Source organism: Oceanobacillus sp. FSL W7-1309, from assembly GCF_038002145.1.
Taxonomy (GTDB): Bacteria; Bacillota; Bacilli; order Bacillales; family Amphibacillaceae; genus Oceanobacillus; species Oceanobacillus profundus.
Window position 1 is genome coordinate 1,441,784 of the sequence record NZ_JBBOBX010000002.1, and the last position, 57,671, is coordinate 1,499,454.

Annotated in this window: 63 protein-coding genes, 1 tRNA gene and 3 pseudogenes (2 of these 67 running past the window's edge); 18 read left to right on the forward strand and 49 right to left on the reverse strand. The window is 36.3% G+C overall.

Translation table 11 applies throughout. The features are described from left to right. On the forward strand, positions 1 to 430 hold the 3' portion of the coding sequence (locus NST46_RS19705) for an SH3 domain-containing protein (RefSeq protein ID WP_118888780.1). It extends 17 nt beyond the left edge of the window; the window shows 430 of its 447 coding nt (coding positions 18–447); its start codon lies beyond the left edge, outside the window; the stop codon is at positions 428 to 430. Positions 431 to 544: 114 nt separating this feature from the next. Here the strand turns inward: NST46_RS19705 and NST46_RS19710 are convergent, their stop codons facing one another. The 7 genes and pseudogenes from NST46_RS19710 to NST46_RS19740 form a co-directional block, all read right to left on the reverse strand. Then, a complete protein-coding gene (locus NST46_RS19710) occupies positions 545 to 1,351 on the reverse strand; it encodes a VLRF1 family aeRF1-type release factor (protein WP_118888779.1) in 807 nt (268 codons plus the stop codon). Positions 1,352 to 1,509: 158 nt separating this feature from the next. After that, on the reverse strand, positions 1,510 to 2,805 hold the full coding sequence (locus NST46_RS19715) for a hemolysin family protein (protein ID WP_095309362.1): 1,296 nt from the start codon (positions 2,803 to 2,805) through the stop codon (positions 1,510 to 1,512). A gap of 387 nt (positions 2,806 to 3,192) precedes the next feature. Further along, complete coding sequence (locus tag NST46_RS19720) at positions 3,193 to 4,692, reverse strand: BCCT family transporter (RefSeq protein ID WP_095309364.1); 1,500 nt, start codon at positions 4,690 to 4,692, stop codon at positions 3,193 to 3,195. Between the two features lie 283 nt (positions 4,693 to 4,975). After that, positions 4,976 to 6,244 (reverse strand): C40 family peptidase, encoded by a 1,269-nt coding sequence (locus NST46_RS19725; RefSeq protein WP_240033733.1) that lies wholly within the window; start codon positions 6,242 to 6,244, stop codon positions 4,976 to 4,978. A 364-nt stretch (positions 6,245 to 6,608) separates the two neighbouring features. Next, positions 6,609 to 7,886, reverse strand: a complete 1,278-nt coding sequence (aceA, locus tag NST46_RS19730; protein WP_095309517.1) for an isocitrate lyase — start codon at positions 7,884 to 7,886, stop codon at positions 6,609 to 6,611. Then, positions 7,886 to 8,563: pseudogene (locus tag NST46_RS19735) on the reverse strand (malate synthase A); the annotation flags it as partial. The pseudogene NST46_RS19735 and the gene aceA, both read right to left, overlap by 1 nt. After that, entirely contained in the window at positions 8,541 to 8,813 is a 273-nt protein-coding gene (locus NST46_RS19740; protein ID WP_349773859.1) for a hypothetical protein, read from the reverse strand. The gene NST46_RS19740 and the pseudogene NST46_RS19735, both read right to left, overlap by 23 nt. A gap of 355 nt (positions 8,814 to 9,168) precedes the next feature. Between NST46_RS19740 and NST46_RS19750 the strand changes: the two genes are divergently transcribed. After that, the gene (locus NST46_RS19750; RefSeq protein ID WP_303447944.1) at positions 9,169 to 10,212 is read left to right on the forward strand and encodes an aromatic acid exporter family protein; all 1,044 of its coding nucleotides are present in this window, start codon (positions 9,169 to 9,171) and stop codon (positions 10,210 to 10,212) included. A 12-nt stretch (positions 10,213 to 10,224) separates the two neighbouring features. On the opposite strand, the gene NST46_RS19755 is transcribed toward NST46_RS19750, so the two are convergent. The 5 genes from NST46_RS19755 to NST46_RS19775 form a co-directional block, all read right to left on the reverse strand. Then, positions 10,225 to 10,857, reverse strand: a complete 633-nt coding sequence (locus NST46_RS19755) for a response regulator (protein WP_303447945.1) — start codon at positions 10,855 to 10,857, stop codon at positions 10,225 to 10,227. Further along, on the reverse strand, positions 10,850 to 11,902 hold the full coding sequence (locus NST46_RS19760; protein WP_341137638.1) for a sensor histidine kinase: 1,053 nt from the start codon (positions 11,900 to 11,902) through the stop codon (positions 10,850 to 10,852). Before NST46_RS19760 ends, NST46_RS19755 begins: the two co-directional genes overlap by 8 nt. Continuing rightward, positions 11,899 to 12,627 (reverse strand): cell wall-active antibiotics response protein LiaF, encoded by a 729-nt coding sequence (liaF, locus tag NST46_RS19765; protein ID WP_118888774.1) that lies wholly within the window; start codon positions 12,625 to 12,627, stop codon positions 11,899 to 11,901. Before liaF ends, NST46_RS19760 begins: the two co-directional genes overlap by 4 nt. 157 nt (positions 12,628 to 12,784) lie before the next feature. Then, entirely contained in the window at positions 12,785 to 13,417 is a 633-nt protein-coding gene (locus NST46_RS19770; protein ID WP_095309377.1) for a PspA/IM30 family protein, read from the reverse strand. Positions 13,418 to 13,486: 69 nt separating this feature from the next. After that, entirely contained in the window at positions 13,487 to 13,837 is a 351-nt protein-coding gene (locus NST46_RS19775; RefSeq protein WP_118888773.1) for a lmo0954 family membrane protein, read from the reverse strand. A 133-nt stretch (positions 13,838 to 13,970) separates the two neighbouring features. Here NST46_RS19775 and NST46_RS19780 point away from each other — a divergent pair, with 133 nt between their 5' ends. Continuing rightward, positions 13,971 to 14,153 carry a hypothetical protein gene (locus tag NST46_RS19780; protein ID WP_118888772.1) on the forward strand — a complete coding sequence of 61 codons (183 nt, stop codon included), beginning with the start codon at positions 13,971 to 13,973 and terminating at the stop codon, positions 14,151 to 14,153. A gap of 74 nt (positions 14,154 to 14,227) precedes the next feature. On the opposite strand, the gene NST46_RS19785 is transcribed toward NST46_RS19780, so the two are convergent. From NST46_RS19785 to NST46_RS19800, 4 genes are all read right to left on the reverse strand, one after another. After that, positions 14,228 to 14,839, reverse strand: coding sequence for a DedA family protein (locus NST46_RS19785; protein WP_095309383.1), 612 nt, complete (start codon positions 14,837 to 14,839; stop codon positions 14,228 to 14,230). Positions 14,840 to 14,973: 134 nt separating this feature from the next. Continuing rightward, positions 14,974 to 15,243 (reverse strand): GlsB/YeaQ/YmgE family stress response membrane protein, encoded by a 270-nt coding sequence (locus NST46_RS19790; RefSeq protein WP_095309385.1) that lies wholly within the window; start codon positions 15,241 to 15,243, stop codon positions 14,974 to 14,976. Between the two features lie 65 nt (positions 15,244 to 15,308). After that, positions 15,309 to 16,289, reverse strand: a complete 981-nt coding sequence (locus tag NST46_RS19795) for an LLM class flavin-dependent oxidoreductase (RefSeq protein WP_118888771.1) — start codon at positions 16,287 to 16,289, stop codon at positions 15,309 to 15,311. After that, positions 16,279 to 16,872 (reverse strand): DUF1836 domain-containing protein, encoded by a 594-nt coding sequence (locus NST46_RS19800; protein ID WP_341137639.1) that lies wholly within the window; start codon positions 16,870 to 16,872, stop codon positions 16,279 to 16,281. The genes NST46_RS19795 and NST46_RS19800 overlap by 11 nt, the downstream gene beginning before the upstream one ends. A 136-nt stretch (positions 16,873 to 17,008) precedes the next feature. Between NST46_RS19800 and trhA the strand changes: the two genes are divergently transcribed. Continuing rightward, the gene (gene trhA, locus NST46_RS19805; RefSeq protein WP_341137640.1) at positions 17,009 to 17,656 is read left to right on the forward strand and encodes a PAQR family membrane homeostasis protein TrhA; all 648 of its coding nucleotides are present in this window, start codon (positions 17,009 to 17,011) and stop codon (positions 17,654 to 17,656) included. Between the two features lie 253 nt (positions 17,657 to 17,909). Continuing rightward, positions 17,910 to 18,386 carry an SRPBCC domain-containing protein gene (locus NST46_RS19810; protein ID WP_095309392.1) on the forward strand — a complete coding sequence of 159 codons (477 nt, stop codon included), beginning with the start codon at positions 17,910 to 17,912 and terminating at the stop codon, positions 18,384 to 18,386. 473 nt (positions 18,387 to 18,859) lie between these two features. On the opposite strand, the gene NST46_RS19815 is transcribed toward NST46_RS19810, so the two are convergent. Next, positions 18,860 to 19,393 (reverse strand): dihydrofolate reductase family protein, encoded by a 534-nt coding sequence (locus tag NST46_RS19815; RefSeq protein WP_095309397.1) that lies wholly within the window; start codon positions 19,391 to 19,393, stop codon positions 18,860 to 18,862. A gap of 321 nt (positions 19,394 to 19,714) precedes the next feature. Between NST46_RS19815 and NST46_RS19820 the strand changes: the two genes are divergently transcribed. Together NST46_RS19820 and NST46_RS19825 are read left to right on the forward strand one after the other, a co-directional pair. Next, complete coding sequence (locus NST46_RS19820; RefSeq protein ID WP_095309399.1) at positions 19,715 to 20,071, forward strand: thiol-disulfide oxidoreductase DCC family protein; 357 nt, start codon at positions 19,715 to 19,717, stop codon at positions 20,069 to 20,071. Positions 20,072 to 20,354: 283 nt separating this feature from the next. Then, positions 20,355 to 20,570: a hypothetical protein gene (locus NST46_RS19825; RefSeq protein ID WP_303447955.1), complete on the forward strand. Its 216-nt coding sequence runs from the start codon at positions 20,355 to 20,357 to the stop codon at positions 20,568 to 20,570. Between the two features lie 171 nt (positions 20,571 to 20,741). Here NST46_RS19825 and NST46_RS19830 read toward each other — a convergent pair whose 3' ends face one another. Further along, a complete protein-coding gene (locus NST46_RS19830; RefSeq protein WP_095309405.1) occupies positions 20,742 to 21,797 on the reverse strand; it encodes a M42 family metallopeptidase in 1,056 nt (351 codons plus the stop codon). Positions 21,798 to 21,946: 149 nt separating this feature from the next. Here NST46_RS19830 and NST46_RS19835 point away from each other — a divergent pair, with 149 nt between their 5' ends. Beyond that, positions 21,947 to 22,759, forward strand: coding sequence for an alpha/beta fold hydrolase (locus NST46_RS19835; RefSeq protein WP_095309407.1), 813 nt, complete (start codon positions 21,947 to 21,949; stop codon positions 22,757 to 22,759). Positions 22,760 to 22,850: 91 nt separating this feature from the next. Here the strand turns inward: NST46_RS19835 and NST46_RS19840 are convergent, their stop codons facing one another. The 4 genes from NST46_RS19840 to ectA form a co-directional block, all read right to left on the reverse strand. Then, positions 22,851 to 23,573, reverse strand: a complete 723-nt coding sequence (locus tag NST46_RS19840) for a sulfite exporter TauE/SafE family protein (RefSeq protein ID WP_095309410.1) — start codon at positions 23,571 to 23,573, stop codon at positions 22,851 to 22,853. Positions 23,574 to 23,787: 214 nt separating this feature from the next. Next, positions 23,788 to 24,174, reverse strand: coding sequence for an ectoine synthase (locus NST46_RS19845; RefSeq protein ID WP_095309412.1), 387 nt, complete (start codon positions 24,172 to 24,174; stop codon positions 23,788 to 23,790). Between the two features lie 26 nt (positions 24,175 to 24,200). Then, positions 24,201 to 25,448 carry a diaminobutyrate--2-oxoglutarate transaminase gene (gene ectB / locus NST46_RS19850; protein WP_341137764.1) on the reverse strand — a complete coding sequence of 416 codons (1,248 nt, stop codon included), beginning with the start codon at positions 25,446 to 25,448 and terminating at the stop codon, positions 24,201 to 24,203. A gap of 41 nt (positions 25,449 to 25,489) precedes the next feature. After that, complete coding sequence (gene ectA / locus NST46_RS19855; protein WP_118888770.1) at positions 25,490 to 26,005, reverse strand: diaminobutyrate acetyltransferase; 516 nt, start codon at positions 26,003 to 26,005, stop codon at positions 25,490 to 25,492. Between the two features lie 342 nt (positions 26,006 to 26,347). Here ectA and NST46_RS19860 point away from each other — a divergent pair. Then, positions 26,348 to 26,420: transfer RNA gene (locus NST46_RS19860), tRNA-Val, on the forward strand. Positions 26,421 to 26,517: 97 nt separating this feature from the next. Here NST46_RS19860 and NST46_RS21890 read toward each other — a convergent pair. Together NST46_RS21890 and NST46_RS19865 are read right to left on the reverse strand one after the other, a co-directional pair. Beyond that, the gene (locus tag NST46_RS21890; RefSeq protein WP_118888769.1) at positions 26,518 to 26,721 is read right to left on the reverse strand and encodes a tyrosine-type recombinase/integrase; all 204 of its coding nucleotides are present in this window, start codon (positions 26,719 to 26,721) and stop codon (positions 26,518 to 26,520) included. Then, positions 26,700 to 27,014, reverse strand: coding sequence for a hypothetical protein (locus NST46_RS19865; RefSeq protein ID WP_118888768.1), 315 nt, complete (start codon positions 27,012 to 27,014; stop codon positions 26,700 to 26,702). The genes NST46_RS21890 and NST46_RS19865 overlap by 22 nt, the downstream gene beginning before the upstream one ends. A gap of 283 nt (positions 27,015 to 27,297) precedes the next feature. On the opposite strand from NST46_RS19865, the gene NST46_RS19870 reads away from it, so the two are divergent. Next, positions 27,298 to 27,936: a GNAT family N-acetyltransferase gene (locus NST46_RS19870; RefSeq protein WP_341137641.1), complete on the forward strand. Its 639-nt coding sequence runs from the start codon at positions 27,298 to 27,300 to the stop codon at positions 27,934 to 27,936. Between the two features lie 102 nt (positions 27,937 to 28,038). On the opposite strand, the gene NST46_RS19875 is transcribed toward NST46_RS19870, so the two are convergent. From NST46_RS19875 to NST46_RS19940, 14 genes and pseudogenes are all read right to left on the reverse strand, one after another. Beyond that, the gene (locus tag NST46_RS19875; RefSeq protein WP_251661683.1) at positions 28,039 to 29,277 is read right to left on the reverse strand and encodes an IS256 family transposase; all 1,239 of its coding nucleotides are present in this window, start codon (positions 29,275 to 29,277) and stop codon (positions 28,039 to 28,041) included. Positions 29,278 to 29,369: 92 nt separating this feature from the next. Beyond that, a complete protein-coding gene (locus NST46_RS19880) occupies positions 29,370 to 30,146 on the reverse strand; it encodes a MerR family transcriptional regulator (RefSeq protein WP_341137642.1) in 777 nt (258 codons plus the stop codon). 169 nt (positions 30,147 to 30,315) lie between these two features. Then, on the reverse strand, positions 30,316 to 30,828 hold the full coding sequence (locus tag NST46_RS19885) for an SRPBCC family protein (protein ID WP_118888765.1): 513 nt from the start codon (positions 30,826 to 30,828) through the stop codon (positions 30,316 to 30,318). Between the two features lie 22 nt (positions 30,829 to 30,850). Further along, positions 30,851 to 31,192 carry an ArsR/SmtB family transcription factor gene (locus NST46_RS19890; RefSeq protein WP_341137643.1) on the reverse strand — a complete coding sequence of 114 codons (342 nt, stop codon included), beginning with the start codon at positions 31,190 to 31,192 and terminating at the stop codon, positions 30,851 to 30,853. 104 nt (positions 31,193 to 31,296) lie between these two features. Next, the gene (locus NST46_RS19895) at positions 31,297 to 31,569 is read right to left on the reverse strand and encodes a hypothetical protein (protein WP_341137644.1); all 273 of its coding nucleotides are present in this window, start codon (positions 31,567 to 31,569) and stop codon (positions 31,297 to 31,299) included. A gap of 429 nt (positions 31,570 to 31,998) precedes the next feature. Then, positions 31,999 to 32,409, reverse strand: a pseudogene (locus NST46_RS21895) (NUDIX hydrolase). A gap of 429 nt (positions 32,410 to 32,838) precedes the next feature. Continuing rightward, entirely contained in the window at positions 32,839 to 33,144 is a 306-nt protein-coding gene (locus tag NST46_RS19905; RefSeq protein ID WP_118888761.1) for a hypothetical protein, read from the reverse strand. 261 nt (positions 33,145 to 33,405) lie between these two features. Continuing rightward, positions 33,406 to 34,659, reverse strand: a complete 1,254-nt coding sequence (locus tag NST46_RS19910) for an aminopeptidase (RefSeq protein WP_303447962.1) — start codon at positions 34,657 to 34,659, stop codon at positions 33,406 to 33,408. Between the two features lie 406 nt (positions 34,660 to 35,065). Next, the gene (plsY, locus tag NST46_RS19915; RefSeq protein WP_095309430.1) at positions 35,066 to 35,644 is read right to left on the reverse strand and encodes a glycerol-3-phosphate 1-O-acyltransferase PlsY; all 579 of its coding nucleotides are present in this window, start codon (positions 35,642 to 35,644) and stop codon (positions 35,066 to 35,068) included. Positions 35,645 to 35,790: 146 nt separating this feature from the next. Further along, a pseudogene (locus NST46_RS19920) lies at positions 35,791 to 36,098 on the reverse strand (alcohol dehydrogenase); the annotation flags it as partial. 148 nt (positions 36,099 to 36,246) lie between these two features. Next, complete coding sequence (locus NST46_RS19925) at positions 36,247 to 36,732, reverse strand: hypothetical protein (protein WP_251660463.1); 486 nt, start codon at positions 36,730 to 36,732, stop codon at positions 36,247 to 36,249. Between the two features lie 153 nt (positions 36,733 to 36,885). Beyond that, on the reverse strand, positions 36,886 to 37,404 hold the full coding sequence (locus tag NST46_RS19930) for a hypothetical protein (RefSeq protein WP_341137646.1): 519 nt from the start codon (positions 37,402 to 37,404) through the stop codon (positions 36,886 to 36,888). Positions 37,405 to 37,416: 12 nt separating this feature from the next. Continuing rightward, on the reverse strand, positions 37,417 to 37,587 hold the full coding sequence (locus NST46_RS19935; RefSeq protein WP_303447977.1) for a hypothetical protein: 171 nt from the start codon (positions 37,585 to 37,587) through the stop codon (positions 37,417 to 37,419). 172 nt (positions 37,588 to 37,759) lie between these two features. Further along, the gene (locus NST46_RS19940) at positions 37,760 to 38,191 is read right to left on the reverse strand and encodes a GNAT family N-acetyltransferase (protein WP_303447978.1); all 432 of its coding nucleotides are present in this window, start codon (positions 38,189 to 38,191) and stop codon (positions 37,760 to 37,762) included. A gap of 222 nt (positions 38,192 to 38,413) precedes the next feature. On the opposite strand from NST46_RS19940, the gene NST46_RS19945 reads away from it, so the two are divergent. After that, positions 38,414 to 39,253 carry a tyrosine-type recombinase/integrase gene (locus NST46_RS19945; RefSeq protein ID WP_340003191.1) on the forward strand — a complete coding sequence of 280 codons (840 nt, stop codon included), beginning with the start codon at positions 38,414 to 38,416 and terminating at the stop codon, positions 39,251 to 39,253. An 80-nt stretch (positions 39,254 to 39,333) separates the two neighbouring features. Here the strand turns inward: NST46_RS19945 and NST46_RS19950 are convergent, their stop codons facing one another. From NST46_RS19950 to NST46_RS19995, 10 genes are all read right to left on the reverse strand, one after another. Further along, on the reverse strand, positions 39,334 to 39,675 hold the full coding sequence (locus NST46_RS19950; protein ID WP_303447980.1) for a DUF3147 family protein: 342 nt from the start codon (positions 39,673 to 39,675) through the stop codon (positions 39,334 to 39,336). Next, the gene (locus NST46_RS19955; RefSeq protein ID WP_303447981.1) at positions 39,676 to 40,074 is read right to left on the reverse strand and encodes a MarR family winged helix-turn-helix transcriptional regulator; all 399 of its coding nucleotides are present in this window, start codon (positions 40,072 to 40,074) and stop codon (positions 39,676 to 39,678) included. A gap of 777 nt (positions 40,075 to 40,851) precedes the next feature. Continuing rightward, positions 40,852 to 41,304: a DUF4429 domain-containing protein gene (locus NST46_RS19960; protein WP_251660474.1), complete on the reverse strand. Its 453-nt coding sequence runs from the start codon at positions 41,302 to 41,304 to the stop codon at positions 40,852 to 40,854. Positions 41,305 to 41,543: 239 nt separating this feature from the next. Then, positions 41,544 to 42,824, reverse strand: a complete 1,281-nt coding sequence (locus tag NST46_RS19965; RefSeq protein ID WP_118888756.1) for a (Fe-S)-binding protein — start codon at positions 42,822 to 42,824, stop codon at positions 41,544 to 41,546. Next, positions 42,817 to 44,229, reverse strand: coding sequence for an FAD-binding oxidoreductase (locus NST46_RS19970; protein ID WP_341137647.1), 1,413 nt, complete (start codon positions 44,227 to 44,229; stop codon positions 42,817 to 42,819). The genes NST46_RS19965 and NST46_RS19970 overlap by 8 nt, the downstream gene beginning before the upstream one ends. Beyond that, the gene (locus tag NST46_RS19975; RefSeq protein ID WP_251660478.1) at positions 44,219 to 44,956 is read right to left on the reverse strand and encodes a FadR/GntR family transcriptional regulator; all 738 of its coding nucleotides are present in this window, start codon (positions 44,954 to 44,956) and stop codon (positions 44,219 to 44,221) included. Before NST46_RS19975 ends, NST46_RS19970 begins: the two co-directional genes overlap by 11 nt. A 125-nt stretch (positions 44,957 to 45,081) precedes the next feature. Next, on the reverse strand, positions 45,082 to 45,810 hold the full coding sequence (locus NST46_RS19980; RefSeq protein ID WP_118888754.1) for a FadR/GntR family transcriptional regulator: 729 nt from the start codon (positions 45,808 to 45,810) through the stop codon (positions 45,082 to 45,084). A 21-nt stretch (positions 45,811 to 45,831) separates the two neighbouring features. Then, positions 45,832 to 47,820, reverse strand: a complete 1,989-nt coding sequence (locus tag NST46_RS19985; RefSeq protein ID WP_251660482.1) for a TRAP transporter permease — start codon at positions 47,818 to 47,820, stop codon at positions 45,832 to 45,834. Between the two features lie 32 nt (positions 47,821 to 47,852). Beyond that, a complete protein-coding gene (locus tag NST46_RS19990) occupies positions 47,853 to 48,860 on the reverse strand; it encodes a TAXI family TRAP transporter solute-binding subunit (protein ID WP_118888753.1) in 1,008 nt (335 codons plus the stop codon). A gap of 259 nt (positions 48,861 to 49,119) precedes the next feature. Next, complete coding sequence (locus tag NST46_RS19995; protein ID WP_341137648.1) at positions 49,120 to 50,382, reverse strand: lactate racemase domain-containing protein; 1,263 nt, start codon at positions 50,380 to 50,382, stop codon at positions 49,120 to 49,122. A gap of 252 nt (positions 50,383 to 50,634) precedes the next feature. Between NST46_RS19995 and NST46_RS20000 the strand changes: the two genes are divergently transcribed. The 6 genes from NST46_RS20000 to NST46_RS20025 all read left to right on the forward strand — a co-directional run bounded on the left by NST46_RS20000 (position 50,635) and on the right by NST46_RS20025 (position 56,971). Then, the gene (locus NST46_RS20000) at positions 50,635 to 52,365 is read left to right on the forward strand and encodes an ABC transporter ATP-binding protein (RefSeq protein WP_340003186.1); all 1,731 of its coding nucleotides are present in this window, start codon (positions 50,635 to 50,637) and stop codon (positions 52,363 to 52,365) included. Further along, on the forward strand, positions 52,355 to 54,172 hold the full coding sequence (locus tag NST46_RS20005) for an ABC transporter ATP-binding protein (RefSeq protein ID WP_341137649.1): 1,818 nt from the start codon (positions 52,355 to 52,357) through the stop codon (positions 54,170 to 54,172). The genes NST46_RS20000 and NST46_RS20005 overlap by 11 nt, the downstream gene beginning before the upstream one ends. A 137-nt stretch (positions 54,173 to 54,309) precedes the next feature. Further along, positions 54,310 to 55,035 carry an alpha/beta hydrolase gene (locus tag NST46_RS20010; RefSeq protein ID WP_095309457.1) on the forward strand — a complete coding sequence of 242 codons (726 nt, stop codon included), beginning with the start codon at positions 54,310 to 54,312 and terminating at the stop codon, positions 55,033 to 55,035. Positions 55,036 to 55,130: 95 nt separating this feature from the next. After that, positions 55,131 to 55,649 (forward strand): YjcG family protein, encoded by a 519-nt coding sequence (locus NST46_RS20015; protein ID WP_095309459.1) that lies wholly within the window; start codon positions 55,131 to 55,133, stop codon positions 55,647 to 55,649. Continuing rightward, a complete protein-coding gene (locus NST46_RS20020) occupies positions 55,646 to 56,068 on the forward strand; it encodes a GNAT family N-acetyltransferase (protein WP_095309461.1) in 423 nt (140 codons plus the stop codon). The genes NST46_RS20015 and NST46_RS20020 overlap by 4 nt, the downstream gene beginning before the upstream one ends. 195 nt (positions 56,069 to 56,263) lie before the next feature. After that, on the forward strand, positions 56,264 to 56,971 hold the full coding sequence (locus NST46_RS20025) for a DUF421 domain-containing protein (RefSeq protein WP_095309463.1): 708 nt from the start codon (positions 56,264 to 56,266) through the stop codon (positions 56,969 to 56,971). A 43-nt stretch (positions 56,972 to 57,014) separates the two neighbouring features. On the opposite strand, the gene NST46_RS20030 is transcribed toward NST46_RS20025, so the two are convergent. After that, complete coding sequence (locus tag NST46_RS20030; RefSeq protein WP_340003184.1) at positions 57,015 to 57,266, reverse strand: hypothetical protein; 252 nt, start codon at positions 57,264 to 57,266, stop codon at positions 57,015 to 57,017. Between the two features lie 234 nt (positions 57,267 to 57,500). Between NST46_RS20030 and NST46_RS20035 the strand changes: the two genes are divergently transcribed. Then, on the forward strand, positions 57,501 to 57,671 hold the 5' portion of the coding sequence (locus tag NST46_RS20035) for a CotY/CotZ family spore coat protein (protein WP_095309468.1). It continues 315 nt past the right edge of the window; the window shows 171 of its 486 coding nt (coding positions 1–171); its start codon is at positions 57,501 to 57,503; its stop codon lies off the right edge, out of view.

The following is a 57,671-nucleotide window of genomic DNA, read 5'->3' on the forward strand; positions in this document are numbered from 1 at the left end:
AATTATTTTTACAATATTACTTATTTTAACGGCACTATTTATTGGGTTTGTTGCCATCATGCAGCATAATTTTATGAACCCAGACTTTGCTGCTAATGAAGATCAGGATATGGCGAACGCTACGAACAATAGAACAACGTCTACAAATGAAGACGACGAAAATAATACTTCTGATCAGTCGAATGATAACAAAGATAATAAGCAATTAGAGGATGAGGAGGAGCCTGAAGAGACTACCTTTTCAACTCGTTATGTTACAGCTGATCAATTAAATGCGCGCAGCGGTCCTGGCGCAGATTATGATATTGTTGGTCTCGTAACACTAGATCAAGAAGTAGAAGTTGAAGATGATGGTAACGAATGGGTTAAAATAACAACCCCAGATTTTACAGGCTATGTGAATGAGAAATATCTGAGTGAAGAAGATTAGGTTTCATCGTAAGCGTCGTATTTCATTTATACAATGCATAAGAGCGCACAAAAAAATGTCTAAGCGAAATCCGCTTAGACATTTTTATATACTTAATTCAGTTCAACCCCTACCCTACCCTAGCACTTCATGCATCACTTTTGATTCCTCATGGTCAAGCATATTTTTCTGTATAATTTCATCGACCGGTTTGTTCATTTGGTCTGTAAGTACGTTGGATGCACCATTCTCACCTACAACATATATTTTCTTCCAATTTCTATCCTTTGCCTGCTTGTCTATTTTGGAAGCAACTTCTTTATACCAGCGATGTTGGTTCACTTCATAACGAGCCTCAAATTTATCCGTCTGCATATTAGTGGAACCTAGACCTGTCGTTCCAGAAGTACCTTTACGAGGACCTTGCATCACTCGCCATGTGTCTGTTTCCACATCAAGTTCATAAGAGAAAGTGTCTTCAATTTGATTAAGATAAGAATCGATAATTTTTATTTGATTTTGTTGTACGAGAATGATCCCTGTTTTTGGGTAACTCTCCTTTAGCTTTCGAAGCTGATCTAACTCTGGGGTTTCTTGCCAATAAAACTCATTCTCTAATCGGATTTGAACGATTTCTGCATACCACACTTCTTCATCAGCAGTTGCAAATACAATAATTCCTTTTTGTTGCTGTTGCTCGTTTTCCTTAATAAACCGATCTACCTTTTTCTTTACAGCTTGAAAATTGTTTAGCTCCTCTTTATTATCCCCTTCTTTTAAATAACTTTCAAAATTCCGCATGCCATTTTTGAAATGGATTTTCCACTCTCCACCTTGCTGATCTGGATCAGCTGGATCTGTATTTAAGTACATTGTAAAAACCTTATTACCATTTTCTCTATTTACACTTTCCAGTTCTTTTAATTTAGCATTTATATCCATAGGCAACCTCCTAAAAGAAAATGTACTATTCCTTTAACCTAAATTAACTTCATTTAAACCTAAATGCATATGCTATGGATAAAAATAGAACGGTTCAGGTAAATCTATCGTCAAGCAAAAAAGACAAACCCTTAAAGAGCTTGCCTTCTTTTCATGCATTATAATTTTGCAATTTTAATTCGCTTAATCTGATAGCCATCTTTTTCTTCAAGAATAAACTCATAGCCATCATATTCCATTACTGTTCCAACTTCGGCATCCAGGTTATTTGTAAAGAACCAGCCACCGATTGTATCGACTTCATCATCTGCAAGGTAAATATTTAAAAGCTGATTTACCTCTTCCAGGCTAATTTTTCCCGAGACAAGATGTATGTTTTCGTCGACTTGTTCTACATCTGGCATCTCATCTTCGTCAAACTCATCTCGGATATCTCCCACAATTTCTTCAAGTATATCCTCAACGGTTACAAGACCTGCCGTTCCACCATATTCATCATTTACAATAGCCATATGGATTCTTTCCTTCTGCATTTTGAGCAAAAGCTGCTTAATCGGTGTGGCTTCTGATACATGGATAATTGGACGAATAAATTTCTCAATTGTATTTGGTCGATGCTCATCAAACTTACCAGTAAGAATCTCTTTTAAATTTACTAATCCGATAATGTTATCTTTATCCTCATCGGCTACAGGGTATCTCGTAAATTGCCCCTCGCGCATAATATCAAGATTTGCTTCGAAAGTGTCCTCTTTTGAAAAATAAATCATTTCCGTTCGAGGAACCATTATTTCCCTTGCTACACGTTCATCAAAATCAAAAATGTTGTTCACGTACATCATTTCTGATTGATTGATTTCACCACTCTTATAGCTATCTGCAAGAATTAAGCGAAGTTCTTCTTCACTATGAGATTCTTCATGACCGCTCATAGGCTTTAATCCTACAGCCCGTGTTAAGAGTCGTGCCGAACCGTTTAAGAACCAAATGAATGGGTAGAGTAAACGATAAAACCACATTAGCGGCCTGGCAACAAAGAGGGTCACCTGCTCTGCTTTTTGAATTGCCAATGTCTTTGGTGCAAGCTCTCCAATAACAACGTGGAGAAATGTGGCAAATGCAAAGGAAACTATAATTGAAAGAGTCGTAACTAGTGCATCGCCAATTTCAAAAACACCAAACAACGGATGAAGCAATCGCTCAAATGTTGGTTCTGCCAAACGCCCGATACCTAATGCTGTAATTGTGATACCAAGCTGACAGGCTGATAAGTATTCATCTAAATGTGAAACAACCTGTTTGGCATAAATCGCCTTTTTCTTACCGTTTTCAATATGTGGTTCAAGTTGTGTACTACGCACCTTTACAATGGCAAATTCTGCCATTACAAAAAAAGCGGTCATTGCAATTAGTACAGCAACTGCAAGTAAATTCACTATCGTGGATATGTCCAATTAAGGTCCTTGTGTGTGACACACAAGGACTTCACCTCCTGATTTCTAAAAATTAAGTATAATTATATTGAAACTCCGTACATTGATGATTCAACACATAGGTAAAAAATACATTCACCAAATCATTGCTGAATCTGTTATATTGTTTTACCTTCCCACATGAATCACCCACTTCCCTAAAATGATTATAATATATTTGAAAATATGAGTCTATATTTAACGAACAATTAACAAAGTAAATTTTATAAAGCATTTTGCTGCCTCTCAGTATAACGATTCTTATGAAATCATTCTTCGCTATAGATATGCCGTTTATACACTAAGTTCTCTAGAAAACGCCAATTCTCCTACTAAAAAAACAGCTGGACATTCCAGCTGTTTTCATAATCATCGCTTCTTCTTATCTCTAAAATCTTTCGATAAAGTCCTTAGAAATGCGATCATCATTATAAGAATTATAACCGTTAATGGTAATGCTGAAGTTAATGATGCAGTTTGCAATGCCTCCAGGCCACCTGCCATCAGTAGTACAACAGCTATTGCGGTAATTAAAACACCCCAGATCACTTTCGTAATAATAGAAGGGTTTATACTTCCTTTTGAGGTCATACTCCCTATTATATAGGTTGCAGAATCTGCAGAGGTTACTAAAAATGTAAAGATAAGCAGAACAGCTAATGCTGAAGAAATTGTCGATAATGGCAACGTCCCAAAGGTTTCAAATAGTGCTACTGCTAAATCTACATCTACAGCCTCCGCTATTTGTGTTCCGAGATTTAAATCACTGTAGAGCGTTGTTCCTCCAAATACAGCTATCCATAAACAGGCAATTGCAGGGGGAACTACAAGTACACCGAAAATAAACTCTCTTATCGTTCTACCTTTCGAAACTCGTGCAACAAAAGCACCTACAAATGGGGACCAAGATATTGCCCATGCCCAATAGAAAATCGTCCACTCGTGTACCCATGTACCACCTTCATATGGTGTCATTCGCAAGCTATACTGAACAAAGTTGGTCAAGTAATCTCCTAACCCCAAAACAAAGGTTTCTAATATAAATACTGTTGGTCCCGCAAAGAAAACAAATAATAGCAATAATAGACATGCTGCAAGATTAATATTACTTAACCATTTCATCCCTTTATTTAAACCTGTTATTGAAGAAGATAAGTAAGTAATGAGCATTACTAAAGCAATAACAATTTGAATTCCGATTGAATTCGGCATTCCGAATATCGAAGTCATCCCACCATTCATCTGTAAAATCCCAAGTCCCAATGAGGTTGCAACTCCCATGACTGTCGCTATAACTGCAAAAGAGTCGACTGTGTTTGCAACTATTTTTTTCGATCCGACTATAGGACGAATCGAAGTGGAAATAAGACCATTTTTATCTTTTCTAAATTGAACATAACCAATGACAAGTCCAACAATAGCGAATACAGACCACTGGCTAATCCCCCAGTTAAAGAAAGCATACCCCATTGCTACTCTCGCTGCTTCTGGAGTTTGGGGATCAAGTCCAGGAAATGGTGTGTTTAAAAAGTGGCTCATCGGTTCTGCAACTCCCCAGAACACAAGACCAGAACCAAATCCTGTGGAGAATAGCATACCAATCCAGGTAAAGAAAGGATACTCCGGCCGAGAACTTGCGTTTCCGAGCCTTAGCCTTCCGTATTTGCTTATTGCAAGAACAATTAAAAATGCAATAAAACTAAATACAGCAAGTAAATAAAACCATCCAAAATTCGTAGTCGTAAAATTAAATAGCGTCTCAGCGACTTTGCCAAATCGTGAAGGCGCAACGGCTCCGATAATGACTAATAAAAAAATAACAATAGCTGAAACAAAAAATACCGGATTTAAAAATGCTCTATTTTTCATATGTATGTTCCTTTCGTCAGCTGCAAGTTTTACTGTAAAATCTCTTGCTATTACAGCATATATAATATATCCTACTTGATCATAGTCTAAACCACTTTTTGTTTTCCGAAGCGGAATCAGATATTAGCATGGAGAATAGAATAAACAAGCTTAAATATATACGAAAAAAACATTAGAAAACTTGAAATCCAAAATAAGTCTACTAAAAGATAATAATTAAATACTTCCGTACATAGAAAAAACCATTCTGAATTCCTTCAGAATGGTTTTTTCTATTACTTTATTATTTTACACTTCGAACATGACCTGCGAACTTGCTTTCCCAGTAACCACTTGTCATATCAGCAACAGCTAATCCCGTAGAATTTTGTGCGCCAATAAATTTACCGCCACCAAGATAGATTCCAACATGCCCGTTCTTTTTATAGGTGTCAAAGAATACGATATCTCCAGGCTGCATATTGCTAGAAGAAACTTTTGTACCTGTTGTCGCTAAGCCTGTAGTGCTTGATGGAATAGAAATTCCTGCTTGAGCAAATGCCCAGGATACGAATCCAGAACAATCAAATCCTCCTGGACCTTTGCCTCCCCATACATATGGTGTTCCAATATGAGAGAATCCAGCATTAATTGCCGTACTAAGATTGCCAGATGCTGCAGGTCTTGATGTTGATTCTTTGCTTAAAGTTTGTAACTCTCCGCCAGATGCAGCTTTTTCAGATGAACCTGTATCTGTATTTCCAGTTGCATTAGCACTTGCAACTTCTGTTTCTGGTGCAGGCTCTACTGCTGCTTGTAAACTAGTTTTCACTTCTTTTTCTAGTGTTGCAAGCTTGGAGTCTTCTACCTGAAGCTCATCTTTTAATACGCGTAAGTCATTTTCTTTTGCTTTAAGTGTATCTTTTTTATCTTCATTTGATGCTTTTTGTTCTTCAACTAAGGCAAGCATTCCTTCAATTTCAATCTTCATTTCATTTAATTCGTCTAATTTCGCAAGTACAGCATCCTGTTTTTCTTCTACAGCAGCTTTATCTTCTTCCTGCTTTTTGATTAATGAACTATCAGACTCTGAAATTTTATTTACTGCTGAAACACGGCTAATAAAGTCACCAAAGCTTTGGGATCCGAAAATTACTTCAAGGTAACTGATATCCCCACCACTTTGCTGATAGGATACAGCGCGTTCCTTCAATATTTCAAAACGCTTTTCGATTGCTTTTTCTAGTTCCTTAATTTCCTTTTCTAATTGAGCTACCTCATCTTCTTTCTCAGAAATAGCTTCATTTGTATTATCCATTTGCTTTTGGTTTTCTTTTAAGGCTTTATTTACCTTTTCAATTTCTTCATTTAATTTCTCTAAATCTATTAAAACCTCTGCTATTTTACTATCAGCATCAGATAGGTTTGCTTTAATTGCATCTCGCTCTTCTTGAATTTGTGCTTGCTTGTTTTCAATATCTTGAATGGATTCTGCCTGGGCTGATACAGTGAATAAAGTACTACCTAAACCAACCACTGCAACAGTGGATAACGCCATAAATGTCTTTCTCAACTTTCATTTCCCCGCTTCCCATTTCACACCGCAAAGCTCTTTTTATGTAGTCTTCTATGAATTAAATATTGCTAAACTATGTGATTGTTTTTTAATTATGTATTAATTTTTCTAGGCAATATGAATTATAGCATTGTAAAATGACATTCATATTATAGTAATGTTACAATTATATTTCAAAAACGACATAAATCGCCTAATTTTGCTTCATATCTTAACAAAACCTTCATATAATTATCGAAATAATCCAATAAAAATAGCGAGTACCAAAAAAATGCCTACCCTATTTCTTTAGGATAAGCATTTTTTTTATTATTTTAATTCGTTTTGTCAGGAATTTTGAACTATATTTACTTCAAGATAATTAGCTTGTAAATTGTTCAGCTTCTGTCGACCCTTTCAATGCAGTTGTTGACGAAGTGCCACCAGAAATTACTTGTGCTACTTCATCAAAGTAGCCAGTGCCAACTTCACGCTGATGACGTGTTGCACTATAACCATATTTCTCACTTGCAAATTCATCCTGCTGTAATTTAGAGTATGCCGCCATTCCTTCATCTTTGTACCTTCTTGCTAGCTCAAACATACTATGATTTAGAGCATGGAAGCCTGCCAACGTTACAAACTGGAATTTATAACCCATTTTCCCAAGCTCTTTCTGGAAGTTAGCTATCTCCTCATCAGAAAGTTTATGCTTCCAGTTAAAGGATGGAGAGCAATTGTATGCCAATAGCTTATTGGGATATCTCTCATGGATTGCATTAGCAAAATGTCTCGCCTCTTCCATATTCGGCTCTGAAGTTTCACACCAAATCATATCTGCATATGGTGCATATGCTAATCCACGAGCAATTGCCTGATCAATACCAGCCTTTGTTCGATAAAATCCTTCAGAGGTTCGTTCCCCTTGAATAAACGGTGCATCATACGGGTCTACATCACTAGTTATCATATCCGCAGCATTGGCATCTGTTCGAGCAATAATTACTGTCGGGGTCCCCATTACATCTGCAGCAAAACGTGCTGCAATTAAATTTTTAACTGCTGTTTGTGTCGGCAGCAAGACTTTACCACCTAAATGTCCACACTTCTTTTCGGATGATAATTGATCTTCAAAGTGTACGCCAGCTGCACCAGATTCAATCATCGACTTCATTAATTCAAACACATTAAGCTGTCCGCCGAAGCCTGCTTCTGCATCCGCTACAATGGGTACATACCAATCAATATCTGTATTCCCTTCCGAATAATGAATCTGATCCGCTCGCTGTAATGCCTGATTAATCCGCTTAACTACATTTGGTACACTATTTGCCGGATATAAGCTTTGATCCGGATACATTTGTCCCGCTAAGTTCGCATCCGCTGCCACCTGCCAGCCACTTAAGTAAATTGCTTTTAACCCAGCCTTTACCTGCTGAACGGCTTGATTTCCTGTTAATGCACCTAAAGCGTTCACATATTCTTCCGTATTGATTGATTCCCATAGTTTCTTTGAGCCTCTTGTTGCTAAAGTATATTCCAAATCAATGGATCCTCTTAAACGAATGACTTCTTCTGCTGTATACGGACGTTCTACACCTACCCAACGAAGTTCCTTTTCCCAACTCTTCTGTAAACTTTCAGCACGTTGATTTGACATCATTCATTTCCCCCTTTTAATAATTCCTTATAGGCTGGTATTGTTAAAAATTCAGCAAAGCTATCTTGTTTTATTAATGCATCAAAAATTTGTGCGGCCTGTCCAAAATTCCCTTTCCGGTAAGTATCCGTACCATATTGTTCTTCAATCACCGATAGTTCCTCTTGCATGATTTCTTCAACTAGCTCCATTGTTACTTTTCTGCCATCAACAAATTCTCCTTTAGGATAGCGAACCCACTGCCACATCTGCGCTCTTGAGATCTCTGCAGTAGCTGCGTCTTTCATTAAATTGTTGATTGGTACAGCTCCTCTCCCGCTTAGCCATGCTGCTATATACTGGATACCTACATTAATATTGGTTCGAAGGCCTCCTTCTGTAATTTCGCCAGCAGGTAACCGGACCAAATCTTCCGCCGATACGCGCACATCGACTCGTTTCTTGTTAATTTGGTTTGGTGTCGGCATCACTTTATCAAAGATATCTTTAACAAGCTGAACCATACCTGGATGTGCACCCCATGTACCATCATGTCCATCAACCGCTTCCCGCTCCTTATCTGCACGAACCTTATCAAATGCGACTTTATTGGCTGCATCATCGTTTTTAACTGGTATTTGAGCTGCCATTCCACCGATCTCCATCGCATTACGCTTATGGCACGTTTGGACTTCTATCCCGCAAATCTCTTGGTAGTTGATCAATTGTCCAATTCCCTTCCCGAACTTGCTTTGTCTCTGAAAGAAATTGTAGCTGCTTTCCCTCATTCAGCTTCTCCTGAATTTGCTGTCTAATTTCCAGCAGGTTTTTACGTCGTTCTTCAAAGTAGTTGTGCAGCTTCTCCAGAAATTCTAATGCTTGAGGTGTTAAAATTTCGTTAAACTGATTTTCATGATTGATTTGTACGGTGGTTTGGTTCATTAGCATTCCTCCCCTTGCTGTTGTATTATAAATAGGAATAACTTCACTTTGTTATATAACAATAACAATAAAAAAATTAATCCTCTTTTTTTGACAAACAGTAATCACATTCCATTGTATAACTTTTAGAATCAACCTCTTTACCACATTCTGGACAGGACAGCTTTTCATACTTTTTCATGTTATCTCCCCTCTCTTTTATATAACAATATTAAATATTGTTTGTTGTTATAATACAGTCTATGTGATTTTTTAAAATAATGCAACCATTTTTTATAAAAATTTGAAATTTCTTATCAGAAGTAAGAAAATAGATACGTGTTATAAACATTTAAGACTTTTTATTTGGAGTGGAGTTGTCGTGAGATACTTTTCATTTATCGGTGATCGAACTGTTAAAACAGGTATTGCAGTTTTCTTAACTGCGCTAGTGTGCCAATGGATAGGCTGGCCACCTGTATTCGCTGTTATCACAGCCATTGTAACCGTGGAGCCTACTGTATCCGATTCAATAAAAAAAGGCTTGATCCGTTTTCCAGCATCAGCAATAGGCTCTGCTTTTGCGGTGTTATTTATCTCACTTTTCGGTAACTCAGCGCTCACCTATGCACTTGCAGCAGTATGTACAATCGTAACATGTTTCCGTTTGAAGCTTCATGCTGGTTTGCTTGTCGCCACCCTAACTGCTGTTGCAATGGTAGAAGTCATCCATACTAACTTACTTGTTGCGTTTTTTATTCGTTTGGGGACCACAACAATTGGACTTGCTGTTTCAACCTTAGTAAACATGTTTATTCTACCGCCAAAATACCGTTTGCATATTTTTAAAAGGGTTACAACAATACGAATGGATACTGCAAACCTAATTGAACACACATTCCAAGCTATCTTAGAGGGTAAGCAAGAAAACATCCCTGTAAAGGAGAATTTAAGCAAAATGGATCATGCTGTGTTGCAGACCGAACAACTAAGTCGGTTTCAAAAAGACGAAGCAAAATTCCATCCGCTTCTCAAATCGGAGCAAGAACAGTTTGAACAATTACAGCATCAATTAAGCAGCTTACGGATTATACATTACCATTTGAATAATTTAACTCGTAATCCAATTACTGAATTATCGTGGACAGAGCGGGAAAAAAATACAATCATGAAAGCTGTATATGGGGTCACAAAACGTTTACAGGAGGATGAATCCTATGCCGTTACGGTTCATCAAAGCCAATTAAAAGAAATCACAGATTTATTTTGGGAAGACAGTGAAGCAACTATAAGGAGCAATCCTACATCCCTAACGAATTTTCCACCTGAATTAATTATTTTATATGAGCTTGTTTCTATTTATCATATGGTTGAAAGATTCTATTCTTTCGATCATGTAAAAATAAAAAGAGCCACTCCTAACTAAGAGCGGCTCTTCTTATTTCACAAGATTTTTTTGAAAGGCATATATAACTGCCTGGGTACGATCCTGTACTTCTAGTTTTCCTAAAATATTACTCACGTGCACCTTAACTGTCTTCAAGGCAATGAATAATTCATCTGCTATTTCTTGATTCGCTTTTCCTTGTGCAATCAATAACAAAATTTCCATTTCACGTTCCGTCAATTGCTCATGAAGCGCTGCTTCTGGCTTGTGTCGCATACGATTCATTATCTTTCCGGTTACTTCTGGTTCAAGTATTGACTGTCCTCCATGTGTAGCACGGATTGCTTTTGCTATTTCACTGGCTTTTGATGTTTTTAACATATAGCTGGTTGCACCTGCTTCAAGCGCTGGATACACTTTTTCATCATCGAGAAAGCTTGTTACAATTATAATTTTTGCTTCTGGCCATTTTTCAATAATTTTCTTGGTCGCTTCAATGCCATCCATTTCCTTCATAACAAGATCCATTAAAATAATATCCGGACGTAATTTCAGTGCTAGCTCAACAGCTGGAGCCCCATCATCTGCTTCAGCAACAACATCGATATCAGATTGTGCAGAAAGATAAGCTGAAACTCCAATCCGTACCATTTCATGATCATCAACAAACAATACTTTAATCACGTGCATCCTCCTCCTTCCTTAAAACCGGAACCTTCACCTCTAATCGAGTCCCTTCATTTGGTAAACTAATGACTTTGAAAGTACCTCCAACCTCATAGGCACGTTCCCGCATATTTTGCATCCCGTATGAGCTTGTTTTTATAGCATCTGTTTTGAAGCCGATCCCATTGTCGGTAACACGTAAAATAATGGTTTCATCTCGTTCAATCAGCAAGACATGCAATGTCGTTGCCCTAGCATGTCGTAACGTGTTTGATAAAGACTCCTGTAAAATACGAAACAGTTGGTCCTCTACACCTTTATCTACTTTAAAATCTTCTACCTTTGTTTCAATTTCCATGGGAACCTTTTGTGTCAGCTCAAGCAATAGCTCTTCAACACCCTCCTGCAGCGTCTTTCCTTTTAGGGCAACAGGACGTAAGTGGAGTAATAATGCCCGCATTTCCAGCTGTGATTGATGAATCATTTTTTCTACCATTTCCAGTTGTTTTTTTAACCCTTGATCCTCTAGTGAACCTGTTTCATTAATCGCAGACATGAGCATGGACGCTGCAAAAAGCTGCTGACTGACGGAATCATGCAGCTCACGTGCAAGTCGGTTTCTTTCTTGGACAACAATTTCTTGGAGGCTTTGCTCACGCTCATTTGCTCGTTCCGTTGCAATTCGCTGTGCATTCTCTGCTTGATTTCGAATTTTTTCCTGCAATTGATACATCCGGTGTTCAATGCTATCCAACTCTTTATATGATTCTTCAATCGCCCCCAGCTTCCCACCCTTTATCATGACATCAAGCTTTCGATCGATTTGGGTTAGTCTTTGGTTCCAATACCAGCCTGTTGTAAAACCAATAATTGTACCAAACATGATCGCTATTATTACAATCGTAAGTATGAAAGATACATCACCGATTTTCTGCTGCCAAAGCAATCCCCAGCCTTCTGCCTTATCAAGTGAAAAGCCAAAAAAAGTAATGAGCACCAACGTAACTGCTAATAATATGCTGCAAGCAACGGCCATCAAAATATGCTTGAAAATTGTATTCATATCCGTTTCACCTCAATATCTCCAGAAAAAAGTGAGGTAATTATTTTCACACGCGGATATGCTGTATCATAATTCGCCGTTTGATAGTGGATCGACTTATTCATTAATTTTAGATGATGCTTTCCTAATATATGAGCTTTACCAAACACTGAGCTGTGATGAATGCTTACTTCAACTTCATAAGGTACATAAATTTCGATATTTCCAATGACGTGCCGGATTGATATAACAGCTGTATCATTTGGCAACACCGTATTACTTAAATCAATAATCCGATCGCCAAATGCGCCGTGGATATTTACATCTTTCCACTGGTACGCAACATCTTCTGTGATTTGGTCGTCAAATAACTTATGGTCGAATAACGGATTTACTTTCAAAATCGATTCATGATTCTTCTCGGCATCCGGAAGAATCGGATCAAACTGAGTTGCTTCGCTTTTAGACTTTGAATAGTTAATAATAAAAATAATAATAGCTGCGATAATCAAAAAGCGTACCGCAAGTAGATTTAGCACTGAAAACACCATGCTAACAAGCGCTATCCAGAATACAATTTTCCCCCATAATTTATGGAAATTTTTCCAGCCAATATACATAAACAATGCAGAAAATAACGCTGGAATGATCGAGCCACCGAAAAAAAAGGCAATCTCAAATATAAGGAGAATCACACCAATGATCAATATCCAGTTGAAATAATCTGTTGTTAGTCTTTTGAACATTTTGTAATCCTCCTTTGTTGTATGTAATATTATATATAAATGAAACAAACCGTTACGTTATTTTAGCAACTCTAAACAATACAGACGCAGGATTTTTTCTGCGCCTGTACTAGTATATCATGTTTTTTATTTTTTCTGCATGTATGTTCTACCGTTGTTAATTTGCTTTTTCGTTTAATTCTTTTTCAAGTGCTGCAATCTTACTATCAAACGTGCTACGATAGTACGAGCTATTCACTTTGTATTCAAGATTCTCGATGTACTGCTCCATCTCATCGAATTTAGAGAATGGCTTCTCCGATGTATCTTCAACAACTCGATTAATTTGATGGTTTGCTTTTGCAATATTTTCACGGCCCATTAACTCCATACGACGCAAGTGCATATCCTTTAAGCGATGTTTCATATCCTCGTATTTTTGCTCAAGTGTGTCAAGCTGTTCAATCGCTTCTTCCCTTGAAGCTTTCATACGTTCAGCGCGTGCTTGATACTCCTCATACTCTTTCAACGCAAATTCATGCATTGCTTGTTCCTCTGCTTTTTCAGCGATTGCCGACTGCTTTAGACGTTTGTCAGCTAATTCTTGAGCCTTCAAATATTCGCGTGAAAATTCTTCTTTTAATTTATACTGACGGTCAATAAGCTTTCGAACTTTTTCTTTCTCTTGCTCACTTTGACGCAAGTATTGATTTAATGCAGCAATCGGATTTTTTTGTTCCTTTTTATCCATCATTGTATGAAGATCAGCTGAAATCGAATCTTTAATGCGTGTAAAAATGTTAGTTGACATAAAAATCTCTCCTTTTTTACTTTTGATTATTAAAATAGTGGTGGTTTCTAATTTGTTATGACATTTGCTTTACTTATTTAATTCGGCCCATTGCCTCTCAAAATTTGTAAATGGATCATCATCCTCTACAACATGAACAACTGGGTCTTCTTCTTTATTCCAGTTTTTATAAATAAGGTAAAGTACGTACGCTGCAGCTACTCCCATTACAGCATACAGATTAGAGAACGTAATACTTAATACAAGCAATCCAACTAATGCCCAGCCGACTTTTGCTAGTGTTGAATCAGTTTTTACGAATTTCTTAAAACAGACGTATAGCAACCAAACGCTAAGTGCTAAGAGCACCATTGGTCCAATGTTTGCCATTAATATGAACAGGGCAATTAACCCTCCAATAAACAACATAAATTTTTTCATTTCGTTTGCCTCCTTTCTTTATCTTGATTCCATCTTACCGGTTTAGGAGACTTTCGATAATGAGCCTGAGAAATATTTTGGACTAGGTCTCGGGGCTTATTGTGGAGTGCGCCTTTAGGTGTGAACGTTCGTAGTGTTGATAGCTGTTGCCGTTGCTGGGGGCATTGTGATTAGGGATGGTGCTTTTTTAGACGGGGTTGGTGTCTTAGAGACGAGGGATGGTGCTTATTATAGTCTGATTTGGTGTCTTAGCGATGAAAGGTGGTGCTATGGCAGACGGGGTGGTGTCTTAGCGATGAAAGATGGTACTTTTTAGAGGTTTTAAAACAACGTGGTGCGGAAACTGGCCGGAGTGATAATAGGAAGAGAAAAAGGAAATGGAATATTTCTCTACTTCCTTTTTCTCTTCCTATTAATAAGCCAGATAATAAATAAAATCGTCCCAATAATGATTAGAGTGAAAGCGAAATCAGAATAGATATTCATGAATCCAATTATTTTTTGCCAGTTTGCCCCAAGGACTGAGCCTAATGTGATAAGAATAACATTCCAGAGGATTGTGCCGATTGTTGTAAAAAGGAGGAATAGCCAAAAATTCATTCTGGCCATGCCAGCTGGAATCGAGATCAAGCTTCGAACAATTGGTACCATTCTACAGAATAAGACGGTCCAATAACCATACTTGTCAAACCATGCGTCCGCCTTGCGAATATCTTCCTTTTTTAGTCGCAGAATATGTCCCCAGCGATTTATTATTTTTTCTAATCGTTCTGCATCGAGCAGCATACCAATACTATATAAGATCATTGCACCTATAACCGAACCTGCTGTTGCAGCAACGACGACACCAAATACTGTTAAATCAGTATATGTCGTCAGAAACCCACCGAATGGTAATACAATTTCTGATGGAATCGGAGGAAAAACGTTCTCTAAAACCATCATTAGATAAACTCCCAAATATCCAAGTTTTTCCATGATATCCGTAACCCAATTTTCCATTATAACCACCACCTTCAAGTACATATGCTTGTCCATTAATATGTATTGTTGGAGATCGCTTTTTATGCTTATTTCATTAAGAACAAAAAAAGAACCCTCTCTGAAAAAGGTTCTTTTACTATTTCATATAATTTTTAGCTTTGTGCTGATTTCGTATTACGTCGCATACTTCGCATGACAAAGCTCACAACTAAAATGAGCACAATTGCTCCAATCAAGGCCGGGACAATATAGAACCCTCCCATTACTGGACCCCATTGGCCGAGTATGAGTGTTCCGAGCCATGCACCAATAATACCAGCGATAATATTTCCAAAAACTCCTCCAGGAATGTCACGCCCGGTTATTAGACTGGCTATCCAACCTAAAATTCCTCCAATGATTAATGACCAAATAAATCCCATTTACTACTCCTCCTTCATATTTATTGCAGGAGTAGTTTAACCAACTTTTTCAGTATCATACAAAATCAAAACAGCTCTGCTAATAACTCATATGACCTCTTCCTTGCTTCATAGCTATGGGTAATAGTAACAATCATTAGTTCATCGACATCATAACGCTGTTGCAGATTCTTAAGCTCTTCTTTTACATGCTGTGGATTTCCAATAATTTGATTCTGTTTCAGTTTATCAATCATCTGAATTTCTTCATTCGTATACTGATATTGTTCTATTTCTTCTATGGAAGGTACACCGTTCTTACCCTCACCTTTTGCTTGCAACACTTTCCAATGCAAATTACTTTGAGCAATTTTTTCTGCCTCTTCTGTTGTTTCAGCACAAACGACGGTAACCGTTACAATAGCTTTGGCTTTATTTGTTGTACTATTATCGAAATAGCTTTTAACGATCGCAGGGCCATCCGCATCACTCATAAAGTGGCCAAACACATAAGGCAACCCTTTTTCAGCTGCTAGATATGCGCTTTTTTCACTCGTTCCTAACAACCATGGAATTGGTGCTGATTCCGGAATTGGTGTGGCAGCAATTTTTGCAAACATATTTTCTTCAGGAAAATCACAATTGATAAAATGAAGCAATTCATCCAAAAGCTTAGGCATGTTTTTCACTTTCTCCAAGAAGTTACCAGCTAAAGCAATTGAAACCTCAGCCGATCCGCCTGGCGCTCTGCCAATTCCTAAATCTATCCGACCAGGGAATAAAGTTGCTAACATATGATATCTTTCTGCCACATTATATGGTTTATAATTCGGCAATAAGACAGCACCAGAGCCTAAACGAATTCTTTCAGTTTGCGATCCAATTATTCCAAGCAAAATATCTGGAGCTGGACTCGCTAATCCATCAAGATCATGATGCTCTGCTACCCAATATCGCTTATATCCTAAGCGGTCTGCAAGCTGAGCGAGTTCAATAGAAGCGTCTAATGCTTCCTTCGCAGTATGCCCCTTTGCAATTGGTGCTTGATCCAAAATACTAAGCTTCATTCTTATCACCCTCTTCCTTTTGATTCATTTCATCCACAAGCTTTTCCGCTGCTTTTCTGTAAAAATTACTCATATTTGTAAGTGTAGCCACAAGTAGTACTTGTTCCAAATACGGCTCATCATTATCATTCACTTCAGCAACTTCTGTTTCAACCTCATTCATATGTTCGAGCAGGTCTTTTTCAAACATGGCATGGTTTACATTCATTAATTCCAAATAACTACTGTATAATCGTTGTAAATCAAAGGACTCGTCCGTTATTTTCGTATTCAGCCTTTCAAGTGTCAGCTTTACATCATTGATTGATAATGCACCCTTCATTTGATATATCATGCTTATCAACATTAAATGTCCCTTCGAATACCTCTTGTTTTTAATTGGAAAAAACAATTTCCCTTTTGCATAATTATTTATCATTGTTTTTGTAAGTACTTTTTCATCATCATTCCGCTTTTGACCTACAAACTTCTTCTCAAATAGTTGAATTACCTGATCCATATAAAGATCTAAATCTGGGATATCCTCAATAGATAACTGGTTATCTAAATGGAGTGTTTCCATCCATTCATGTTTATGTTTCATTGTAACAACCTCATTTATATATAGTATGTTCATTATAAAGCGAAATTTTCTCGAAGTAAACATTGACTACATCATATAATACGTTTATTATGTACATATAGTTTTTAAAACTACTTATCATTATAGGGGTGTTAATATGAATAATTACATTCGGGAACCGATCAATGGATTTACACATTTATTCGGGGCAATTTTATCAATCGCGGGACTTTTTGCATTGATAATGAAGGCTCTAGATACAACAGAATCAGCGCTTGCAATAACCGCTGTCATTATTTTTGGAATTAGCATGATCCTGCTATATGCTGCATCTGCTACATATCATATGGTTATAGCAAGGGATCGAATCATCGCATTTTTACGACGGGTCGATCATTCGATGATATTTGTACTCATAGCTGGAACGTATACGCCGTTTTGTTTAATCAGTTTAAATGGTGTAACTGGCTGGATTTTATTCGGTGTCATCAGCGGACTTGCGATTGCAGGGGTTATTTTTAAACTAGTTTGGTTTCATGCACCGAGGTGGTTATCAACTGCACTCTATGTCATCATGGGCTGGATTGTAGTGTTTTTCAGTGGATCACTTGCACCGATTATCGGAACGAACGGGATGTTCTTCCTTATTCTTGGTGGTCTACTATATACAATTGGAGCCGTTATTTATTGGCTGAAGCCCGCATTTTTAAGCTTTAAACATGTCGGTTTCCATGAAATTTTTCATATTTTCATCTTGCTCGGCACCCTATTTCATTTTATATGCATTTATGGGTACGTATTATAAAACATATATTTGAAGGACTATTTCATTTTTTTGAGATAGTCCTTTTTGAAATGTTAATTTATTCTAAAGTTTTCTAGACCCTTGTTTAAGAGGCAATTATAGCATCATTAAAACGTAAGATTAATAAATTGGAAGCAATCAGGCCAGTTAAAGGAATAAAAGTATAACCTTTTAGCAATCGAGAAGAAATTAGTTGCTTTTATTGTGGTAAAATTAAAAAGATTAAGGGAATGACTATAAGGAGGGTTTTATCATGGCGAATAAATCAAGTAATAGGAGAATAGATTCTGCTTCAAAAGTAATTATGGCATCTCCACAAACTATTTATCAGGCGTTTTTGAACCCAGAATCATTGGTTTCGTGGCTTCCACCGAAAGGAATGTCGGGTCATATTGACATGTTTGATCCCCGTGAAGGCGGAACTTATAAACTGATTCTTAAATACGAAATGGATCACTCAAACCCTGGAAAGACTACGGAAAACACTGACGTAGCCCAAGGGAAGTTTTTGGAGTTGGTTCCAGACAAACGAATTGTGCAATCAATAAAATTCGATTCCGAGGATCCATCATTCTCGGGCGAGATGATACAGAAGTGGCTCTTGGAACCTGTTTCAGAAGGCACAAAGGTTACTATTGTATGCGAAAACGTACCTGAAGGAATACGGAAGGAGGATCATGACACAGGTTTAGGATCCACGCTGGAGAATCTTGCTATCTTTACTGAATAACAAATTGTAATAATCATTTCTGATATCAATCTTAAGCAAATGAGCGCTTTAACGAATAACCCAAGCGGAAAATGAACAATATTTTTTATAAAAATTCTATGGATCGAAATATGTTGAGAGCCTTTTTCATTAGAAATAACTGAAAATGATGTAAATAGAGAAATAATCGACAGGCTCTTTGAAAGAGTAAAAAAGGAAGTCGAATTAAGAATGGCGCAACCATCAAATGCAGCTATAGATTCATATTAAAATAATAACAAACCATCATATGGTGGTTTGTGTAGACCTAAAATAAAGTCGCGACGTTTGTAAAAAAGATGCGAATTTTTGCCCCTTTGGATTTTGCATTATCCAAAGGGATTTTTATGGATACAATAAAATTAAGTATTATTCCATTAATGGGCCCAAATTGTGGAAGAAGTTTAAAAAGAAAAACAACACTTTTTATTAGACCTTTTATTCCCTTAGTTAATTTACTTTTTAACTTCATAATGCAATTCAATAAATTGATTAAATTTCTTAGTTCCTTTCAGAGAAAGGTCTAATTGTCGATTTCCTTCTTTAAATAAAGGGATCCCGTTACCTATTATAGTTGGTGCAATGGTTATAATGAATTCATCAACTAAATCTTTCTGCATAAAAGAATTTAGCAGTTCACCTCCACCGACTACCCAAATGTTATTACCGTCTTTGTTTTTTAGCTTGTTCATGAAATTATTTACATCATCCTTAACAAATTTCACATTCTCGGTATCCTCATAAGAAGATCTCGTAAACACATAGCATTCCTTATTTTTATATGGGAACTCTTCAAAATCTTGCTTCATTACCCAATCGTAAGTTCTTTTTCCCATTAAAAGTGTATCAACTGTTTCATAGAACTCTGCAAAGCCGTTATCTCCTTCACCTTCAACCTTGAATAGCCATTCAAGAGATTCATCTTTCGTAGCAATGTATCCATCCAAACTTGACGCTATGAACAATACCGTATTTCGTCTTTGATTCATGAAAAATCTCCTTTCATTACCTGTAAACTATATAATATAAACATGACATCTTTTGTCATGTTAATCAAAATAACTCGCAAATATTTCTTACCCAAGGGTCATATGGAGTAGAGAGAATTGAGAAAAGACAGGGACTGAAAAGTCTGCGTATACGATTTCAAACAACACATTGGAATTAGATGAAACCTCCCTATTCCGAACCGTGCAGACGGTTGTGTGAGATGTCGAAGGTTAGTTACCGCTTCCTGCTCGCTTCGATTATATAGAAGACAGTTTTATCTTATTTTAGAAAGGGTAAAAAATAATAGGAGGTTGTTCAACATGAGACATATAGTTTTTTATGATGGAGAATGCCCTTTATGTTCAACTGTGAAGATAGCTGTTCAAAAATTAGACTGGTTTCGACGAATTCATTGGATACCGGTTCAAGTAGCTGAGGGGAGCTATAAATTCCACTTTTTAAAAAATCGGGATATATACGATAAGATTCAAATGCTTTCATCCAAAGGTCGTTTGTATGAAGGGTTTTATACTGTAAGGAAAATATTAACTGCTTTGCCATTAACCTTTCCTTTCAGCTTGTTATTTTATCTGCCATATATCGATAGGCTCTTATCTCCGCTGTACATGTGGATTTCCAAAAATCGTTACGATTGGTTCGGACGTAAACCATTATAATCATATGCTAAAAGAATAATTTTAATAAATATCATTGACTAGATACAATTAAAGTTGATTATTAAGACGATGTATCATGAGCAAATTAGGTCCAAATGGTGGTACATCATTTTGTATCATGATTAGGAGAAGTAATATGCCCAAACACAAAAAATTTGGCAGGAGTAGCTAAAACGAGCGGAATAATTGTTGCCATGGTACTCACTTTTTTCTTACCATAGCAGTATCACCTAAACAAGCTTCTACTACCTGTAAAAGTGGTGAAATAGTGTATATTAGCTCTTTGGTCAAGAAATTATTAAATTACGAAAATGGAACTCTTTTAGAAGTCACTTGGAAGGATAGAACGAGTTATTTCTATACGTTAGAAACGTTTTATGATTCCGACAACGGCTTGGAGATGGAGGTCCCTGAATATAGGGAGTATCACGCAGCACTACTAAGACTGCATGAATCGAAAGATAATAACGGTTTTCTTAAAACAACTCTCGGAATTTGAAAAGGTGGGTAATAAAAACAATCCTTTTATTATTAAAAGGGGCACTGACAGGAGAAACTATCTGGAAGTCTTCTATGAAGTAAGTGCAAATAAATCCCACCTACTTCATGCAGGTGGGATTTCTCAACTATATTGTAATTAGATTTATTTAGAAAGGCGGTTTATTTAAAGTTAATAACCAATCATTTCTGATTGTACATAATGATATAACAAATTTTCCGTTTGAATAAGTGAACTTTCATGTGTTCGCTCAAAAGCATGGGATGAGTCTATTCCTGGTCCAATTAATCCGTGAATAATATCATGGCCTGCACGAATTGCTGCCGAAGCATCTGAACCATAGAATGGATAAATATCCAATTGATAGCCAATGTTATTAGCTTCAGCCAGTTCAACAAGGTGTTTTCGCAAACCATAATGGTATGGTCCTGTCGCATCTTTGACACAAATGGAAACAGTATACTCATCTGTCGACTGCCCATCTCCCATTGCTCCCATATCCACTGCTAAATATTCCACAGTTTCAGGAGTAATGTTGGAATTTCCACCATAACCAATCTCTTCATTATTGGAAATAAGAAAATGCGTTGTATACGGAAGTCTTATCTCTTCCGCTTTGATTCGTTTGATAAGCTGTAATAAAATACCTACACTCGCTTTATCATCTAAATGACGTGATTTAATAAACCCATTTTCAGTCAGCTGTACACGTGGATCAAAGGAAACAAAATCCCCAACCTCAATTCCAAGCGTCCGTACCTCTTCTGCATTTTCAACCTTTGCATCAATCCGCACTTCCATATTCGTCTGGTCACGTTTGGCGTCACCGGCATCTTTATATACATGAACAGAGGTCTGATGCATTAAAATTGTTCCGGTTATAACTTCCCCATTCGCTGTATGAACCTCACAATACTCTCCTTCAATCGAGTTATAGCGAAAACCACCAATCAAATCAAGACGAAGTCGGCCATCACTCTTTACTTCTTTTACCATTGCTCCTAATGTATCTACATGAGCAGTCAGCATGCGATGCTCATCCTTATTTGCACCAGGCAAGGTTGCGATTAAAGCTCCTTTTCGATTATGTTTCGTTTCTACATTTAAATCCTGTAAAAATTGTTCTACAAATTGAATCACTTGAAACGTATACCCAGACGGACTTGGAATTGATACTAATTGTCTAATTAGCTCCTTTGTTTCGCTAACATTCGGATATGGCGTCATCTGATCACCCCTTCTTATCGATATCCTAATTTTACAGTTAACATCACTGCCTGAACAGTAAATATACTTCATTATTGATGGAATTAGTTCTTATCCTAGCCTCCTTTAGAATATGTGTATAAAAGGGATTTAATCAAGGAGGAGAAACAATGGGATATTATGTACAGGTCGAACCATCTGTTAACATTTATGTGGAGGATATCAATCCAACAAGTGAAAAAGTTATTCTGTTTGTGCATGGATGGCCAGCAAATCACCGGTTATTTGAATATCAATTTAATGTTTTTCCTGGTATGGGCTATCGCTGTATCGGAATTGATTTAAGAGGTTTTGGTCAATCCGATAAACCATGGGAAGGTTATTCTTATGATCGTCTTGCAGATGATATTCGCGTTATTGTTGACACACTCGGTTTAAAACATTTTACACTTGCCGGTCATTCAGTTGGTGGTGCAATCGTTATTCGATATATGGGCAGACATCGTGGATATGGTGTAGATAAGCTTGCTCTATTCGCTGCAGCAGCACCTAGCTTCATCCAGCGACCAGGATTTCCATATGGCTTACAAGCTAATGAAGTAAATCAGCTTATCCAACAAACGTACGATAATCGTCCACAAATGCTAGCAGATTTAACGAACATGTTTTTCTACAGAGCGCTGACACCAGCTTTTAAGGAATGGTTTTTCCAATTAGGAATTGTGGCAAGTGGTTATTCCACAGCTAATATTTTAGTCACATTGAGAGATGAAGTACTCTTTGCTGATGTGGAAAGCATTCAAGCACCTACTCTTATTTTCCAGGGAATACATGATCAAATTTGCCTTCCCCAGCTTGCGTCCGTCCTGCATCAACAAATACAGCACTCCAAGCTTATCTGGTTTGAACATAGTGGACACGGATTATTTTGGGAGGAACAAGAAAAATTTAATCGAGAACTATTAACATTTTTAACGGCGTAAAAATAACCTAGCATGTGACCGTATCCTGAATCACATGCTAGGTATTTGTTTAACTTTTACGCAGAAGTTTAAAATTCTTACTCCAGATTCCTTAAAATAAACTCTCCAGCAACAGAAAGACACCTGTAAATAACAATAGAATGTATGTAAATAGCCTAAAAATCTTTTGATTTATCCATTTAAAAAGTAGCTGCCCTAGGAATAATCCTAAAATCACAAACGGAACCGCATATAAACTCGATTCCCAAATAACTTTATTTGTACCCGTAAAGATGATTTGCGTAATAAGACTGACAAGATAAATAAAAAGATAAAATCCTAAAGTCGTTGCCCGCAGCTTTGCTTTTTCCGTATCTGTTCCAGTAAAATATAACAACAATGGCGGTCCAGGCATTCCAACACTTGTTGTTAACCCTCCAGATATCCCGCCAACAATGAAATCTCTGATTGGAGTTGGTTTTACTTTGAAGTTTAGCATTAACAATACAGTTAATAGCAGAATAAGGATACTGATTCCCAGCTTGAAAACGTTCATATCTTCAATCGTTATAATTAGGATAACACCAACGGGGATACCAGCTAAGCTTCCTAGCGTAAATCGCTTTACAATCTTAAAATCAATATCTTTTCTTATTTTATAGACTAATGCAATTGAAATAATTAAAGATAAAATAATATTTATCTGAATTGCTTCTTGAGGCAAAAATAACATGAGCAAGAATGGTGTAGCCATTATTGAAAAGCCGAACCCAGTGCTCGTTTGAAGAATAGAAGCAACTAAAATAATTGTGATAAATAAAAATATCGTTCCCAAAATAGACACCCTCTGCCTGTGTGATGTTGTGTATTATTCATCATAGCATTGTTCACCTATTTTTTGTTCTTCATCTGACAACTTTTAGCGAAATAGCACAAAGGATATACGCTGATTAACATTCTACTTAGAGCAGACTTTTACGATGGATTTTAAAAAGGACCTAACCTTTGAAAAGCCACCTGACATGTATCAGATGGCCTAAAACAAATTATTATTCAACTAAAAGCGGATAATACCCTTCCTCATTATGTGTTTCTGTTCCGACTAATGGCGGGTTGAACACACAAACCATTCGCATTTGTGTACGTGCACGAAGACGATGCTTATCATTATCATTCAACAAATACATTGTTCCAGGCTTAATTTGAAAAACATCTCCAGTTTCCACTTTTTCAATTTCCCCTTCACCTTCAATGCAATAAACTGCTTCAATATGATTTTTATACCAGAAAAAGTTATCCGTACCAGCTTTAATAATGGTATCGTTCATGCTAAAGCCAACGCCATCCTTTTTCAAAATAAATCGACGGCTCGACCAGTTTTCACTGAAAGTTTCATCCTCTGTTCCAATAATTTCCTCTAATGATTTAACGATCATAGCGCATTCCCCTTTCTTATCCCTCATTATTTGTTCAAGACATAGTTAATACTGTCATCTAATAGCTGAAATCCCTTTTCTAATCCCACTTTGTCAATAATAAGCGGTGGCAGGAATTTAACGACTTCATCCTTAGGACCGGAAGTTTCTACAATTAAGCCACGCTGAAATGCTTCTGCACAAATTTCAGTTGCTAGACCCTCTTCCTCTACTGCAATTCCCTGCATCAATCCTCTGCCCCTTGCTTCTCCAATCAGTTCAGGATATTTTTCAATTATAGTACTTACAGCAGTCTTTAGAATTTCTGCTTTTTCCTGAACTTCTTTTTCGAAGTCATTATTTTTCCAATAGCTTAATGCTTCCGTCGCTGCAATAAACGCTAAATTATTTCCACGGAAAGTACCATTGTGCTCACCCGGACCCCATTTGTCATGTTCCGGTTTGATTAATGTAATTGCCATTGGCAGACCAAAACCACCGATCGATTTGGAAAGACAAACAACATCCGGTTCAATACCAGCTGGTTCAAAGCTAAAGAAAGTACCCGTACGTCCATTTCCTGCCTGCACATCATCTACAATTAATAAAATGTCCCAGCGTTTACACAGTTCCTCTATCTTTTGTAACCATTCGATTCGCGCAGCATTAATGCCACCTTCTCCCTGTACCGTTTCCAATATAATAGCAGCTGGCAATGCCACACCACTTCCACTATCCTCTAAAAACCGTTCCAAATAGGCGATGGAATCATGATTTTCCACATAATTATCAAACGGCATAGATACCGAATGATGGAGTGGCACACCTGCACCATGGCGTTTAAAGGAATTACCTGTCACAGAAAGAGAACCAATCGTCATTCCGTGAAAAGCATTTGTGAAGCTTATAACTGTCTCACGTCCTGTTACCTTTCTAGCAATTTTCAAAGCACTTTCTACTGTATTTGTTCCAGTTGGACCCGGAAACATAATTTTATAGTCAAGCTTACGTGGTGTAAGAATAATTTCTTTAAAGTTTTCAAGGAATTCTTTTCTTGGAGTTGTACCCATGTCGAGGCTATGTATAATGCCATCATTTTGGATATATTCAATCACTTTTTGCTGCATCGTATCATCATTATGGCCATAATTCATTGTTCCTGCACCGGCAAAAAAATCAATATACTCCTTGCCATCTGTATCCCAAAGTTTATAGCCCTTTGCTTTATTAAAAACTGTCGGCCAGCCTCTGCTATAGCTTCTTACAGCAGACTCTAATTCCTCAAATGTTTTCATTTTCGCATCATTTAATACAGCTGTAGTCACCAAATCATCCTTTATCTTTTATTTTTTATTGGACCTATCTTGAATAGCAATTCATCTTCATGTCCTTCAGCTGGAAAATCCTCTGAGAGAAAGTAATCACTGATGTTGCAATCTGTCTCAAGCTTTTTTGCAAGACCTTTAAATAATGATTGTGACGGTTTATTTGAAGGTGAAACTGTTGCTTCAATGTATTGAACGGTTCCACATGCTGTACGGTTCAGTAATTGGTACAACATCTTTGTTGCTAAACCTTTACCGCGCTCAGATTCATTAACAGCAACCTGCCAAATGAATAATTTATCCGTTGTATTCGGATGAAAAAACCCGGAAATAAACCCAACAATCTCCCCGTTTCTTTCTGCCACAATGGATGTATCAGAAAATATCTCACACCACATTAAATAACTATATGACGAATTTAAATCAAGTACCTTTGTATTTTTTATGAGTTGCCAAACCACTGATCCATCGTGTTTGGTTGGCTTACGAAAATGAAAATCTGTTTCAATTTCAGCTACTGCATTCATTCCTGCAATTCCATTTGTATTGATGCTCTCACCTCCTGCGCTATTTAATTGGTACTCTATAAGATTAATAATAAGCTTCCATTTCGTCAAAATTGATAAAGGCGGGAATTTACAGATTATTCATGATGAGGTATGCTGTGGGTAGTTTGATTGAAGATGCCTATTAAAAGCTAGCAAATGCTGAGGTATAATCCGGTTTATGCAAAATTCGAGTTTTTTAGAGTTTTAAATCAGAAGGTTGGTTGCTGATTGGTCGTATTTTTAGCAAGTCTCTAATAAAGCAAATTAATATTGACAGGACGGCATTTTACACGTATAGTAATAAGTACAAATCGTACATACGATTCCGTAGCTCAGCTGGGAGAGCGCTACCTTGACAGGGTAGAGGTCGTTGGTTCGAGCCCAATCGGAATCATCATAAAACAGAGGTCTGTATCCCTTGTATATCAAGGAGTACAGGCTTTTTTATTTTTATAGTAAAGATTTGTTTTTCACCCCAATTTGGTTAGCAGTCACAAATCAGTCACAGAATTTTTTAGAGCCATTTCAAACACATCGGCAACATCATAATCGTTGTTAGGAACAAGGTGAGCGTATATTTCCAAGGTTGTTTTGGGGCTGGTATGTCCCATACGTGCAGCAACTTTGACTAAATCTACACCTCCTGATAACAGGATGGATGCGTGCGAATGTCTTAAATCGTGAAAGCGAATGATACGTACACCACCTGCTTAATGATTCTATTTGTAACCCGCAGCAAATTTCCCGGATCCTGGACCGCCCCATTTTCTGTACAAACAACTAAATCTTGATCTTGGTACATTTCTCCAGCCGCTTTCTTCTGACCCTCCTGATTTCTTCGGTGTTCTTTAAGTTCAGTGATGACTCGGCTAGATAGTAGAAAACCGGATTTCTTTTTCTGTTTACGCACCCCATCTTGATTGAGATCAACGGTATATCGATATCTAATCCCTTGTTTTTTCTTATATTTTTGAATAGATCCTATCATTTTGCTTACCTCCTTATTAGTAAAGGTAAGCAAGTGGTCTACTTTTAATTTTGACCAAGGAATAGTAAATTATAATTAGTTACATTAATTTAGATTTATTATTTGAAATATTGCAATTAAATGGTAAGGTTAATATGCACTTAAACTAACAGGACATTATTGTTGTAGAATAATAGAAATGCATATATTCTCTAAGAAAATTAAAAAGAAACTCTTGACTCTCCCCTATAGGGTAGACATTAAACTCTATTTGTAAGTTAATCATTTAAAGGAGGAATTCAAAATGAACTTAGAAATTAGAGACATTAAAAAAGAGGACATAGAACCTATTAAAGTAATTACTGCTGAGGCCTTTGCTAAAGGGTTTATAGAAGAGGTAGAAAACGAAGATATACTAGATGCAGCAATTACGCTAATGTTTATAAATCCGATATTAAACAAAAGTACCTTCGGGAGAGTAGCTACACTAGACGGCGAGGTCATTGGTGTAATTTTTGGATCAAGAGTTGATGAGATAAGATCTTATAGATTATTACAAGAGGATTATACAAAGGAACTGTTAGAAATCTTAAATCTAAACGACATCGAAAGAAACTTATTTGTCGAATTTACTTCAAAGACTAATGATGCATATAGCAAGTTAATTAGAGGAAAAGAAAATGAGTTTCAAGGCTGTTTAGAATTCTTTGCCGTTTCTGAAAAGTCGAGAGGTAAAAAGGTAGGAAAAAAATTATTGAATGAGCTATTTTTTTACTTTAGAAACACAAAAGTTAATAAAATCTATGTATATACAGATACAATAAGTAACTATGGGTTCTACGACTGTAATGGTTTTAAACGCCTAGAGGAAGAATTAACTGTATTTAATTTACCTGAAGGAAGATTCGAGAATACAAACTTTATTTATGAATACAAATTTTAAGTTTAAAGCCCACCTTAGCTAGGGGGTGGGCTTTAAACTAATTTGAAATTGCGAAAAGTGATTATTTTGGGGTTTGTCAAATAAAGTGTGTAAGTTCTAAACTTACTCAAGATATTTTAAAGCCCTCTCTTTTAGATTTCCATGGAGAAGTAGTTGGTTCATAACCATTGCCCAGTTTTGGATATGGCCACCTTCCCATTTGGTTTCGAGTTCTTTGACTCGTAAAAATAATACTTTTAGTAGAGCGTTCTCGTTAGGGAATGCTCCTTTTTTGGTTACTTTTCTGAAGCTGGAATGGATGCTTTCAACTGCGTTGGTGGTGTACATAACTTTACGAATGGCACTTCCATAATCATAAAGCTGCTCGACATGGTGGAAGTTTCTTGTCCAAACATCAATTGCCCCTGGATAAGCAGCCCATTGCTGTTGAAAGGATTCAAAGGCACTTAGGCAAGCCTTGTGGCTTGGCGCACCATAAACTTTCTTTAAGGCTTTGGTGAATGTTTTATAATCCTTGCTGGGAACATATTTGACGGAGTTACGAATCAAATGAACCATGCATCGTTGAACGATTACGTCAGGGAAAATCGCACGTGCTCCTTCTTCCAAACCACTCACACCATCCATGGATATAAAGAAAATGTCTTCGACACCTCTCGCCTTGATTTCATCGAAAATCTGCATCCATTTGTGTTTGCTTTCCGTTTCATTTAACCATAAGCCAAGGATTTCTTTATTCCCTTCCATTGTGTAACCCAGAATCGTATAGACAGCATATTTCTTCGCCTCATATTGATTGCGGATGGTTGTATACATGCAATCTACGAAAACAAATGCATAACAGTCACTTAACGGTCTGGTTTGCCAATCCTCCAGTTCAGGAAGCACTTGATCCGTAATATCGGATATCATTTCATGAGATACTGAAAAACCATAAATATCTTCAATCGTTGATGAAATATCACGCTGCGACATCCCACGTGCATACATGGAGATCACTTTACCCTCAATGGCAGAAACATCCTTCTTACGCTTCGGTATCAGTTCAGAATTAAAGGAACCGTCACGGTCACGGGGCATATTAATATCTACTTCTCCTGAAGCTGTTTTGATCGTTTTCTTTCCATACCCATTGCGTCTGTTTTCGGTTTCTTTTTCTCCTTTATCATTCGAATCGTATCCTAAGTGGTTATTCATCTCGCCCTTTAACATTGTTTCAAACATAGGACCAAATATATCTTTGAGTGCATTTTGCATATCTTCAACTGACTCTGGTTGATAGTCTTCAATAATTTTATTTGCCAACTTAACTGATTTCGGGTCTCGCTTTGACTTCGTCATTACATAACCTCCTATCAATTTAATTCCATTCTATCAAAATTAAAAAAATGTGTAAGCAAGAACCGTACGCATTCTTACTTACACAGTTAATATTACACTCCCTTATTTTGATTAAAGACATCTGTAACTAAATAAAATAAATAAATCTTATCACACGACAAACTCTTTTTCACCAAATATTCTTTTATTAATTGAAATGTTTCGATTTCAGTTTCTCTTGTACAATTTACAGTTAAGTAATCTCCCTTTGGTAACTTAGATACACTTGGATTATCTTTAAGCATAATAGAATCATCTGCTGTTATTATACGAAATGCATCACTAATAGCCCAAATATCATTATGACGTGAATAAATTAGTCCGTACTGGAATGTATTCATTATAAATCTTTCTAATTCTTCATCTAATTTATCGAATGACTGCATTTCATCAAGTACTCCACCCTGTGTAGGTGAACTAAAAAGGTATCTTTCTTCGAAGGTCTGCATATTAAAGCCTTTATTCATAAGATCATCCTCAGATGTATGAATAGCTTTCTTTAATATTTCTATTTGTTTACTAAACTGTATTAGTTTTTTTATTTCCATCTGAATTTCTTCATTTTTCTGTTCCAAGTAAAACTTAAGATAATTGGTATCGGAATTAGTAAATAAATCTTTAATTTCACTAATACTTACATTACCCTGTCTACATATTTTTATAATATCAAGGTAAAAAAATTGGTTAATTGTATAATACCGATAACCATTTTCGGGGTTTATGTAGGCAGGCGTAAGCAAGCCAATATCGTGGTAATAACGCAAGGCTTTTATTATAACATCCTTTAATTTAGAAACTTCTCCAATTGAAAAGTATCTTTTATTAACCATAAATTCCTCCAAGAAGTTTAATGCGTGAAGTCCTTTTTTCACCCCTATATTTTAGAATAGCACACGTTATTGATTAATTTTTGTTATTATTATTGGCATTAATAGAGTATCCTTAATGTCTTCCTATTATTTAGGTAGATTTATATATCTCGAAACTCCAAAATGATTTTTAACCTTTATAGCTAATTTTTCCTGTCTCCAATAATTCTTTAAGACCCATAAACATATAATACCAGCCTTGTTCAGTGCTATCACGCCATTCATCATGAGCTTTTTCGATATCGGACTCTGTCCAATTTTCTTCATGAATAACATGGATCAATTGTGTGAAAGTCATCTCACAGCCTTGCTGGAGTTCTTTTAGCTCAACTGTAATCGTATCTGCTAATTCGCTGAATCCTTCTGGTGTCAATTCAGGCATCTTAAAAGTGAACACGATTTTTTTCGGAGGATCAATTTCGAGGTACTCCCCAATCGCACGGTAATCTTTTCCTTGTCGATGGTCAACAATTTCCCAAGTACCGCCTACTACAGGATTATTTTGTGCAACCTTATTCGTCCCTTCCAATGTAAAAAACCATTTTCTCATCATTTCTGGGTTTAACCATGCATCAAAAACTCTTTCCGATTTCACATCAAAATTTCTGACCATTGTTAAAGTGGTTGTTGAATAGTTGTTCATATTAAAAACTCCTTTATGTAATTTAATGTTCTTTCTTTTGTGCCTTTATTAACTCTTTCTCAAGAGGGTCAAAACGATTACTCCAAAACCTCTCATAAAAACGAAGCCATTCAGAAACTTGAGACAATGACGCTGCGTTTAATCTACATATATGCGTTCTTCCTCTTACATTCCTCTCCACTAAATTTGCTCGTTCAAGAACCTTTATATGTTTAGAAATAGCTGCTAAAGACATGTCAAAAGGCTCTGCTAACTCTGAAACTGTCCTCTCCTTTTGAGACATCATATAAACGATTTCTCTCCTTGTTGGATCGGATAAAGCATGAAAAATTTCATTTAAGTTATCTTCATATTGATTAACCATATGGTTAAATATAACAAACTTCTCAATTTATACTCAACTGTTTGGTTAAATTAAAAACATATCCGATCTTTCGTTTTGTGCTTTTGTGGGTAAATCAAGAATTATCAATCATTGAATTTCAACTTATCAATATATTCTTTACCCTCTATCAGTGAAAGACCCAAAGTTTCTCTTGCTTTTTTAATTGCTTTTACATCTTCGCCCTCTTTTATTAGTTTACGTAGTTCATCATTGATTGGATTTTCAGGCAGACCCGATTGTTTGGTTACTTGGTCTAAGGTATATTGCATTCTTTTTATGCGACCTTCTAATTTATTCACCTTAGCCGTTACATTTATTATTATAAGAAAAGCTATGATTATAAGAATGTATTGCATATATTTTTAAACCTCCATATATTATTTGTCCCCTAAACTTATGTACGGATTAAAAAACAAATAGTTTCACTATTAAACAATCTTTCCAAGTTAGTCGAATAAGAAAAAGGTTTGCCGCAGCAACCCCATTGTTCAACATAGGCACCCGTTACTTTAAGTTCATATTTTTATAATTCAGAAATTGTTGCTTAATTGAATACGCATTGTTTTATATAAAATGTTGCACCTAGTCTAAAGTGCAACTCCCTATTTTATGTTTTTTCATAACAAAATGCCTTTTAAACTAATGCATCTAACTCAACATAGCGAAAGCTACTAAAGATCCCTTGTCGCAAGATTGGAAACCACTCTTTTCATAAAAATGTCTTACTTCTACGTAAAATAACGTTAATCCTTCTTGAATTAACGTTGAAGATGGGCCGGGGTTTATTATCCTTGAAATGTATAAAGAGATGAGGCTTTGAATATCCTGTCAACTCCATTAAGATGATAAGGCATTAATTCATTAGCCCTCTGTATGGATACCCATTCTATTTCTGAAATTTCGTCTTTGTCTATAATGGAAATTTCTCCTTCGATTACTTTTGCATTAAATGTTATAAATATAGTGTGATTCCCTTGTCTTTAAATATAGCTTCATTGACAGCTATAATTTCTCCAGCTTCAATTGTTAAACTTGTTTCTTTCTTGACCTCTCGAATAACTGCTTGTTCTAGATTTTCTCCTTTTTCCATTGCACCACCAGGGAGAGACCAACCTCCACCCTTGTTATTAACCATAAGGATTTTTTTCTTATCCTCATTGATAAATAAATGGATAAGTTACATCGACTCTTATCATTTCTTACTCTCTCCTATGTTTTTCAGGGTTAAATTATTACGGAATGTTTTTCGGCTACCCTGCCCCACCAGTAAAATATCTTCTATGTACCAGTTACTTGAATAAGTTGTTATTTTATTTTTTCTATACTTTTAACCACCTAATTATCCGATACAACGTTATCCAAGGAAGAATGAACTTTGTAGCCCATTCTATTAAATTAGGTATTACATAGGATGTGTTTATTTTGAAAAAACAGAGTATTAACCGAAGTGCAATTAAAATTATAATATCAATTATAATTTTAATCATCCTCTCAAAGCTATTTTTATTCTGTTGCGTTACTTGAATAAGGAGGAGCATTATCCTTCTATCAGTAATGCACCGGTTAGTAAAGTAGAATGATAAAAACAATATTTATTACTTCTATTATTCTATATGGTTGCGGGCTTATCTAATAAAAGTGTCGTATAAGAATGGTATGCCCACATCCAGGATAAACAAAGCGATGGCGACGAAAAGGACGGTTCCGGCTATTGGGAGAATCCATTTTCTTTTCTTGAATTGGAACCAGTAATTGATTGCCCACATTACAGTCAGGAAAATAATTGTACCGAATCCAAACATGTCAGAGACGGGGTCTCGGTGTGGGCTAATATTTACCACAGAGAAAAACGCAAGAAAACCGATAGCTCCCAATAGAATTAAATTGACAGTATGCACGACAATATCATAAATAGTATCCTTGTTTTTCATTAAATTTCCACCCCGATCATTTATAGTCCACAATCACATTTTATTATTCTCATTTCCGTCCCACTAATCTTCGACTGCCATCCCTTTAACAAGATAGTCACTTTTGAGTAATGCACCCGTTTGTTTAAGTACATTCTTTCACAAACATAACCCATAATCTTCATTTGTTACAGGAATGCTGCCCAGTTTGTTTTCACTATAACTAGCACTAAATCTAATCCACCAGAAACCAGTTTTCTCTGTTTTTAAGTTGTAGACAATTTAGAATTGGAAATCCCCATCCTTCATTAGCAGGACTTCAGTTCCACCTTCTTTAATGCCTACTACTTTCATATCTTCGGTACCAAAGGTTACATTAACTAACAAAAGTGAATTATTCAGACCCGCTTCCTTCAACTCTTCCTCAGATTGGTCAATGCCATTTTGAATATTGGAGGGAGATGCATTTCCGATTCCAATATGACAGGTCGTATTTTCATCAAATAAGGTATTGTAAAAAAGAGTATCTGCCTGAGCAAGAGGAGATTTATTAGAGACTAAGGCAATTTCACCTAGATAATGTGAACCTTCGTCTGTTTCGATGATATTTTGTAACACTTCCTGTCCCTTTGCGGCATAATAGTCGGTAATCCGTCCATCTTTAAAAATTAGATAAAATTCATCGATGACACTTCCACCATAGATAAGAGGTTTAGTACCTACCAATTTGCCATTTACCTTATTTTTATGGGGAGCAGTAAATATTTCTTCCGTAGGAATGTTCGGAAAGAAAGGTATTCCATTTTCATCTATGACACCCCCACCGATATAGTGATGATTTTTAGGTAGACCAACTAATAAATCAGTTCCACCGCTATTTGTAAAATGCAAGGCTTCAAATTGGCTCTCGTTTAGGATTTTTTTTCGAGACTCGAAGGCTCTATTGTGACTCTCCCAATCTTTTATAGGATTTTCCCCATCTGCCCGTGATCCTTTTAAAATTAATTTCCATAATGATTGTAAAGCTTCTTCTTTACTTAGGTTAGGAAATACTTTAGTTGCCCATACAACATACGGGACAGCTAGAAGACACCAGCGTACCTCGTGGGATCTAATTTTCGCATAATAATCCCTCAATTTCGTACGAGAAGCTTTTTGGAAACGACTTATCCTTTCTGTAGAAACCTCCTTATAGACATCTAAGTTTTCAGAAATAATATGGATGTAAGCAGCACCTGCATCGTCCCACTCCTTAAAACGGGCAGCCTGCCAATCTGGAAAGTGATCGATGATACTATCTGCTGCATTTAAGTAAAATTCTTTGGTTGACTGTTCATCTGTCCAATCTATAAATACATTTGAAGCTCCTGCCTCGTATGCTACCGTTTGGATTAGACGTGCAAACGTAGCATTTTGTATATCACTATGAATAATCAATAATTGATTTTTTTGCAGATTTACACCTGTTCGAACAGCAAGTTCTGCATACATTTTTAACTGTTGTTCACTTATAAATTCATATATTCCTTTATTCATTTAATATCTCCCCTGTGATGTTCTTGTATAATTTTGCTACAGACCCCAGACGTACTTAAACTATCCTACCCCTCTACTTCGACAAAAAATGCGATAATCCTTCTTGAATTATCGCACCCTATAGTGCAGTATCCAACGAGCTTCTATTAGCTGGTTTACTTAATAAGCAATTACGTATTATACGCTTTTCGATTCCCTCTGTTACCAATAAAAATAAATAGTAGAAATCACTCCAACAACAAATGAAAGAATGATCATCGCTACTGAAGAATTTATATTCAACCAATAGAATTCGTTTAGAAGAGCAGGGTTACTTGCTCTTCTTTATATTTGGTTCCAAAAGTAAGAAATAGGTGCTATTCATTACATCTTCAACTTTTGTACCAGTTAGCTTAACAAGCAATAACTAATTTCCAACTATTTTGTTCTCTGTTCCATTTACAATTCTCTTTATATTTTGTCGATGTAGAACAATTATTGATACGCTTATTAGGAGAGAAAGTGCTATGATAACTTTATCTTCAAATATAAGACTGTAAATGAATAATGCTATACTAGCCAACATTGAACTTAGTGATACATACTTAGTAAATAGCAAAGTTAACACGAACACAACAAAACCAACACAAACACCTAAAGGAGTCAAAAACAAGAAGACTCCAGTTGCTGTCGCAACAGCCTTTCCACCTTTAAAACTAGCAAAAACAGAAAATATGTGCCCTAATATGGCTAATAAACCACATACAATAGGGTTAACTGTAGAACCAAGTATTTGGGGAAGTAAACAAGCAAATGTACCTTTTAATATATCAGCAATTGCAACAATAAATCCTGCTTTTATGCCTAAAACTCTATAAGCATTAGTTGCGCCAAGATTACCACTACCGTAATCACGAATATCTTTCTTATAAAATATTTTACCGATTACTAAAGCAAATGAGATTGAGCCAATTAAATAACTTAGACTCAAAGTTAAAATGTTCAAATTATTATCTCCTTACATAGTTTGTTAAGTAAGTATGCCTATTTATTGCATATGATTTTCCTGCAATCCTTCTTACATAACCTACCCCTTTAATGACACTAGTTGCAATTTTTTTTCAAGAAAAGCAACAGTTTGCTTAATAAGACTTAATAACTTGTTAAAAATACTTTTCCCTTGGTTGTTTTAGAAGACTCTACAACCTCAACAGCCTTTTTTACGTTTGAAAAGTTTCTTGCCATTTATTTGCTGAAACATTTTTATTCCAATTCCGTAAATGAAATATATTAGCATTTACTTTTGCCTTGTTTACAATCTCTACCCAATTTACTTGTACCCCAGATAAAAGACCAATTGTTAAAAAATTGCCATTACAGAGGACACTAAAAGCTAATTCATTCCCATCAGCGCCTCCAACAGAATCGATAGCAGCATCTGCCCCCACTCCATTTGTTAATTACATAACTGTTTCATTAAGCGAAACTTTAACTATCCTGCCAGCTTATACTTCGATGATAGCATAATATTTTAAACATTTTATTGAATTTTTCCAGCAGAAAAAAGCGATCAAATATAATAATCACCTTGTTTAACTATCACACCCGTTAGCTCAATAAGAACTTGCTAATTAATTGTTTCTTTGCTTCTTGTACAATAATAGTTATTATGAAGTCTTCGGTAAATTTATTTATATTATCGCCATAACGAAAGTCATCTATCATTTCACTTATTTCAAACCATATCTCTAATTCCTCATTAGTAAAGTGTTCACGAACCACTTCATATATTTCATATGCCAAGTTTATTGCTTTATTATGATCATCTATTATTTGCATTAATAAATAACGTATATAACATTTTGCACATTCTTCATAAGAAGGCTCCTTTATACCTAATTCACCTAAAGCTCTATTAAAATAGTCTTCTACTTCAAAAATATTTAGTGGCTCTCTCAATGAAGCGAGGATATTTACGGATGGTGTTCGAGTTTCATTTTCCCACAGACTATAAGCCCAATTAACATAGTCAACAGGCTTTTCTTTCCCTTTAAATTTCTTAAAACACAATATTTTTATATTCAGATTATTCATTCCCTTTTTTACTACTCGACTTATTCAATAATCCTACCGTTAGCTTTAACTTCTACCTAAATACTAACATAATATTCCAATAATAAAATCAAGATTTTAACCATAAGAAAAAGGCGATCTCACTTTGATCTCCTTCAGTCACTATCGCACCAGTTAGTTGATTTTATCTTTTACTGTTTCAACTTCCTTTATCGCACTTGTTAAAACTAAGTCGTTTTCACTTATCGTATGTCCTTCTACAAGGGAGATGTCGTATTCGCCATTAGAGAACTTTATGTAATACGCATCTTCTTTATTCTTTTCAAAAAATATTGTGTACTTATTTTTATTTACTGTATTTAATTCCCAACTCGCACCTATCCCTACTCCAACACTGTCTGATATTCTCTTTGCGTAATATCCTTCCTTGTCTTCGATTAATTCTCCAACAAAAAATACATCCTCTCTCGACTGTACTACTAATAACTTTTCCCCTCTTGTCGTTATAATTAAATCAATATTCCCTTCAATATCTTCTTTCTCACTAAAATGTTCCAAAGTTTCTTCTTTAGAAGAGAAGTGGTCTATCTTATCCTTTTCACTACAAGCAGATATGAAAAAAATAGCTATAACCATTAAAATGACCATAAATCGTCTAATAATAACCTCCACCTTCACCAGTTTATTTTTCAAAACTATTTACCATTATTTAAACAACCCTGCACCTTTGCTTCGACGTAACCATCTAAAAGAAACAACAGATTCCCCTATTACCAACCCAATTGTTGCAACAATAAATCCAGTTAGGTAATCTGGCGTTTCAAATAACAATTGGGCAATTAAAAAGCCTATTAACAAACCCACAATTATAGCCACATAATACTTCATCCTATATTTTAAGTATTGCATTTTTCTCCCCATCTTTCTTTATGAAACTCTCCTGACGCTTTATCACAATAACTGCCGTTCAATTTCATTCTTTAACTATGGCACCCGCTAGCACAATAAGAGATTATTTTATGTAATAATATGATTTAACCAATGGAGCTTAAACTCTTTCCCATCCCATTAAAAACTCTTCCTCAACAGTCTGTTCATCTAATAATTCTTTTTTTATTACAAAACCATTCATCACGTAAAAATTAACGGCGTTCCTATTTTTCTTGTACACTTTCAGTTGTATATTTTCCCTTCGTTCTTTTATAAAGTTTAATAATCTTTTTCCGTATCCTTGGCCTTGATGCTTAACATCAATAAACAGTGCAGCCAAATAATCATCTACCAATGATACAAAACCCACAATTTCTATTTCATTACTTATAACATAGGTTTCAGACATTGGAAGATATTTTCCTTCCATATCCTTTTGCTGTGATTTCCAATAATCCTTATCAATAAAGTCATGTGCTATTAAGGAACCTTCATACCATATTTTTATTAATTTATTAACTTCTATTTTTTTGTTTCTTCTAATGTTCACGTTATCACCCTTTCAAATTACAGCACTTATGAATCATTATTAAGATAAGGTTAGTTCAATACCGTTTATTCTACTAACCTGCCCCTTTAGCTTAATAACATATTTTTATTTTAACATTAAATTCCACTTTTTTATTTAGAACACCCTAAATTATTCAGAAAATTATTTTATTCCGATGATTGGATATGCTTTGTTATAAATCTAATTAGGGAGTGATTTGATTTGCTGTTGTTAGAAGCTACGAAATCTTATGAAGCAGATAAGAGAATTGAGGGCTTTTCTCCACAAACTTTAAATGCTTATAGACTTCAAGCGAAGCTATTAGTTAACTTTTTAGGTAATACCAAAATGAATGACATTACAACCCAGCATCTAAAGCAATATTTAGCTGAATCAAGCAATGAATTGAAGCCATCAAGTTTGTCTCATCGAATAAGATTTATCCGATCCTTATTTCGTTGGTCACACGAGGAAGGGATCATTGATAGTAACCCTGCTAGTAAAATAAAAGAACCAAAAATCGGGAAACGTATCCCAAAATTCTTAACAGAAAGAGAGATTGAGCACTTACGAGATGCTTGTTTTACTCCAATGGAGAAAGCCTTATTCGAATTTATGTTTTCAACTGGGTGTCGTATTGGAGAAATCGTGACACTTGACAGAAACAGCATTAATTGGGGAAGTCAATCGGCAATTGTTCGAGGTAAAGGTGATAAAGAAAGAGAGGTATATTTCAATATACGTTTTGATATATGGCTGAATAAATACTTAAATAGTAGGAACGACAATGATTCTGCTATATTTGTTACAGAACGATCTCCACATAGGATGAGTATTGCTCAAATGAGATACATAATTAAACGTATTTCTAATCGTGCTGGAATTAATAAAACCATTCATCCTCATCAATTAAGGCACAGTTACGCTACTCATCTCTTGAATAATGGTGCTCCACTTGAAGTTATCCAAAGTCTTCTAGGGCACGAGAAAAGCGAAACAACACGAATTTATGCTCAATTAAGTGGGAGACTTAGGCAAGAGTTTTATAGAAAGTATTTTTAGATTGTTGAAGAGCAACGCAATAAATATCTCGTTGCTCTTTTCAATTTTTGCACCAGTTAGCTAAAGAACTTAAAACTTTTCTAGGAGAAGAATATTTCGATTATATATTTCTGAATGATTAAAAAGAACCCCCAGCCAATAACTCCAAATAAAATCGCTACTGATAAATGAATAGAATGTTTAAATGCCATATAAATTATCAAGAGCATTACAATAGTTGCTGGAAGACCTGCTATCACACCACCTGTAAACTCATTAATAGTCTTTGTGGATTCTCCTTGTACAGTAAGCCAAATTATACTTAGAATACTGATTAAAGGTAAAGCTGCTATAATTCCTCCGTACACTGGAAATCTTCTTGCTAATTCGGTAACTATGCCAATAATGGCTGCGGAGCTTACAATTTTTATGAATAAATACATTTATTTTGATACCTCACTGAGTAATTGAAAGGCTTTAACAATTTGTATCCTTTCTTTATCTGATAACTTATCAAGTGCTGCTTGTAATTTTTCTTCATCTAATTCTGTGTTTTTCCTTACTATCTTTACACCAAGTTCCGTAAGATGTAAGTAAACCTTACGTTGATCTTTTTCATATCTTTCTTTATATAGCCATCCATTACTTACTAGCTTTTTCACGTGTTCCGAAGCAGTATTATGTGATATAGATAAATGTTCTGCAATATCTCGAACCATTACAAACTGCTTTTTATGTACCATTTGTAATATACGGACACTTTGGTGAGAAATGGATTCTTGTTGTACTGGGTGAAGTTCAAAGTAAATGTTAGAAAAATATCTGTTTATTTCATCAATCATATAAAATACCTCCAATACATCGTTTCAATAGATTATATCGTGTTATACGATATAAATGCAATAAAAATTTACCGACTGCTTTCAATAGTTCTTAAACTAACCTGCCACGTTAGTTTAAGTACAATATTTCACAAAGTTATAATATGATTTATTAATAATCTTAAAAAAGGAAAACAATATGATAAAAGCCGTCTGTTTTGAACGCACCTCGATTGTTAGCCACAACTAATAAATTTGAGTATAGGTCAATTTAGATGACTTTAAATTGCAATTTTATTACTCAATTTTAATATCATTTGAGATGTATTTTTTAAAATACATCTCAAAATAGAACACTTCAATGATACACACCAAATAAAAAAGTAGCATGATTAAGTATCATTCATTATGCTAATAACATAGGGAAAAGATATTTGCTGTTATATACAGTAACTGTTCTTTATATTAGTACAGACCACTTGCTTACCTATCAGTCACAAAAAAGTCACAGAATTAGTTTTCTGGCTTAAATTTATTTAACTTATTTGATTTTCAAGCCTCCCAAACCCCTATTAAACTGCACTTCTTTGAATTCATTTTTTCTAATTTACTTCAGAAACTAATTTGACAGGGTAGAGGTCGTTGGTTCAAGCCCAATACGAATCACCTCTCCCTAATCATTACATTTACTGCATAATCTCGAAGGATATAAGGATTTAGATTGGTACAGGGTACAATTGTGTCCCTTGCAAACGATTCTCTTATTACAATAATAAAAAGCACCTCATTATGAGATGCTTATAATCCTAGTATTTGTTTTTTCTTAGCATCAAACTCGTCCTGAGTTAAAATACCATCATCCAACAACTGCTTATATTTAATTAGTTCTTCAGCGTCACTTGATTTAGTGATAACCGAATTGTCTTCATTTTGCAAGGTTTCTAGTAGATTCTTCAACTCAATAGCCTGATCTAATTCTTTTTTTAAGAAAGTAATGGTGTTTTCATCTTTGACCGCGTCTAAAACACCGCCTTTACTTTCAGATGCTCCACTGTATGCGAATTGAATATATCCAGTTGTTAAGCGCGGTTCTTTTATTTGTATTGCCGTTATGCTCTTGATCGGTATACTCTTCTCTCCTTTAGAACCTTGGTTTAAGTAATTTTGAAACCCTTTCCTTTTCCATCTCAGATAACCATTTTCCACGGTGACAATGAACTTACCATTTGATTTAAAATAAAATTCAGCCATAGTGCCAACTCCCTCCTTTTTTATTATCGGTAAGGTGGAAAGTTTTTTCAATTTAAAAAATTCCAGGAATCCTCTTAGCTATATTAAAGTGGATAAATAGGCCTTACCTCGAAGGTGTTGTATTGAAAATATAATTATTTTTATTTTCTTATACCACACTTAGTAGAGCAAAAGAGCTTATAATTTCTCTTTGGTTCCATGCCAGAGCTCTTTATTTAATTAATCTCAAGCAATAAATCTCAACCTTCAACCTTACAAGCTTCCGCCAATAATTCTATTAAATGAACAACCTGAATCTGATCCGTCAATCCTTCTCGCTCCACCCCAACCTTCATCTGCAGGTGACAGCCCGGATTTGTTGTAACAATTACTTCTGGTGTTATAGTGGTCAAGTGCTTCATCTTTTCATCAATAAGTTCCATCGATTCATTATAATTTACAATATTGTAAATGCCCGCTGATCCACAACACATATCCTTTTTTGGAAACTCTAAGTATGTGATTCCTGGTACAGATTTTAATAATTGCAACGGTTCATTCACCCGCTTCTGGACATTGCTCATATGACAGGATGGTTGATATGTCACGGCTCTATTGATTTCCTTTTCAAATGGTAGGTTCAACTGACTTAAAATAACGCTAATGTCTACATTCTTTTCTGCAAACTGCTTTGCTCGGGTCGCCCATTCCGGATCATCGGCAAATAATTTATCATACTCGACGAGCATAGCACCGCAGCCACCAATGCTGTTTACAATATAATCGAAGCTGTGTTTTTCAAATGCCTCAATATTTTCTTTCGCTAATCTTTTTGTAATTTCCGTTTCTCCGCTATGACTTTGTAAGGCACCACAACAGGTTTGCTCTTTAATAACCGTTACCTCACATCCAGCTAATTGGAGTAACTTAATGCTTTGTGTATTAATCGATGAAAACATCGTATCCATCACACATCCTGTAAAAAATCCGATGCGAAATGCAGGACGGTGGATTGGCGGATAGTATTCTTCCCGTTTTCTGCGTTTAATACTGCCTTCTGCATTCGGAAGGATTTTCTCAAACGTACGTAGGTTTTCTGGTAAAATATTGGTTGCTTTTGCTTTATGTGCTACCTTTTGCAAGCCGGATTTTTGGTATAATGCAATTCCTCCGCCTACAGTATTCAAGATTTTCTTATTAGGGATTGTTTTATTAAATAGAAATTCTCGAAATAACTTCACACGTTTTGGCGTTTCTTTTTTCTTGTTTTCTTCGATAAATTCTTTTGCTGATTCTAAAATCGTCCCGTATTGTACATTTGTCGGACAAACCACTTCACATGCTCGACATCCAAGGCAAAGATTAATTGGTCCTTCTAGTTCAGAATACGTAATTTTCCCTTCGGCTGCCATTTTCACTAAGTTGATTCGCCCTCTTGGTGAGTGCGTTTCTTTCTCCATTGTTATATATGTTGGACAAGCTGGTAAGCAGTAGCCGCATTGTACACAATCAAACGTTTCTTCATATGCTAGCTCAGCCATTGGTTAACACCAGCCTTTGACCTGGCTCCGGAAAAATCTTGCCAGGATTTAGCACGTTTTTCGGATCCCAGCTTTCTTTGATTCGCTTCATCATATCCAGTCCAATTTCACCGAGTTCCATTTCCATAAACGGAGCTTTTAATGTACCAATACCATGCTCTCCAGATAATGTGCCGCCAAGTTCAATAGCCGCTTCGAATATTTCCTCTACTGCTTTTTCAACCCGGCGCATCTCTTCTTGATCACGTTGATCAGCAATAATGTTCGGATGTAGATTTCCATCACCTGCATGACCAAATACTACTAAATGAATGTGATACTTTTCTCGAATTTCTTTTAACCGCTTAAACATTTCTGGAATCTTACTTCTTGGAATCGTTGCATCCTCCGAAATTTTTGTAGGCTTTTCACGAACAATTGCAGGGGATACAAGTTTCCTTGCCTTCCAAAGCTCATTAGCCTCTTCCACTGTGTTAGCTACTCTCACCTCACTTGCTTGACTAGATTCACATACCTGCTGAACACGAATAATTTCATCCTCAATTGCTGCTGGGTGACCATCTAATTCAATTAATAATAATGCCTCCGCTTCGATAGGCAGACCAAGTGGTTCATAGGCTTCAACGGCATTAATCGTTGCGTTATCCATTATTTCTAGTTTGGAAGGCAAAATTCCTGAGCTCAATATATTTGTAATTGCTCGACCGGAATCTACTATATCGTCAAAAACTGCCATCAATGTTTTTGTCGCTTGTGGTTTTGGAAAAAGACGTAATATCGCTTCCGTAATAATCCCTAATGTGCCTTCTGAACCAACGATTAATTTCGTTAAGTCATAGCCCGTTACATTTTTAACAGTTCTTCCACCTGTACGAATTACCTCTCCCTCTGGTGTTACAACCTCCAATCCAATGACATAATCTTTCGTAACGCCATATTTCAACCCACGCGGGCCACCTGAATTTTCGGCTAAGTTACCACCAATCGTTGAAACGTTTGAGCTGCTCGGATCAGGCGGATAAATCATCCCTGCTTCCATTGCGGCATTATTAATATCCGCTGTTATAACCCCTGGTGAAACGACCGCTACCATATCTTCAGCATCAATGATTAATTTGTTATCCCATTTGGATAAATCAAAAACAATCCCTCCTTTCACTGGTAAAGGACCGCCGCTTAAACTTGTGCCCTGCCCACGAGGGTAGACAGGTATTTCGTATTTATTTGCCAGCTTCATCATTTCAGCTACTTCTTTTGTCTCCTTCGGCTGAACAACTACATCTGGGAGATATAACCCAAACGAGGAGTCATAGGAATAACTATATAAGTCTACTTTGTCTGTTAATATTCGCTTTTCATCCTTTATAATCTCTTTTAACAACTGGATGATTGTGTCATGAATCATTCCGTATCCCTCCTGAATTTATACGAAACTGCTGATGGCGCAATTTAATGCCTTGATGATGCTTCCACATCGCCTCTTTTGCTGCATCTGGTCTTCCTTCTATAATTGCACGAAAAATCTGCTTATGCTCTTCTATAACCTGGGCATTTAATGAATCATCTGTTATGGAGTACGCTCGGCTCTCACGTAAATGGATTAAAATCTTATCAGCTACTAATTTAATAATCTCTAACATGACAGGATTATTTGCAGCTTCAACAATTGTATAATGGAATTGGTAATCTTCTTTCATCGCAATCTTGCCTTCGAGACTTAGTACTACTAAATTTTCATAGTCCGATTCCAACCGTTCTTTTTGGGGCTTCGTAATCCGTTTCGCTGCATAAAAAGCAGCGTCTCCTTCGATCGTCTGTCGCAATTCAATCAGATTCATAAAATCATATAGGTTGTCACCTATGACGTTGGAAAATTCAAGAAGTGTGCCGTAATTAGCTTCCGTGTTCACATACATCCCTACTCCTGGCCGGACAGTTATAATCCCAGAGGATTCCAGAACAGTCATTGCCTCTTTTACAGAGGTTCTTGACACTTTAAACATCGTTGCAAGTGCGCGTTCTGACGGTAATTTATCGCCAGGCTGAATAGTTCCTTCAGCAATGGAATGTTTAATTTGATCAATAATAGTTTGATAGATTTTTTTCTTCTTTTGTATTGCTTGAAACTCCAAATAATTACCTCCATCTCAGCTGTTGGTCTAGTGGACAGTTCACTGGACACATGCAAATACCCATTTAAGACATTTGCACGTATTTCATCAGATATAATCGATTATGATGGATATTTCCCATATAATTACTGAATTTCACTTGTATTATCCTCTACAGTAACACGCTTATCTCCAAGTTTAATCCGAGCATTCGTTAAATGTTCAGCAACGGCTTCCATAGCAGTTTGCGCATCTCGATTTTTGATCGCAAGGTAAATTTTTTCATGTTCAGCATAAACGGTTTTACGTCGAACCTCCCAGCCTTGGTTTTTGGATAAAGAAAACTGGACAGCTTTTAAGTGGAGGTCCGATATATTATCCATTGTTTGTGTCAAAAAAGGATTATAAGCTGAGCGAACGATAATTCGATGGAATGCATAATCAGCTTCAAACCCATTTATATAGGGGTCTTTAACCGTTTGACTAAACGCTTCAAGGCTTGCTTTTAAATCAACTATATCCTCTTGCTTATGCCGCTTAGCAGCAAGATAAGCGGCATTTGATTCAACAATGGTACGTAATTCCAGTAAATTTTGTACTTCTTCTACTTTAATCATTTCAAAATGTACTTGTTTTAACATTTCAGCTACATTCACTTCTTTTACCCAGCTTCTCCCACCCTGCCTGGACTCAATTAAACCACCTGCTGCTAATACGCTTAATGCTTCTCGTATAGGTGAGCGACTAACTCCAAACATCTTAACGAGTTCATTCTCAGAGGGCAATTGACTGTTCGGAGGAAATTTGCCAGCCTTTATCATCTCTTTTAATTCCTCGAGCACCAATTCGGATACTTTCTTTCTTTCAATTTTCAACCATACCCCTCCTTCTTTTAGTTAAACACCAATCACTTTATCACCACTAGCCGTATTTTGTTTTTGTTTTATTTTATTCGTTCGTAAAATATGCCACGTTAAAATAATTGCTCCAATTCCTAATCCTAATAAATCAGTTATGATCCCTGGTTTAATAAGTAAAAATGCAATCGCAAAAAAGCCAATTCGTTCAACTATATTTAGCTTCATACTAAAGTAATTGAATGTCGCGATGGATAGAGCAAATACGCCAAGTAATGCGGTTACAAAAACGATTAAGCCTTCCATAAAGGTTGCTAACTCACCTGTAGCCGTTTGCATAACAAGGATTGGATTGTATGCAATCATAAACGGAATAATAAAACCTGGCAGGCAGAGCTTTAAAGCAGTCCAGGATGTCTTCATCGGATCGCCTCCAGATATTCCGGATGCCGTGTAAGCAGCTAATGCTACGGGTGGTGTAATATTGGAAAGTGCACCAAACCAAAACACAAAAAAGTGTGCTGCAATTGGATTTACACCAGCCTCAATTAACGCAGGTGCTGCTGTAACTGCTACTACAATATAAAGTGCAGTTGAAGGTAATCCCATACTTAGTACAATACAAGTAACCATAACCAGCAATAGAATAATTGCTAAATTTCCACCAGAAATATTGATTATATTATATGCAAGTGTAGATCCAAGACCTGTCATTGTTATAACAGCAATTAGAATACCAACTGAGGCACAGGCAACCGTAACCTGAATGGTTCCTTTTGCACCATCTATTAATGTTTGGATAGCTTTTTTAAACGTAATTCGATTTGTCTTGTCCTTCGTTAACCAGCTGACAATAATGGCAGAAATAATACCGGAAAATCCCGCTACAATTGGAGTCTTCCCACTCAATAGAGTCCCGATTACAACAATCAGCGGAAGCAGCAGTACGCCTCCTTCTTTTAAAACAGACCAGACCTGTGGAATGGAATCTTTACTAATCCCCTTAAGTCCTCGCTTTTTAGCTTCAATATCAATCGCAATTACTAATCCACCATAGTAAAGCAATGCAGGAATGATAGCAGCAATAATGATGATGTTATAGCTAACACCGAGAAATCCAGCCATAATAAATGCAGCTGCTCCCATAATTGGCGGCATAATCATCCCGCCTGTTGACGCAGCAGCTTCAACCGCACCAGCAAATCGTGAATTTAACCCAATACTCTTCATCAATGGAATTGTAAATGGACCAGTAGTAGCTACGTTTGCAACTGCACTACCACTTAATGATCCAGTTAGCGCACTTGATATTACTGCGACTTGGGCTGGTCCACCACGTCGCTGTCCCGCTAGGGCAATAGCCAAATCATTGAATAGCTTGCTTGCACCACTCGCATTTAAAAAAGCACCAAATAAGATAAACAGGATAATATAGGTTGTTGCAATCGATAAAGTCATACCGAAAATACCTTCTGTTGTCATATAAAAGCGGAACAATAAACGCTCTAATGTAAATCCAGCATGTCCTAACACCCCAGGGAAATATGGACCAAATAAAGCGTATACAATTGCAAATAGCGAAAGCAGTGGGATAAATATTCCAATACTTCTTCTTGCCACTTCCAAAAGTGCAATTATTGTAATTGCCGCAAACACATAATCGATTGTAATCGCCTGAGAGATTCTAACACTATGAATGACGATATAGTTAAATAGAATATAAATGGTTCCAGACAAACCTGCAATAATCCAAATGAGGTCAATCTTTGATATTTTTGATTTATCTCCTTTTTTCATTGCCGGGTATAAGGAAAATCCTAATATAAGGACAAACCCTAGAAAAACAATATTGCGGTAAATTTCCTGGATGTTCATAAAGCTGTTTACATAGATAGCAAACAAGGATAAACCTAATGCAACTACAGCAATTATGGAAGCTTGCATTCCTTTCAGTTTTCTAGCGCCACCGCCACCCTCTTTGTCCGCATCTACATTTTGTGTATCTGTAGCCATTTTTTTATTTTCCATAAAGTCCACCATCCTTCTTTTTAAAGTAGTTCTTATTCACTTTGAGATTCCTTCACTTCGACAGGAATAATCTCTTCTGGTATCTCTACTCCTTGCTCTTCAAAGTATCTGTAAGCACCAATATGTAGTGGGGCAGGCAAACCAGCTAATGCTGTTTCTAAAGAAACATCTTTAGCTGAATTATGAATTTCATGTACTTTCTCAAGGTTTTCAAACATTGTTTTCGTAAGCTCATAAACCAAATCTTCATCCATTTCTTTTGATAAAGCGATAAAATTTGGTTGTGCAATTGTATGAATCTCTTCGCTCTCTCCTGGATAAGTGTCAGCTGGAATGACGTAACGAACCCACGCATTCGATAGACTATTAATCTGGTCCAGCTGGGCATCTGTTACTTCTAATACACTGGCATTCACTTTGCTCGCATACATATCCATAATTGCGGAAACTGGCGTACCAGCTGGAAGTGACCCACCAGAAAGACGGCCATCACGCATAGCTGAAATTGTATCATCATAACCTAAATATTCTGGAGTTATATCCTCTTTTGTTAATTCGATACCTTGCATAATGACTAATGTTGATTGCTCTGTACCGCTTGCTTGTGGTCCTACAGAAAAGGAATCACCTGCAATATCTTCAATCGTTCCAGTTTTAACTCTGTTATTCATTAATACAAAGTGTTCCACATTCGGCCAAAGCACTGCCATTGACCGAAGATCCTTATAGGAATTATCCTCAAAAATACCAGTACCTTCATACGCCTGGGCTCCAATTAAACCTTGCAAGATTGCTAAATCCGCCTCATTCTTCCTTAACAAATCTACATTTTCCACTGAACCAGCTGAGGATTGTCCAGTTGCTTTAAGTCCATCAATGGTTTCAGACCACAGGTTTCCGATTCCTACACCAATCGGGTAATATGTACCTCCTGATGAAGCTGTTGCAATTGAGATGTACTGCGTTCCACTGTTTGCTGTCCCACAAGCAGAAATCGTAAGCGCTAACATTAATAGAATTGGGATAACTAACTTTTTCAATTTTTCCAACCCCTCCGAATATAAATTCGATATATTTTGCAAACTTGTATTACAAGTATATAATATTATAACTTTCAAAATCAATATTTTTCTGAAAATAATTTATTATTGTTTAAATCTGAAATTAATTTGTTTGCTAAACAAATCATAATAGATATTCTCTCACCTAAACAAAAAAGCTACTAAGTTATCATCCTTAGCAGCATCGTTAAGCTTTAGTTACAGATTCAGATATCTACCCTCTATACTTACCAATATGTTAGGTTATATAAACATTTGAAAGTCGGTACTTCAATTCTTCATTTATAAAATCCAACCGTACCTTGCGTTCGATTGTATAATCTATAACATTGCTATCTAGCTTACGTAAGACACTCTCTGAGACTAACATCTTATTTAGATGAAGCGTATTTGGGATTTGGATGTAATCGGTCTCCTCCCACTTTGCTTTTGGTCCTAAGCTTTTAAACGCATATTCTAATACTTGTCGCTCGGAAGCATAATAAAGCGGAAACATTACTCTTCGTAAAAATGTACTTGTTAGAGCATTCATATAGGTAGCAACCCGGTCTATTTTGTTAATTAGTTTTTCGGTCGTGAAATCTGCTAACCCTATTCCTTGTGCATTTCCAAATGATTGTTCGGATAAATCCAGTACTGCCAGACGCTTAATACTTGGCTCTTTTGGTTCATCTACTCCATCAATACGCCATCTTCCAATTATATTCGGGTCCATCCCAGTACCACTGTAATTCTTACCCATTTCCTCCACGACTAATAAATCAACTTCTTTTAATGGAAGGCTCGGCATTAGATCCTTTGATTTTCTTAAAAGGTCTGATTCTTGTTCAAACCATTTATCCACGTCTATCCCTTGAATAATAGCTGTTTGATCATAGCTATTTTCAATGATTGCTAACCCCATACTTATTGGAGCATGGTGTAAGGCATACTTAGACACAGCCAAAATATTTTGTTCCATATTTGCTGCCCCTTCGCTATGTACAAAACTTGCTCCTTTCTGTTTACCTAAACCAATTGCAGCCATTTTGCTTAATCCGCTTTCGACGCTGCCTCGGAATGCTGTATGTGCTTTAATTCGATTAACAACAATAATTCCATCAGCATGATATGCCTGTTTATCCATATAAACAGGCAACCCTTCAGGAGTTGTACCAAGATCGATCACTTCCATCGAAGAACGAATTTGCACACCCATGACATCCTCCGTAATACCCAAATAGCGAAGCACATCCATTTGTCCTTCTGCCGTTGCTCCACCATGACTTCCCATAGCCGGCACAATAAATGGACGATAACCATATTGATGTAGATAATTGATAATCTCCTTTAAAATAACTACAATATTGTCGATTCCGCGACTCCCTGCTGTTATTGCAATTTCTGCTTTTTTTGGAAGCGAATTCAATTGTTTGTTCAATTTTAATTCAGACCTTACCTGTCCTTTTAGATCAATTAGTTTTTCCCTCTTAAACTTCTGTTCAATCTCGTATAAAATCATATTGAGTCCCCTTCCTTTTCCCCCACTATTTCTCTAATTTTATCTTCTATCCTTGATTAATCAAGTCAAATATATGAATTGTCGATTAATTTAGCAAACAAACTTATTATCTAGGAACAGGCTTCATTATTTTTAGCATAAAACAACCTTTTCAACATTTCGATACTCGAAATAGAATAGTGGATAAAATCCCCTCCTCACTTTATAATAGTAAGAAAATTGTTTTTATCCGTGATTGTAGGTGGCTCACAATTGAGAAATGTCTTTTCCTTTTTAAAACCATATAAATTCCCTGCTGTCATAGCTTTCATTCTAATGCTGATGGAGCTTGCAGTAGAATTACTTCTGCCGTTATTTTTAGGTTTAATGATTAACCAAGGAGTTGTCAATCAAGATTTAAGTAAAATTGTGATGTGGGGCTCTATTATGATTGGTCTTTCATTTCTATCGTTGGCAGCTGGGATTACGAACTCCTTTCTCTCTTCACACGTTAGTATTGCGTTTGGTTATGATATCCGCCAAAAGCTATTTGAAAAAATTCAGGAGTTCTCATTTGCAAATCTGAACCATTATCCAACATCAAGCCTTGTAACGAGGTTTACAAATGATATTAGACAAATTCAAAACACAATATTTATGGCACTGCGAATTATGGCAAAAGCACCGTTAATTGTAATTGGTGGTGTGTTAATGGCTTTCATCGTAAATGCCAGGCTTGCACTGATTTTCTTAATTACTGTGCCATTACTTGTTATCTTCTTATTATACGTGCTTAAACTGGCTAGCAACATGTTCGCTAATGTACAAGGCTATGTGGATCAAGTAAATCGGGTGATGCAAGAAAACCTTGCAGGAATGCGTCTAATAAAGGCATTTACTCGAAGAGACTTTGAGGAAAATCGCTTTAGGGAAGCAAATGCTGGGCTTGCAGATTCTACGCGCAGAACATTTCGTTTTGTTGAATCGTCGATGCCTGTACTTTTATTTGTTATGAACGTAAGCATCCTTGTTATTCTCTGGTTTGGAAATCAACAAATGATTACTGGAAATGCGAATGTCGGCGAAGTAGTTACAATGGTTAACTACGCCTTACGTGTAGCCATGGCAATTTCCATGTTTTCCTTTATTATCATGGCAATTTCGCGAACCAAAGCTTCCGCAATACGAGTTGATGAAGTTCTATCTCTTCAAGTCGACCTTACTGATCATACAGAAGGAAATAAGCAAATGACTGTGATACGAGGAAAAGTAACGTATCATCAGGTTTCATTCACCTACCCCGGTGCAGCCAAGCCTGCATTAGAAGATATCTCCTTTACGATTAATCCCGGAGAGAAACTCGCTGTCATTGGTTCAACCGGCTCTGGTAAAACATCATTATTCCAGCTTTTGCCACGATTATATGACGTCAACAAAGGAAAAATCCTTGTCGATGATAATGCGATTACTGCATATAGTTTTGACCAAATTCGCGGGAGCGTTGGATATGTTCCGCAAAGTCCCCTGTTATTTTCAGGATCTATTAAAGATAATATAGTATGGGGAAAAAATGCTGCGACGATAGAGGAGATTATTCAAGCTGCTAAAGATGCACAAATTCACGAAACTATTATGGGTCTCCCAAATCAATATGATACAAGAGTCGGGCAAAAAGGTGTTAACCTTTCGGGAGGACAGAAACAACGTATTTCAATTGCACGTGCCTTGATTCGCAAGCCCAAAATATTAATGCTCGATGATAGTACGAGTGCGCTCGATTTAGCAACCGAATCTCAACTGCTTACTGCAATTGAAGCATATAACTGTACTGTATTTATCATCACACAAAAGATTTCTACAGCAAGCACTGCAGATCGCATTATGCTTCTTGATGAAGGAAAAATTCTTGCTATAGGAACACATCAGGAGTTGATACAAGCTTCACACATCTATCGAAATATTGTGACATCCCAATTTGGAAAGGAGTATGAACATGTCCAGTAATCAATTAAAAGCTCCTTTTCAATATGAAAAAATACCGCTAGAAAATATAGCTGTAGATAATAAGAAAAAAGCAAAAAATATGGGGAACACATTAAAACGATTATGGAATTATTTAACTGTAGAAAAAGGAAAGCTGTTTCTTGTCATTCTTATGGTTACACTTAGTTCTGGTCTAAGTCTTCTCGGTCCATTTATGGTTGGGATGGCAATCGATGATTATATCGTAACCGGTCAAGCTGGTGGTCTTGGGATGCTGCTAGTAGGCTTAATGATTGTTTATTTGTTCCACTCGTTATCTATCTTCCTGCAAAATTATTGGATGATTGGCATCGCGCAGAGAACCGTGTATACATTACGGAAGGACCTTTTCAAACAGTTCCACCGGCTACCGATTTCGTACTTTGATAAACGACAGCACGGAGAACTGATGAGTCGCTTAACCAACGATATTGACAACGTGAATAACACGCTCAATCAATCCGTTATTCAGATTTTTGCTAGTGTCTTAACATTGGTTGGAACAATCGCAGTAATGCTCTATTTAAGTCCAATCTTAACAGTTGTAACCATGTCTGTTATTCCAGCGATGTTTTTCTCTATGCGCTGGATTACAAAACGCACGGGTCCATTATATAAATTACAGCAAAATGACCTGGGTGAAGTAAACGGGTACGTGGAAGAAATCGTCTCCGGTCAGCATATTGTCAAAACATACTCACAGGAAGAGAAAGTAATTCGGGAATTCCAAGAACGAAATCATAACCTCCAACGAACTGGATTTTGGGCACTTACGATTGCCGGTTTTATCCCAAAAATCATGAATATGCTCAATTTCCTTAGCTTTGCTTTAATCGCATTAGTTGGCGGAATTCTTGTTGTTGTTTACGACCAACAGCTTGTAACCGTTGGGGTAATTGTAATTTTTACTGAATATGCACGTCAGTTTACACGTCCGCTTAATGAACTATCGAACCAATTTAATGTCCTGTTATCGGCTATCGCTGGTGCTGAACGGGTGTTTCAAGTTATGGACGAAACAAAAGAAGAATCTGATGAAACAAATTCAATTGAAGTGAAAAGAACGAAAGGGAATATTAAATTTGATAACGTTACATTCGGTTATGAGGATACAACTATATTAAAAGGTATTCGTTTTGAAGCAAGGCCTGGTGAGACTGTAGCGGTTGTCGGTCACACTGGAGCAGGTAAAACTACAATTATTAACTTGATTTCACGTTTTTATGATTATCATACCGGGAAAATTACATTAGATGGAATTGATTTAAAATCCATTAAACGAAGCAGTCTACGCAAGCATATGGCATTTGTACTGCAGGATCCCTTTCTCTTCCACGGCAGCGTCCGGGAAAATATTCGATATGGTCGACTTCATGCCACAGATAAAGAAGTTGAAAATGCAGCTGTGGATGCGAATGCCCATGATTTCATTATGAAGCTGTCAAATGGTTATGATACCATCCTCGATCAAGATGGTAGTGGAATTAGCCAAGGTCAAAAGCAATTATTAACGATTGCACGCGCTTTGCTTGCAGCTCCCTCCATCCTGATATTAGACGAAGCGACCAGTAATATTGACACCATTACAGAATTGAAAATTCAAGCTGCATTAAAGCGGCTGATGGTTGGAAGAACAAGCTTTGTAATTGCACATCGATTAAATACAATCCAAGGGGCAGATACAATCATCATGCTTGAGGACGGAAAAATAATAGAGCAAGGCAGCCATGAAGAACTCATCAAACTAAAAGGCAGCTATTACAAGCTTTACAAAGGACAAGTGCAATGATCGCTTGCTATGATATTTCATAACCGAAACCGAATAACTCTAGGCTTCTTTTCATTAGGTGACAGGTGCTACACGTTAGTGATAGACTATGGTTAAATATGTACAGATTGATAAACTGAAAGCATGAGGTGTATATTTTGGGTAGAAAAGGTACAATGCTCGTTAAAGACATTGATAGTCGCTTTCTAAATGAAAAAATGTCTATTCAAATTTATCAGCCAGAATCATTCTCACCCCTCTACAAATATAATATTTGCTTGATGCAGGATGGGAATGATTATTTTCAAATGGGAAGGGTTGCAACACTTAGCGACAAGCTGCATGACAGCTACGAAATTACCAATACTGTATTCGCCGGCATCCATTATCAGGATAAACATGATCGCAGGAAAAAGTATCATCCAAGTGGTGAACAAAATGAAGCCTATACAAAATTTCTGGTTAATGAAGTTGTCCCCTTATTAGATGAACTTATTCCGAGCTATCACATGGGACAGTCAAGAGCGTTGATGGGTGATTCCTTAGCAGGAACACTTGCATTAATGACCGCGATTAAATATCCAAATACATTTGGTAAAGTCGTCATGCAATCTCCGTATGTCGATAATTATGTATTAGATGCTGTAACAAATTCTGGCTCTCTTGACTCCATGGACATTTATCATACAATCGGAGAGTTGGAAACAGAAGTTCATATGACTGATGGCAATAAAGCCGATTTTTTAGAACCAAATCGCAAGCTTAATCAGCTGCTACAAGAAAAAGGATCCACCTATTATTATGATGAGATAGAAAATGGAAAACATACGTGGAAGTATTGGCAACAAGATATGACACGAGTTCTCACGACAATGTTTAATTAATTCTTTTCTTATAGAATTTTTGGTATACTAAAAGATAAACATATTGACAGCACTCATTCATCATAAAATAAACTACAATGCAGGAGGTTTTATTAATGAACTATGGTATTGCAATTTTCCCATCAAAACCAATTCAAGACCAAGCAAATGCATACAGAAAACGTTATGATCCTCATTATGCTTTGATTCCACCGCACATCACGCTTAAAAGGTCTTTTGAAGCGAATGATGATAAATTGGATGAATTGATTACGGAAATGAAACATATTGCTAATGAGACAGATCGATTTACCATTCATATTAATAAAGTCAGTACGTTTTCGCCCGTCACGAATACGATTTATTTTAAGGTTGAACCCGTTCAAGCTTTAATGGATTTACAAGCAAAAATGCATGTAGATAAATTCGAGGATAATAATGAGCATCCATTTGTCCCGCACATTACAATCGCTCAGGACCTCGTACATGATGAATATTCCGATGTTTTCGGCAGATTGAAAATGGAATCTTTTCAGTTTGAAGATACGATTGACCGCTTCCAATTACTGTATCAATTAGATAACGGATCATGGACTGTCTATGAAACATTTGTGTTTGGAAAGGAACAAGTATGAATTTAAAAACAGTAGAAACAAAAGAAGAACTTCAAGATGCATATCATGTTCGGATGGAGGTCTTCGTTGATGAACAAAACGTTCCTCCAGAAGAAGAAATCGATGAATTTGAAAAAATCGCAACACATTTCGTGATGTATGACCAGGATAAGCCTATTGCTGCAAGTCGCCTTCGATTTGTTGATGAATATGGTAAATTAGAACGTATTTGTGTAGTAAAAAATTATCGTGGAAAATCTTGCGGCAAACAACTTATTGATGCAATGGAGAAAGCAATTGCTCAAAAAGGTTATCAAAAGGCAAAATTAAATGCCCAAACGCATGCCGAGGATTTTTACAAGAAATTAGAATATAAAACTGTATCCGGAGAATTTCTGGATGCTGGAATTCCACATATTACCATGGTAAAGGAACTCTAAAACATCTTCGCGCTACAATTGTGTAGCGCGTTTTTTATTGTTTTCTCATTTAGATTTGCACACCTTAAATCTTTATCACCGAAAGCGGCATCTACCTCAAATTCCTTTTCCATTAGCGACCAATTCCATTTTTACATGATATCTCTTTACTTGGATACACTAAACGATAAATGCTTTTAACAGGGGGCAATAATTATGCAAGAATATTTTACGATGTTTTACGAACTTGTTTTCGGCTTTTTTGCTCTATTTATTGCAACGAAGGTATTAGGGAAAACACAAATTTCGCAAATCACAGCATTTGATTTTATATCTGCCTTATTGTTGGGAGAACTTGTCGGTAATGCATTATTCGATCCACATGCTGGTGTTCTGGAAATTGCTTTTGTCGTTACTGTTTATGGTGTATTGATGTATACTACAGAAATTATAACTCAAAAATTCAAACGAACTCGAAGCTTTATTGAAGGTAACCCGTCCATTATTATTTATAATGGAAAATTGATTCGCGATACAATGAAAAAAAACAAACTCGATATTGATCAATTGCAGCATTTACTGCGTGAGAAGGATACATTTTCTGTACGGGAAGTCGAGTTTGCTATTTTAGAAGCAAATGGTTCACTTTCCGTTCTAAAAAAGTCCGACTATCAACCCCCCACAAGAAAGGACATGAAGCTTTCTGCACAGGATGTCGATTTATCAACTACCTTAATTAACGATGGAGAAATTATATACGATAATTTAGAAGAAAAGAACCTAAGTGAAGAATGGTTAATGGAACAATTAATCGAACAAGGTTATAATCAGCTGGAAGATGTATTTTACGCTGAATATATGAAAGATCAAAAACTGCTTGTGCTCCCTTTTCTTAATCGAAATCATCAAAAGTGGGAACCATAAACCTCCTTACAGTAAGAAAACGCTACAATAAGGTAGCGTTTTCTTATACATAGTCATTAATGTGCATGCCCTTTCCAGTTAACTCTCCAGCTATATCCTCGTCTGCTCCTCGAGTATCATATAGACGCTTGCTTCCCCTATTAATTGCATCATATTTGGTTGAAATTTCCTGATGCTCCTTTTCGAGAATTACCTTAAAAGGACTTTCAATAAAATGCTTATTCCCCTTTTCCTGAATGGTTCGTCTCTGATAATCATTATACTGAAAGTGCGTTACTGGTAAAATATAACTCATTCCCCCACCCCTTATCAGACTATTTTAAATATATATACGTTAAAAATATGTTATTATTGTCGGTCCTTTAAATTCTTTTTATATGTATTACCCTTTTTTTATAAACGTAAACCTCTTTATTTATTTTTTCACTTTATCGTTCATCAGTAAAAACCCGGTTAAATGCCCACACAATCCAATTAAAGACACATATCCTATAAAGGAAAGTAATTACATTTGAGAGGAGCTATTTTCATGGGATGTGGGAAAAATTTTGAATCAGGTAATTGTGTTGTAGATATCCTTAAAGACATTGTGGACGCACAAAATGATATCGTAGAAAATTGCTGTGACACTAGCTGTGATGAATCGATTAGCGATCTACTGGGTGAGAACGAACCTAGTAATGGTTTAGATACAGTACCG

Bases quoted from the DNA above. Each gene is read 5' to 3' on its own strand.
- NST46_RS20015 (WP_095309459.1), top strand. From the start codon at position 55,131: ATGAACTATGGTATTGCAATTTTCCCATCAAAACCAATTCAAGACCAA.
- NST46_RS19760 (WP_341137638.1), bottom strand. From the start codon at position 11,902: ATGAATACAATTTTCAAGCATATTTTGATGGCCGTTGCTTGCAGCATA.
- NST46_RS19835 (WP_095309407.1), top strand. From the start codon at position 21,947: ATGGGATATTATGTACAGGTCGAACCATCTGTTAACATTTATGTGGAG.
- NST46_RS19710 (WP_118888779.1), bottom strand. From the start codon at position 1,351: ATGGATATAAATGCTAAATTAAAAGAACTGGAAAGTGTAAATAGAGAA.
- NST46_RS19970 (WP_341137647.1), bottom strand. From the start codon at position 44,229: ATGATTCATGACACAATCATCCAGTTGTTAAAAGAGATTATAAAGGAT.
- NST46_RS19995 (WP_341137648.1), bottom strand. From the start codon at position 50,382: ATGATTTTATACGAGATTGAACAGAAGTTTAAGAGGGAAAAACTAATT.
- aceA (WP_095309517.1), bottom strand. From the start codon at position 7,886: ATGTCAAATCAACGTGCTGAAAGTTTACAGAAGAGTTGGGAAAAGGAA.
- liaF (WP_118888774.1), bottom strand. From the start codon at position 12,627: ATGTTCAAAAGACTAACAACAGATTATTTCAACTGGATATTGATCATT.
- NST46_RS19925 (WP_251660463.1), bottom strand. From the start codon at position 36,732: ATGAATAATCTGAATATAAAAATATTGTGTTTTAAGAAATTTAAAGGG.
- NST46_RS19870 (WP_341137641.1), top strand. From the start codon at position 27,298: ATGAACTTAGAAATTAGAGACATTAAAAAAGAGGACATAGAACCTATT.
- NST46_RS19800 (WP_341137639.1), bottom strand. From the start codon at position 16,872: ATGAAACATAAACATGAATGGATGGAAACACTCCATTTAGATAACCAG.
- NST46_RS19770 (WP_095309377.1), bottom strand. From the start codon at position 13,417: ATGTCAACTAACATTTTTACACGCATTAAAGATTCGATTTCAGCTGAT.
- NST46_RS19830 (WP_095309405.1), bottom strand. From the start codon at position 21,797: ATGACGCCATATCCGAATGTTAGCGAAACAAAGGAGCTAATTAGACAA.
- NST46_RS19820 (WP_095309399.1), top strand. From the start codon at position 19,715: ATGAGACATATAGTTTTTTATGATGGAGAATGCCCTTTATGTTCAACT.
- ectA (WP_118888770.1), bottom strand. From the start codon at position 26,005: ATGAATGCAGTAGCTGAAATTGAAACAGATTTTCATTTTCGTAAGCCA.
- NST46_RS19775 (WP_118888773.1), bottom strand. From the start codon at position 13,837: ATGAAAAAATTTATGTTGTTTATTGGAGGGTTAATTGCCCTGTTCATA.
- NST46_RS19845 (WP_095309412.1), bottom strand. From the start codon at position 24,174: ATGATCGTTAAATCATTAGAGGAAATTATTGGAACAGAGGATGAAACT.
- NST46_RS19890 (WP_341137643.1), bottom strand. From the start codon at position 31,192: ATGGTTAATCAATATGAAGATAACTTAAATGAAATTTTTCATGCTTTA.
- trhA (WP_341137640.1), top strand. From the start codon at position 17,009: ATGAATAATTACATTCGGGAACCGATCAATGGATTTACACATTTATTC.
- NST46_RS19880 (WP_341137642.1), bottom strand. From the start codon at position 30,146: ATGGTTAATAAAAGATACTTTTCAATTGGAGAAGTTTCTAAATTAAAG.
- NST46_RS20005 (WP_341137649.1), top strand. From the start codon at position 52,355: ATGTCCAGTAATCAATTAAAAGCTCCTTTTCAATATGAAAAAATACCG.
- ectB (WP_341137764.1), bottom strand. From the start codon at position 25,448: ATGAAAACATTTGAGGAATTAGAGTCTGCTGTAAGAAGCTATAGCAGA.
- NST46_RS19950 (WP_303447980.1), bottom strand. From the start codon at position 39,675: ATGTATTTATTCATAAAAATTGTAAGCTCCGCAGCCATTATTGGCATA.
- NST46_RS19905 (WP_118888761.1), bottom strand. From the start codon at position 33,144: ATGAAAAACAAGGATACTATTTATGATATTGTCGTGCATACTGTCAAT.
- NST46_RS20030 (WP_340003184.1), bottom strand. From the start codon at position 57,266: ATGAGTTATATTTTACCAGTAACGCACTTTCAGTATAATGATTATCAG.
- NST46_RS19965 (WP_118888756.1), bottom strand. From the start codon at position 42,824: ATGGCTGAGCTAGCATATGAAGAAACGTTTGATTGTGTACAATGCGGC.
- NST46_RS19895 (WP_341137644.1), bottom strand. From the start codon at position 31,569: ATGCAATACATTCTTATAATCATAGCTTTTCTTATAATAATAAATGTA.
- NST46_RS19985 (WP_251660482.1), bottom strand. From the start codon at position 47,820: ATGGAAAATAAAAAAATGGCTACAGATACACAAAATGTAGATGCGGAC.
- NST46_RS20020 (WP_095309461.1), top strand. From the start codon at position 55,646: ATGAATTTAAAAACAGTAGAAACAAAAGAAGAACTTCAAGATGCATAT.
- NST46_RS19885 (WP_118888765.1), bottom strand. From the start codon at position 30,828: ATGAACAACTATTCAACAACCACTTTAACAATGGTCAGAAATTTTGAT.
- NST46_RS19875 (WP_251661683.1), bottom strand. From the start codon at position 29,277: ATGACGAAGTCAAAGCGAGACCCGAAATCAGTTAAGTTGGCAAATAAA.
- NST46_RS19955 (WP_303447981.1), bottom strand. From the start codon at position 40,074: ATGATTGATGAAATAAACAGATATTTTTCTAACATTTACTTTGAACTT.
- NST46_RS19815 (WP_095309397.1), bottom strand. From the start codon at position 19,393: ATGAATCAAAGACGAAATACGGTATTGTTCATAGCGTCAAGTTTGGAT.
- NST46_RS19720 (WP_095309364.1), bottom strand. From the start codon at position 4,692: ATGAAAAATAGAGCATTTTTAAATCCGGTATTTTTTGTTTCAGCTATT.
- NST46_RS19740 (WP_349773859.1), bottom strand. From the start codon at position 8,813: ATGCTAATGAACCAAACCACCGTACAAATCAATCATGAAAATCAGTTT.
- NST46_RS19785 (WP_095309383.1), bottom strand. From the start codon at position 14,839: ATGGAAAATTGGGTTACGGATATCATGGAAAAACTTGGATATTTGGGA.
- NST46_RS19795 (WP_118888771.1), bottom strand. From the start codon at position 16,289: ATGAAGCTTAGTATTTTGGATCAAGCACCAATTGCAAAGGGGCATACT.
- NST46_RS19960 (WP_251660474.1), bottom strand. From the start codon at position 41,304: ATGGCTGAATTTTATTTTAAATCAAATGGTAAGTTCATTGTCACCGTG.
- NST46_RS19790 (WP_095309385.1), bottom strand. From the start codon at position 15,243: ATGGGATTTATTTGGTCATTAATCATTGGAGGAATTTTAGGTTGGATA.
- NST46_RS19865 (WP_118888768.1), bottom strand. From the start codon at position 27,014: ATGATAGGATCTATTCAAAAATATAAGAAAAAACAAGGGATTAGATAT.
- NST46_RS20025 (WP_095309463.1), top strand. From the start codon at position 56,264: ATGCAAGAATATTTTACGATGTTTTACGAACTTGTTTTCGGCTTTTTT.
- NST46_RS19810 (WP_095309392.1), top strand. From the start codon at position 17,910: ATGGCGAATAAATCAAGTAATAGGAGAATAGATTCTGCTTCAAAAGTA.
- NST46_RS19910 (WP_303447962.1), bottom strand. From the start codon at position 34,659: ATGAATAAAGGAATATATGAATTTATAAGTGAACAACAGTTAAAAATG.